The 57,671-nt window shown below is 70.7% G+C and carries 47 protein-coding genes (2 of these 47 cut by a window edge); 28 read left to right on the plus strand and 19 right to left on the minus strand.

What is annotated here, in order from left to right:
• Positions 1–2,620, minus strand: the 5' portion of a protein-coding gene (locus DK419_RS20810) for a bifunctional diguanylate cyclase/phosphodiesterase (RefSeq protein ID WP_109960782.1). The gene continues 227 nt to the left of window position 1, outside the view; only the first 2,620 of its 2,847 coding nucleotides appear in the window; the start codon lies at positions 2,618–2,620; its stop codon lies beyond the left edge, outside the window.
• 254 nt (positions 2,621–2,874) lie between these two features.
• Between DK419_RS20810 and DK419_RS28785 the strand changes: the two genes are divergently transcribed.
• The 3 genes from DK419_RS28785 (at position 2,875) to DK419_RS20820 (ending at position 4,259) form a co-directional block, all read left to right on the plus strand.
• Entirely contained in the window at positions 2,875–3,033 is a 159-nt protein-coding gene (locus tag DK419_RS28785; protein WP_162561333.1) for a hypothetical protein, read from the plus strand.
• Between the two features lie 437 nt (positions 3,034–3,470).
• Positions 3,471–3,704 carry a hypothetical protein gene (locus tag DK419_RS20815; protein ID WP_109960783.1) on the plus strand — a complete coding sequence of 78 codons (234 nt, stop codon included), beginning with the start codon at positions 3,471–3,473 and terminating at the stop codon, positions 3,702–3,704.
• 129 nt (positions 3,705–3,833) lie between these two features.
• Complete coding sequence (locus tag DK419_RS20820) at positions 3,834–4,259, plus strand: hypothetical protein (RefSeq protein ID WP_109960784.1); 426 nt, start codon at positions 3,834–3,836, stop codon at positions 4,257–4,259.
• A 7-nt stretch (positions 4,260–4,266) separates the two neighbouring features.
• On the opposite strand, the gene DK419_RS20825 is transcribed toward DK419_RS20820, so the two are convergent.
• Both DK419_RS20825 and DK419_RS20830 read right to left on the minus strand, forming a co-directional pair.
• Positions 4,267–5,991 (minus strand): sensor histidine kinase, encoded by a 1,725-nt coding sequence (locus DK419_RS20825; protein ID WP_109960785.1) that lies wholly within the window; start codon positions 5,989–5,991, stop codon positions 4,267–4,269.
• A gap of 132 nt (positions 5,992–6,123) precedes the next feature.
• The gene (locus tag DK419_RS20830; RefSeq protein WP_245442583.1) at positions 6,124–8,634 is read right to left on the minus strand and encodes a PAS domain S-box protein; all 2,511 of its coding nucleotides are present in this window, start codon (positions 8,632–8,634) and stop codon (positions 6,124–6,126) included.
• 302 nt (positions 8,635–8,936) lie between these two features.
• Between DK419_RS20830 and DK419_RS20835 the strand changes: the two genes are divergently transcribed.
• Positions 8,937–9,182: a (2Fe-2S)-binding protein gene (locus tag DK419_RS20835; RefSeq protein WP_109960786.1), complete on the plus strand. Its 246-nt coding sequence runs from the start codon at positions 8,937–8,939 to the stop codon at positions 9,180–9,182.
• 131 nt (positions 9,183–9,313) lie between these two features.
• On the opposite strand, the gene bfr is transcribed toward DK419_RS20835, so the two are convergent.
• Both bfr and ribA read right to left on the minus strand, forming a co-directional pair.
• Positions 9,314–9,811 carry a bacterioferritin gene (gene bfr, locus DK419_RS20840; protein ID WP_109960787.1) on the minus strand — a complete coding sequence of 166 codons (498 nt, stop codon included), beginning with the start codon at positions 9,809–9,811 and terminating at the stop codon, positions 9,314–9,316.
• 126 nt (positions 9,812–9,937) lie between these two features.
• On the minus strand, positions 9,938–10,978 hold the full coding sequence (ribA, locus tag DK419_RS20845) for a GTP cyclohydrolase II RibA (protein WP_245442584.1): 1,041 nt from the start codon (positions 10,976–10,978) through the stop codon (positions 9,938–9,940).
• A gap of 310 nt (positions 10,979–11,288) precedes the next feature.
• Between ribA and DK419_RS20850 the strand changes: the two genes are divergently transcribed.
• Positions 11,289–11,840, plus strand: coding sequence for a cytochrome b (locus DK419_RS20850; RefSeq protein WP_109960788.1), 552 nt, complete (start codon positions 11,289–11,291; stop codon positions 11,838–11,840).
• Positions 11,841–12,490: 650 nt separating this feature from the next.
• Complete coding sequence (locus tag DK419_RS20855; RefSeq protein WP_109960789.1) at positions 12,491–13,933, plus strand: mannose-1-phosphate guanylyltransferase/mannose-6-phosphate isomerase; 1,443 nt, start codon at positions 12,491–12,493, stop codon at positions 13,931–13,933.
• Between the two features lie 420 nt (positions 13,934–14,353).
• Here the strand turns inward: DK419_RS20855 and DK419_RS29220 are convergent, their stop codons facing one another.
• Positions 14,354–15,676, minus strand: a complete 1,323-nt coding sequence (locus tag DK419_RS29220) for a transglycosylase SLT domain-containing protein (RefSeq protein WP_245442586.1) — start codon at positions 15,674–15,676, stop codon at positions 14,354–14,356.
• Between the two features lie 365 nt (positions 15,677–16,041).
• On the opposite strand from DK419_RS29220, the gene DK419_RS20865 reads away from it, so the two are divergent.
• The 11 genes from DK419_RS20865 (at position 16,042) to DK419_RS20920 (ending at position 28,858) form a co-directional block, all read left to right on the plus strand.
• Positions 16,042–17,232, plus strand: coding sequence for an inositol-3-phosphate synthase (locus DK419_RS20865; protein WP_048433958.1), 1,191 nt, complete (start codon positions 16,042–16,044; stop codon positions 17,230–17,232).
• 2 nt (positions 17,233–17,234) lie between these two features.
• Complete coding sequence (locus tag DK419_RS20870) at positions 17,235–18,161, plus strand: HD domain-containing protein (RefSeq protein ID WP_109960790.1); 927 nt, start codon at positions 17,235–17,237, stop codon at positions 18,159–18,161.
• Between the two features lie 91 nt (positions 18,162–18,252).
• Positions 18,253–19,425, plus strand: coding sequence for a class I SAM-dependent methyltransferase (locus tag DK419_RS20875; RefSeq protein ID WP_109960791.1), 1,173 nt, complete (start codon positions 18,253–18,255; stop codon positions 19,423–19,425).
• A 583-nt stretch (positions 19,426–20,008) separates the two neighbouring features.
• Positions 20,009–21,049: a Gfo/Idh/MocA family protein gene (locus DK419_RS20885; protein ID WP_109960792.1), complete on the plus strand. Its 1,041-nt coding sequence runs from the start codon at positions 20,009–20,011 to the stop codon at positions 21,047–21,049.
• Between the two features lie 24 nt (positions 21,050–21,073).
• Positions 21,074–22,630, plus strand: a complete 1,557-nt coding sequence (locus DK419_RS20890) for a YcaO-like family protein (RefSeq protein WP_245442588.1) — start codon at positions 21,074–21,076, stop codon at positions 22,628–22,630.
• Complete coding sequence (locus DK419_RS20895; protein ID WP_109960794.1) at positions 22,627–23,451, plus strand: sugar phosphate isomerase/epimerase family protein; 825 nt, start codon at positions 22,627–22,629, stop codon at positions 23,449–23,451. Before DK419_RS20890 ends, DK419_RS20895 begins: the two co-directional genes overlap by 4 nt.
• Positions 23,448–24,683 carry a glycosyltransferase family 4 protein gene (locus DK419_RS20900; RefSeq protein ID WP_109962414.1) on the plus strand — a complete coding sequence of 412 codons (1,236 nt, stop codon included), beginning with the start codon at positions 23,448–23,450 and terminating at the stop codon, positions 24,681–24,683. Before DK419_RS20895 ends, DK419_RS20900 begins: the two co-directional genes overlap by 4 nt.
• A gap of 55 nt (positions 24,684–24,738) precedes the next feature.
• The gene (locus DK419_RS20905; RefSeq protein ID WP_109960795.1) at positions 24,739–25,491 is read left to right on the plus strand and encodes a PIG-L deacetylase family protein; all 753 of its coding nucleotides are present in this window, start codon (positions 24,739–24,741) and stop codon (positions 25,489–25,491) included.
• Positions 25,488–26,132, plus strand: coding sequence for a uracil-DNA glycosylase (locus tag DK419_RS20910; protein WP_109960796.1), 645 nt, complete (start codon positions 25,488–25,490; stop codon positions 26,130–26,132). The genes DK419_RS20905 and DK419_RS20910 overlap by 4 nt, the downstream gene beginning before the upstream one ends.
• A gap of 169 nt (positions 26,133–26,301) precedes the next feature.
• A complete protein-coding gene (locus DK419_RS20915) occupies positions 26,302–27,444 on the plus strand; it encodes a lysylphosphatidylglycerol synthase domain-containing protein (protein WP_109960797.1) in 1,143 nt (380 codons plus the stop codon).
• Positions 27,413–28,858 (plus strand): ATP-binding protein, encoded by a 1,446-nt coding sequence (locus tag DK419_RS20920; protein WP_245442590.1) that lies wholly within the window; start codon positions 27,413–27,415, stop codon positions 28,856–28,858. Before DK419_RS20915 ends, DK419_RS20920 begins: the two co-directional genes overlap by 32 nt.
• Here DK419_RS20920 and DK419_RS20925 read toward each other — a convergent pair.
• On the minus strand, positions 28,825–29,463 hold the full coding sequence (locus DK419_RS20925; protein WP_109960798.1) for a DUF1007 family protein: 639 nt from the start codon (positions 29,461–29,463) through the stop codon (positions 28,825–28,827). The two genes, DK419_RS20920 and DK419_RS20925, sit on opposite strands and share 34 nt — an antisense overlap.
• 479 nt (positions 29,464–29,942) lie before the next feature.
• On the opposite strand from DK419_RS20925, the gene DK419_RS20930 reads away from it, so the two are divergent.
• Entirely contained in the window at positions 29,943–32,372 is a 2,430-nt protein-coding gene (locus DK419_RS20930; RefSeq protein ID WP_109960799.1) for a heavy metal translocating P-type ATPase, read from the plus strand.
• A 362-nt stretch (positions 32,373–32,734) separates the two neighbouring features.
• Here DK419_RS20930 and DK419_RS20935 read toward each other — a convergent pair whose 3' ends face one another.
• Complete coding sequence (locus DK419_RS20935) at positions 32,735–33,994, minus strand: ABC transporter substrate-binding protein (protein ID WP_245442592.1); 1,260 nt, start codon at positions 33,992–33,994, stop codon at positions 32,735–32,737.
• Between the two features lie 68 nt (positions 33,995–34,062).
• Entirely contained in the window at positions 34,063–35,151 is a 1,089-nt protein-coding gene (locus DK419_RS20940) for a mandelate racemase/muconate lactonizing enzyme family protein (RefSeq protein WP_109960800.1), read from the minus strand.
• 317 nt (positions 35,152–35,468) lie between these two features.
• Between DK419_RS20940 and DK419_RS20945 the strand changes: the two genes are divergently transcribed.
• From DK419_RS20945 to DK419_RS20960, 5 genes are all read left to right on the plus strand, one after another.
• Complete coding sequence (locus DK419_RS20945) at positions 35,469–36,848, plus strand: ABC transporter substrate-binding protein (protein ID WP_109960801.1); 1,380 nt, start codon at positions 35,469–35,471, stop codon at positions 36,846–36,848.
• Positions 36,849–37,242: 394 nt separating this feature from the next.
• The gene (locus DK419_RS20950) at positions 37,243–38,112 is read left to right on the plus strand and encodes a carbohydrate ABC transporter permease (RefSeq protein WP_109960802.1); all 870 of its coding nucleotides are present in this window, start codon (positions 37,243–37,245) and stop codon (positions 38,110–38,112) included.
• Positions 38,109–39,014: a carbohydrate ABC transporter permease gene (locus DK419_RS20955; RefSeq protein ID WP_245442594.1), complete on the plus strand. Its 906-nt coding sequence runs from the start codon at positions 38,109–38,111 to the stop codon at positions 39,012–39,014. The genes DK419_RS20950 and DK419_RS20955 overlap by 4 nt, the downstream gene beginning before the upstream one ends.
• Before the next feature lie 365 nt (positions 39,015–39,379).
• On the plus strand, positions 39,380–40,243 hold the full coding sequence (locus DK419_RS28790; RefSeq protein ID WP_162561335.1) for a hypothetical protein: 864 nt from the start codon (positions 39,380–39,382) through the stop codon (positions 40,241–40,243).
• Positions 40,236–40,778 carry a type II toxin-antitoxin system VapC family toxin gene (locus DK419_RS20960; RefSeq protein WP_162561336.1) on the plus strand — a complete coding sequence of 181 codons (543 nt, stop codon included), beginning with the start codon at positions 40,236–40,238 and terminating at the stop codon, positions 40,776–40,778. The genes DK419_RS28790 and DK419_RS20960 overlap by 8 nt, the downstream gene beginning before the upstream one ends.
• 93 nt (positions 40,779–40,871) lie before the next feature.
• Here DK419_RS20960 and DK419_RS20965 read toward each other — a convergent pair whose 3' ends face one another.
• The 5 genes from DK419_RS20965 to DK419_RS20985 all read right to left on the minus strand — a co-directional run bounded on the left by DK419_RS20965 (position 40,872) and on the right by DK419_RS20985 (position 46,720).
• Entirely contained in the window at positions 40,872–41,930 is a 1,059-nt protein-coding gene (locus tag DK419_RS20965; protein ID WP_109960804.1) for an ABC transporter ATP-binding protein, read from the minus strand.
• Positions 41,927–42,910: an ABC transporter ATP-binding protein gene (locus tag DK419_RS20970; RefSeq protein ID WP_109960805.1), complete on the minus strand. Its 984-nt coding sequence runs from the start codon at positions 42,908–42,910 to the stop codon at positions 41,927–41,929. The genes DK419_RS20965 and DK419_RS20970 overlap by 4 nt, the downstream gene beginning before the upstream one ends.
• A 14-nt stretch (positions 42,911–42,924) precedes the next feature.
• Entirely contained in the window at positions 42,925–43,881 is a 957-nt protein-coding gene (locus DK419_RS20975) for an ABC transporter permease (RefSeq protein ID WP_109960806.1), read from the minus strand.
• A 15-nt stretch (positions 43,882–43,896) separates the two neighbouring features.
• Positions 43,897–44,877, minus strand: a complete 981-nt coding sequence (locus tag DK419_RS20980) for an ABC transporter permease (protein ID WP_109960807.1) — start codon at positions 44,875–44,877, stop codon at positions 43,897–43,899.
• 235 nt (positions 44,878–45,112) lie between these two features.
• On the minus strand, positions 45,113–46,720 hold the full coding sequence (locus DK419_RS20985) for an ABC transporter substrate-binding protein (RefSeq protein ID WP_109960808.1): 1,608 nt from the start codon (positions 46,718–46,720) through the stop codon (positions 45,113–45,115).
• A gap of 291 nt (positions 46,721–47,011) precedes the next feature.
• On the opposite strand from DK419_RS20985, the gene DK419_RS20990 reads away from it, so the two are divergent.
• The gene (locus DK419_RS20990; protein WP_109960809.1) at positions 47,012–48,181 is read left to right on the plus strand and encodes a M20 aminoacylase family protein; all 1,170 of its coding nucleotides are present in this window, start codon (positions 47,012–47,014) and stop codon (positions 48,179–48,181) included.
• A gap of 122 nt (positions 48,182–48,303) precedes the next feature.
• Positions 48,304–49,662: a hypothetical protein gene (locus tag DK419_RS20995; RefSeq protein ID WP_245442595.1), complete on the plus strand. Its 1,359-nt coding sequence runs from the start codon at positions 48,304–48,306 to the stop codon at positions 49,660–49,662.
• Between the two features lie 19 nt (positions 49,663–49,681).
• Here DK419_RS20995 and amaB read toward each other — a convergent pair whose 3' ends face one another.
• Both amaB and DK419_RS21005 read right to left on the minus strand, forming a co-directional pair.
• Complete coding sequence (gene amaB, locus DK419_RS21000; RefSeq protein WP_109960810.1) at positions 49,682–51,223, minus strand: L-piperidine-6-carboxylate dehydrogenase; 1,542 nt, start codon at positions 51,221–51,223, stop codon at positions 49,682–49,684.
• A gap of 104 nt (positions 51,224–51,327) precedes the next feature.
• Complete coding sequence (locus DK419_RS21005; RefSeq protein ID WP_109960811.1) at positions 51,328–52,362, minus strand: aspartate-semialdehyde dehydrogenase; 1,035 nt, start codon at positions 52,360–52,362, stop codon at positions 51,328–51,330.
• 549 nt (positions 52,363–52,911) lie between these two features.
• Here DK419_RS21005 and DK419_RS21010 point away from each other — a divergent pair.
• Both DK419_RS21010 and DK419_RS21015 read left to right on the plus strand, forming a co-directional pair.
• A complete protein-coding gene (locus DK419_RS21010) occupies positions 52,912–53,790 on the plus strand; it encodes a hypothetical protein (protein WP_109960812.1) in 879 nt (292 codons plus the stop codon).
• A 98-nt stretch (positions 53,791–53,888) separates the two neighbouring features.
• A complete protein-coding gene (locus tag DK419_RS21015) occupies positions 53,889–54,302 on the plus strand; it encodes a hypothetical protein (protein ID WP_109960813.1) in 414 nt (137 codons plus the stop codon).
• 208 nt (positions 54,303–54,510) lie between these two features.
• Here DK419_RS21015 and DK419_RS21020 read toward each other — a convergent pair whose 3' ends face one another.
• From DK419_RS21020 to DK419_RS21030, 3 genes are all read right to left on the minus strand, one after another.
• Positions 54,511–55,089, minus strand: a complete 579-nt coding sequence (locus tag DK419_RS21020; RefSeq protein ID WP_109960814.1) for an LOG family protein — start codon at positions 55,087–55,089, stop codon at positions 54,511–54,513.
• Between the two features lie 18 nt (positions 55,090–55,107).
• The gene (leuB, locus tag DK419_RS21025) at positions 55,108–56,214 is read right to left on the minus strand and encodes a 3-isopropylmalate dehydrogenase (protein WP_109960815.1); all 1,107 of its coding nucleotides are present in this window, start codon (positions 56,212–56,214) and stop codon (positions 55,108–55,110) included.
• Positions 56,215–56,514: 300 nt separating this feature from the next.
• A complete protein-coding gene (locus DK419_RS21030) occupies positions 56,515–57,456 on the minus strand; it encodes a polyprenyl synthetase family protein (protein ID WP_109960816.1) in 942 nt (313 codons plus the stop codon).
• Positions 57,457–57,511: 55 nt separating this feature from the next.
• Here DK419_RS21030 and mtgA point away from each other — a divergent pair, with 55 nt between their 5' ends.
• Positions 57,512–57,671: the 5' end (the start) of a monofunctional biosynthetic peptidoglycan transglycosylase gene (gene mtgA / locus DK419_RS21035; RefSeq protein ID WP_109960817.1), read on the plus strand. 641 nt of this gene lie beyond the right edge of the window; 160 of the gene's 801 nt are visible here — the first part of the coding sequence; it begins with the start codon at positions 57,512–57,514; its stop codon lies beyond the right edge, outside the window.

The raw sequence follows: 57,671 nt of genomic DNA on the forward strand, positions 1-57,671 counted from the left end.
TCTCGGCGGCGGAGGGGCGCTCCCCGAGCTGGCTGACGAAGGAGCGGTCGATCTTGATCTTGTCGAACGGGAAGGCCTGCAGGGTCGCCAGCGACGAGTAGCCGGTGCCGAAATCGTCCATGGCGATCCGGATCCCGAGCGCCTTGAGGCGCCGCAGCACGCTGAGCGCGCGGGCCATGTCGTTGATGATGACGGTCTCGGTGATCTCGATCTCGAGCCGGTCCGGCGACAGGTCGGTCTCGGTCAGGATCGCCAGCACGCGCTCGGGCAGGTCGGCCTGCTGGAACTGGCGCGGCGACAGGTTGACGGCGACCTTGAGCGGGAGCGTCCACCGCGCCGCCTCGCGGCAGGCCTCGCGCAGCACGAACTCGCCGAGGGGGAGGATCAGGCCGGTCTCCTCGGCGAGCGGGATGAACGCGTTCGGCGGCACGAGGCCGCGCGACGGATGCCGCCAGCGCACCAGCGCCTCGAACCCGACGAGCCGGCCGCAGGCGGGCCGCACCTGCGGCTGGTAGTGGAGGACCAGCTCGTCGCCGGCGAGCGCCCGGCGCAGGTCGGCTTCCAGCCGGCGCCGCTCCGCGAGCGCCGCGTCCATCGCGGGCTCGAAGGCGCGCACCGTGTTCCGCCCCTCCGCCTTCGCCTTGTAGAGCGCGAGGTCGGCGCGCCGCAGCAGCGTCTCCTCGTCGGCCCCGTCCGCGGGGGCGACGGCGATGCCGATGCTCGCGCCGACCTCGACCGACTGGTCGCCGATCCGGACCGGCCGGCCGACCGCCCGCAGGAGCGTCTGCGCCCGCGCGCGCGCCTCGTCCGGATGCGCGACCGAGACGACGAGGACCGCGAACTCGTCGCCGCCCAGCCGGGCCGCCGTGTCCCCGGCAGGCAGCTCCGCCGACAGGCGCCGGGCGACCGCCTGCAGCAGGGCGTCGCCCGCGAGGTGGCCCAGCCCGTCATTGACCTCCTTGAAGCGGTCGAGGTCGAGGCAGAGGATCGCGCAGGACCCGCCGTCGCGCACGACCTCGTGGAGCCGCCGCCGCAGCCGCTCGCGGAACAGGGTGCGGTTCGGCAAATCGGTGAGCGCGTCGTGGGCCGCCATGTGGGCGATCCGGCCCTCCGCCTCCTTGCGCACGCTGATGTCGATGTGGGTTCCGACGAACCGGGTCGCCCGCCCCTCCGCGTCGCGCCCGACGACCTTCGCGCGGGTGAGGAACCAGCCCCACGCGCCGTCCTTGCGCCGCAGCCGGTGCTCGCACTCGAACATCGGCGTGGCGCCCGCGAGGTGCGCGACGAGCGTCGCGACGGCCCGCTCGCGGTCGTCGGGGTGGATCAGCGCCCGCCAGGTCCGGGCGTGGGCGGGCAGCTCGCCCGGCGCGTAGCCGAGCAGGTGCCACAGGCGGTCCGAGGTCCACGCCTCGCCGGTGGCGAGGTCGCAATCCCACAGCCCGTCGCTGCCCGCGTCGAGCGCGAGCGCGAGGCGCTCCCCGCTCACCCGCAGCGCCTCGCGCGCGCGCACGATGTCGTCGATGTCGTGCGCCGTGCCGATCCACTCGACGGTCCCGTCGGCGTGCGGGACCGGCACGATGACGATCCTGTGCCAGCGATACGCGCCGGACGGGTCCCGCCAGCGCGTCTCCGCCTCGAAGGTGCGCCGTTCCTCCTGCGCCTGCCGCCACGCCGCCGCGTTCGGCGCGCGCTCGTCCGGGTGGTGGGCGTCGATCCGCTGCGTCCGGGAGGAGCTGCCCGCGCCGAAGAACGCCTGGAAGCGCCGGTTCGCGTAGACGGCGTGGCCGTCGTCGGGGGCGACCCAGACCATCTGCGGCAGCGCGTCCGTGAGCGCGCGCATGCGCTCCTCGCCGGCGATCAGCGCGGTTCTCTGCTCGCTCAGCACGCGGTTCATCCGGCGCAGGCGGTCCGCGACGAGCGCCAGGGCCGAGCAGGCCAGAACCGCGAGCGTGACCGCGGCGATGCCGGCGGCGAGCGCGGCGCGGGGCAGGCTGTCGGCGGCGAGGTCCGCGCGCGGGTCCGGGACGACCCGGACCGCCGCCATGGCGAGGACGTGCAAAGCCGCGATCCCCACCGACAGCAGGGTCGCGGACAGGATGAGTCCGCGGCCCGTCTCCGCCCGCGAGAGCGCGAGGAGGGAGCCGCAGGCGAGGGCGCAGCCGGTCGCGACCGCCGCGGCGGCCAGCACCGGATCCCAGGCGAAGGTGCCCGGGACGCGCACGCCCTGCATGCCGGTGGCGTGCATGACGGCGATGCCGAGGCCGAGGAGCAGGCCGGCCGCGACGCCGCCGCCCGTGCCGCGGGCGCCGCGCAGCAGGGTCAGGGCCGCGAGCGCGCTGATCACGCCGACGGCGAGGGAGGCGAGGGTGATCGCCGGGTCGTAGCTCACGCCGAGGCCCGGATCGTAACCCAGCATGGCGATGAAATGCGTGCTCCAGATCCCGGCGCCGGCCGAGAAGGCCGCGCCGACGAGCCAGCCGGCCGAGCGCCCGCCGCTCTCGGCGCGGGCCTGCTCCAGCAGGCGCAGCGCGGTGTGGCAGGAAAGCCAGCAGACCAGCATCGCCAGGGGCAGAGCCCAGGCGGTATGCTCGGCCGTCAGGCAGACGAACGCACGGTACATGGTGTCCTGCTGTGACGCGCCGCAATACGGCCAGCATGCCCTGTGAGACTTAACAAAGGTTACTGTCGCAGGCGCAGGATTTCACCGTCCCGACTCGATCCGCGCGCAGGCGCATGCCTGGCAGCGGCGCGATGGACGCGCGAAATCTGTGCGGCGATTGTACCGTGACTGGATGGGAGGGCGGCAGGGGCGGGGCCGGCCTCCCGGGCGCGTGGTAACGAATTGTTAACCATTGCGGCGCAGTGAGCCGGCTCATGTACTCACAGCTTCGTCGCACCGGCTGGCGCCCGCTCGAGGCGGCTGGCCACGTCGCCTTCGTCATCGCCCTGCTGGGCCTAGGTCTCGCCTGCGCGGGGGCCGACCTCCTCGGCGGCTGGAGAGCGGCCGGCCTGCTGCTCACGGGTGGCGGCTGATCCTCGCCGGGCCGCCGCCGCGGATCCCGCCCCCCGATCGATGGTCCCGCTGCCGGCACAGTCGCTCCACGATCAGCGGCCGGTCGTCGTCTTGCCGCGACGGGGTGATGCGCCTGCGATGCAGCGCGAATGCTTGACCTCGATCGCGGATCCCATGCCGGTCGAGGGCTGGATACGGTCTCGAAACCATCCGGATTGATTCCTCGGGCTCAGCTGCTAAGCTTGGCCTTGCCGGTCCGAGCGTGTGCCCGGCCGCGCCCCGCGCCGCCCTCCGGCGGCGCCACTGCGTCCCGCGCGCCGCGTCTCTCGCGGGTGCGGGCGATCCTGTCCCATCCGGACGCGGGCGACCCGCGTCCCGCCGGCCGCGTCGCCGGGTGACCCGTCGGTCTCCCGCGGGGATCCGTGCGCGCGGCCGCAACCCGAGAGGACCCGACGCGATGATCGATCACCGCCGCCGCCTCCTGAGCCGTGCCGCCCTCGCCGAGGAGGGCCGCATCAGCGTCCGGCGCGAGCCGGACCGGGCCTGGCCGGGCGACCACAGCCGGCTCTGCGCCCTGGAGAATGACGGCCACCTGCTGTTCCTGGGCGAGGAGACCGGGCCGGGTCCCGGGGGCGCGTCGGCCGCCTGGCGCATCACGGCGCAGGGCCGGGAGGCGCTGGGGGACGCCTGAAAGCCCCCGGACTCTCGTCGGACACCCGTTGTCACAAGGACTTAGAGCCGCACCGGCGCTTCAAAACCGGCCTGTTCGGGCTTACACTGGGATGTGGGCCACGGCCCGGACAGGCCGTCGAGGTGAACGATGGACTACGTCTGCGACGTTCCGGCGGCGGCGGGCTCGCCCGGTGGAAAGACCTGGTTCCGGATCGAGACCGAGGCGGAGGCGGTCCGGGAATCGGCCCTGATGGGACACGCCGTCGAGAAGCATTTCCGCCAGGCGCAGGGCCGGGCCGAGGCGTCCTACGTGCCGCCGGCCGGGCCCTTCATCGAGCAGCAGATCGGCCTCAAGGCGCACCTGCGCCGGACGATGCCGCGCTTCTTCACCCTGCGCGACCCGGAGGGCAACGGGCTCGCCACCGCGATGGTGCCCGCGGGCGCCGGTTGCCCGATCGTCGTCGGGGTCGGCAACCGCGACCCTTACGTCGAGCATGCCGAGGCGATCCGGGTGCTGGCCGCCCATCTCGGCATCCCGCTCGAGCGCGGCCGCTGCTACCCCTACGGACGGTGAGCGGCGGTCAGGCCGCCGCAATCCGGGCGGCGAGCGGCACCGCGATGAGGCAGGCGAGGCCGCCCTCCGCGTAGTCGAGCCGGACCTCGCCGGCGAGCTCGCGCTCGAGGCTGGCGCGGATCAGCCGGGTGCCGAAGCCGGTGCGGACCGGCGGCGCCACCGGCGGACCGCCGCTCTCGCGCCAGCGCAGGGAGAGCGTCCCGGTGCGCACGGCCCAGTCCACCGCCACCTGCCCCGCCTCGGCCGAGAGCGCGCCGTACTTCGCCGCGTTGGTGGCGAGTTCGTGGATCGCCATCCCGAGGGGGAGCGCCACCGCCGGGGTGAGGGAGACCGGCGGTCCCTCGAGGCGGATGCGGTCGGCCCGCCCGCCGGCATAGGGCTCGAGCTCGGCCGAGAGGATGCCGCGCAGGCCCGCCCCCTCCCAGTGGTTGGCGGTGAGCACGTTGTGGGTCTGGGACATCGCCAGCAGCCGGGCCTCGAAGCTGCCGGTGAAGTCGTCGAGGGAGGCGGCGCTGCGGGCGGTCTGGCGGGCCATCGACTGCACGGTGGCGAGCGTGTTCTTCACCCGGTGGTTCAATTCGTGGATCAGCAGCTCCTGGCGCGCATCGGCCGCCCGGCGCTCCTCCTCCTGACTCTGCAGGGCGGACGAGGCGACCCGCAGGGCGTGGCTGATCGCCTGCGCCTCGCGCACGGCGGAGGCCGGGACCGCGACCGGCTCGCCCCGGCCGAGCGCCGCGGCGGCGACCGCGAGGCGGCGCAGGGGCCGCGCGAGCAGGCCGGCGGCGAACCAGCCGATGCCCGCCGCCACCGTCGCGACGACGAGGCCCCAGAGCAGGATCTGCCGGCGCAGGTCCGTCACCGACGCGAAGGCGGTGTCGGCGTCCTGGCGCACCAGCACGGTCCAGCCGAGGCCCGGGAAGTCGCGGTAGCCCCGGGCCTGCCGGTAGCCGGTGAGGTAGCGCCGCCCGTCGGGCCAGGTCTCCGCCGCGGTGCCGGACCGGCCCTCCCGCGCCGCGGCGACGCTCGGCAGGTCCGCCGGCAGGGTCTTGCGGTTCAGAGGCGCGGGACCGAGCAGCACCGTGCCGTCCCGGGCGAGCATCAGGGCGCTGACGTCGCGCATCGCGCCCGAGGTCTCGCGCAGGGAGGCCTCCGCCGCCCGGGCCCAGGTCCAGTCGAGGTGGCCCGAGACCACGCCGAGGAGGCGGCCGTCGTCGCCGCGCACCGGGGCGGCGATGTCGAGCACCCGCTGCGGCTCGTCCGCCTCGCGGCGCGGCTTCAGGGTGGCGAGCAGCAGGGCGTCGTGCACGTCGCCGACGAACGGGCCGTCCCGGCCTTGCGTGAAGTACTCCCGGTGCCCGACGCTGATCCCCTCGAGGGCACCGGTGCTCGTCGCCTCGATCCGGCCGTCGGCGCCGACGAGCCCGATGATGGCGTAGTCCGGATAGGTCTCCTGGGCCCGCCGCAGCACCCGGCGCTTGCGCGCGACGGAGGCGGCCGGGTCCCGGATGGTGTCGTTCTCGGCCAGGATCACCATGTCGCGCCAGCGCTCGAACAGGCCGCGGTCGAGCCGGCCCGCCAGGATGCCGGCGACGTCGGCGAGCTCGCTCTCGATCCGCGCCTCGAGCCGCTGGCTCGCCACCCGGGACGCCACCAGGGCGAGCACCAGGGTCGCCACCAGGCCCGCGGCCCCGAGACCGAGGGCCAGGAAGACGCGGAGCGGCGGCTGGGGCAAGGGACGATCCGGGTCTCGGGGCAGGGGAGGACGGGCATCCTCCCCGCGCGGGGCAATCCTACCCTAAAGCAACCGCGGCGGGAAAGCTTCGCCGTTTCGCAGGCCCGAGTCCCTCAAGGAGGCCCCGGCGCCTCAGGAGGGCCCCGGCTCGATCATCGCCCGGACCTTGGCGGCGAAGGCGTCGATGGCGAAGGGCTTCGTGATCATCCGCATGCCGGGCGCGAGGTGGCCGTTGCCGAAGGCGGCGTTCTCGGCGTAGCCGGTGATGAACAGGACCCGGAGGTCCGGCCGGGCCGCCAGCGCCTCGTCGATCATCCGGCGACCGTTGAGGCCCGGCAGGCCGACATCGGTGACGACGAGGTCGATCCGCCCCGGCGCCTCGAGGATGCGCAGGCCGGCCGGCCCGTCGGGCGCCTCGATCACCCGGTAGCCGAGGTCGGTCAGGGTCTCGCCGATCAGCGCCCGGACGGTGGCGTCGTCCTCCACCACCAGGACCGTCTCGCCGTGCTCGGCCCGCGGCACCGGCATCCCGGTCGCCCGCACCGGCTCGTCCACGGCCCGGCCGCTGTGACGGGGCAGGTAGAGCTTCACCGCCGTGCCCTCGGCCACCTCCGAGTAGATCCGCACGTGCCCGTCGGACTGCTTGGCGAAGCCGTAGATCATCGACAGGCCGAGGCCGGTGCCCTGGCCGATGGGCTTGGTGGTGAAGAACGGGTCGAAGGCGCGCTGGATCACCTCCGGGGACATGCCGGCACCGGTGTCGCTGACGCAGACGCAGACGTACTGGCCCGCCCGCACGCCGATCTCGCTCGCCACGTAGGCGTCGTCGAGATGGGCGTTGGCGGTCTCGATGGTGAGCCGCCCGCCGTCGGGCATCGCGTCCCGGGCGTTGATCGCGAGGTTGAGGATCGCGTTCTCGAGCTGGTTGGGGTCGCAGAGCGTCAGCCACAGGCCGCCGGCCACCACCACCTCGAGCCGCACCCGCTCGCCCAGCGTCCGACGCAGCAACTCGTCCATCGAGCTCACCAGCCGGTTGACGTCGGTCGCCCGGGCCTCGAGCGGCTGGCGCCGCGCGAAGGCCAGCAGCCGGTGGGTCAGCGCCGCGGCGCGCTGGGCCGAGGCCATGGCGAGGCCGGCGTATCGGGTGAGGTTCTGCGTCCGGCCCTCGTTGATGCGGGTCTGCATCAGGTCGAGGGAGCCGACGATGCCGGTGAGCAGGTTGTTGAAGTCGTGGGCGATGCCCCCCGTCAGCTGGCCCACCGCCTCCATCTTCTGCGCCTGGTGCAGGGCCTCCTCGATCCGGGCGCGCTCCTCGATCTCGGCCTTGAGGCGCGCATTGGCCTCGGCGAGGGCCGCGGTGCGCTCGGCCACCTGCGCCTCCAGCTCCTCGCGGCCGCGGGCCAGGGTCTCGCGGGCGCGGACCTGGTCGTCGATGTCGGTGCAGGTGCCGAACCAGCGCTCGATCGCGCCGCTCTCCGGATCGTGGATCGGCACCGCCCGGCCGAGCACCCAGCGGTAGACCCCGTCGTGCCGGCGCAGGCGATACTCGATCTCGTAGGGCTCGCCGGTGGAAAGCGAGCGCCGCCAGCGCCGCCAGGCCTCCTCCTGCTCGCCCGGATGGAAGATCGCGTTCCAGCCCTCGCCGTCGGTCGAGCCCTCCGGCATGCCGGTGAACTCGTACCAGCGGGTGTTGTAGTAGTCGTGGTAGCCGTCCGGCAGGGTCGACCACACCATCTGGGGCATCGATTCGGCGATGGCCCGGAACTTCAGGGCGCTGTCGGCGAGGGCCGCCCGCGCGTCCTTCTCGGCGGTGATGTCGACGCCGAGAAGGTACAGGTCGGCGACCGCCCGGTCGGCCCCGCGATGGGGCTCGTAGCGCACCAGGGCGTGGCGCCCGTCGGCCTTGGGATGGGGGGATTCGAACGAGACCGTCTCGCCCGCGAACGCCCGGGCGAGCAGCGGCCGGCGCGCGTCGTAGAACGCCTCGCCGACGATCGCCCGCAGGGAGCGCCCGACGGTCTCGTCCGGATCCAGGCCGAACCATCGCGAAAAATTGCCGTTGGCGAAGCGGCAGATCTCGTCGCGGTCGAGGGCGGCGATCAGGGCGGGAGCGGCCTCAGTGATGCTGCGCAGGTCGTCGCGCTCGGTCTTCATCCCGGAGAGGTGGTGGAGGATGTCCCGTTCCCGGATACCCTGGTTCGCCAGGGTGACGAGGCCCGCGGCCTGCTCTCCCGTCAGCCCGCCCCGCCGCGGCGCGGCATCGAGCACGAGCAGGGTCCCGAGGCGGCGGCCGCCCGAGCCGGGAAGCGGGATGCCGGCGTAGAAGCGCAACGCCGCCCTGCCGTGTACCGCGGACAGCTCGGCGGTGCGCGGATGCCGCGCCAGGTCCGGCACGACGACGGGCGTCTCGCGCACGTCCGCGACGAGCGCCGCGAGCGCCGCCGCGTCGCTCGCGGAGAGGTCGGGCGGAGCCGGTCCGCGCAGGGGCGCGTCCGGCCGGTGGACCAGGGCGAAGGCGGTGCCGCAGAGGACCCGGGCGAGGAAGGCGATGCCGTGAAGGTCCGGCTCCGGGATACCGGCCGGGGGCATGATGGCGTCCCGTCCCGCCGCTTCCATCTGTCCGCTCTCGTCGTGGGTGCTCATGACTGATCGTTGCGGCGCGCCCGGACTTCCGCCGGACCCTGCGGAACGGCAGCCGATAGACGGACGACATCCCGCAGGCAACCGGCGAGACGCCTTCGGGTTGCCTTCCGGGCTTCCCTTTGGGGCACCATTCGCTCGCACGCGAGGCGCCCTGCGGCGCGATGACCGGCCCGGGCCGGTTGCGCGAACCGCCTCGTGGCAGTAACCTGTTGATTATGTTGTAGTTTTCAAGAGTTCTAATCTGAGAGCGGTCAGCGGGAGCGATCCCCGGGCGCTCCCCCGGTCAGGTGCCTCATCCCAGCATGATCGTCTGTTCCTGCAACGTGCTCTCCGACGGCCAGGTGCGCGGCTGCCTCCATCCCGGTCCCGGCTGCCCGCGCACGCCGGCCCAGGTCTATGCCTGCCTCGGCTGCAGCCCGAAATGCGGCCGCTGCGCCCGCACGATCCGCGGCATCCTCGACCGGGCCTTGGCCGAGGCGCACTCGGCCTGCACCACCACCTGCGGCGCGGCCTGCACGCTGAAGCACTTGGAGGAGGAGGCCGCCTGAGGCGGCCCCGCCCCGGCGAGAGCAGCGCCGATCACGCTGCGATCGAGCGCCGGTCCCGGCCTTCGATGGCGCCGCATCGTCGCCGACGAACCGGTGTCCACCTCGTCGGACGATGCGCGGACGGCGAGGTGCTACTCGACCTCGGGCTCGATCTTCTCCAGGCCGCCGATGTGGCGCTGGGCGTAGAGCGGCAGGCCGACCTGGCGGATCAGCTCGATCTGGGTCTCCAGGAAGTCGATGTGACCCTCCTCGTCGGCGGCCAGATCCTCGAACAGCTGCTTCGAGACGCGATCGTTGATCGAGTCGCAGTACTTCGCGGCCTCGAGGTAGAGGCTGCGGGCCTCGACCTCGGCGGCGAGGTCGCACTCGATGATTTCCTGGACGTTCTGACCGATCCGCAGCGGGTCGAGCTCCTGCAGGTTCGGGAAGCCCTCGAGGAACAGGATCCGATCGACGAAGCGATCGGCGTGGTTCATCTCCTCGATCGACTCCTTGCGCCAGAACTTGGCGAGGTCGATGTAGCCCCAGTCGTTCAGCATCCGGAAGTGGAGCCAGTACTGGCTCACCGCGGTCAGCTCGCTGCGCAGGCCGCGGTTGAGGTACTCGACGACCTTGGCGTCACCCTTCATCGCTCGATCTCCCGTGTCGATCGTCCATCGGAGCCGGGCGGGTGCCGGCCCAACCGGGGCCCTAGCTAGCAGCGAACGTGCCGCAGGGCCACAGGAGGCAGGCGCTGACAGGGGAGGATCCTGCGATCACACGTCGATGCACGCGAAGGCGTCGAGGTCGAGGGCGTGGCCGGCCCGGTCGCGCTTGGCGGTGAGGTAGCGCAGGTTCTCCGGCGTGACCCGGCCGAGCGCCCGCTGGGTCTCGACCACGGCGATGCCGGCGGCCTCGAGGCTCGCGGCCTTCTCGGGGTTGTTGCTCAGGAGCCTGACGGAGGCGACGCCGAGCGCCTTCAGCATCGCCGCCGCAAAGTCGAACCGGCGCTGGTCGAGGCCGAAGCCGAGGGCCTCGTCGGCCTCGTAGGTGTCGAGCCCGCGGGCCTGGAGGTCGTAGGCGCGGATCTTGTTGGCGAGCCCGTTCCCGCGGCCCTCCTGGTCGAGGTAGAGCACGATGCCGCCGCCGTGCTGGGCCATCCAGCCGGCGGTGCCGCGCAGCTGGTCGCCGCAATCGCACTTGAGCGAGCCGAACAGGTCGCCGGTGAGGCAGGCCGAGTGCAGCCGCACCGCCACCGGCCCGGTAAGGTCCGGCCGGCCGATCACGACGGCGACCTGATCGCGAAGACCCTCGCCGCCGCGGAAGACCACGAACTCGCTGTCCGGGGCGCCCGCGAGCGGCACCGGCGCCCGGCTGACGGGCCGCAGGGCGGCGGCCTGCCGGGCCGGGTAGCGCGCGACCGCCTCCGCGGCGACGCTCAGGGTCCCGGGAGGGGCCGCCTCGCCCGGCACCACCACGACAGCCGGCAGCACCTGGGCGAGCGCCGCGAGCGCGAGCGCGGCCTCGTCGCCGGCCGAGGCCGGCGCCACGGGGGCGTCGATCCGCGCATCGAGGCGCAGCGCCAGGGCCTCGATCCGGGCCGGGTCGATCGCCGGCAGGGCGACCGCGCCGGCATCCTTCCGGTCGGCGAGGCCGAGGCGGCGCAGGCGCGGCGCCGGCAGGACGAGGCGGGCGCCGGTCCCGGCGAGCGCCGCCAGGGCGGCGTTCGTGGCCTCGTCGAGCGCCTCGGCCGACAGGGCCAGCACCGGGTCGGTCCCGCGCAGGGCCACGGGCCGGCCGGCGCGGATCTCCGCCAACGCCCGCTCGACACCGACCTGATCCCGGACCTGATCCCGGACCTGTTCGCGGCCCGCGGCCGGGTCTAGACTGAGATGGCTCTGCATCGTGACCGACATCATCGACCCTGAGAGAGACGGCCCGACGCGATCGCGGCGGGCCGGGAATCGTGAGGAAGAGCTGGAACCGTGAGGAAGAACCGGTGAGGGAACAAGGCCACGGTTCGGCGCCGGACGGCATGTGGTGCCTTCTGCCCCGCTTCGCCGCGGATCCCTCCATCAACCTTTCGCGATTGTCCAGGGCGTCCATACACCCCGGGAGTGACGTCGCATGACGCCGAACGGCGAGAGACCGGGCCGCTACGCGCCGTCCCAGAAGGCGCTGCACTGGATCGTCGCGATCCTGGTCTTCGCCCTGGTGCCGATCGCGCTCGCCATGGCCAACCTGCCCGACGGGCCGCTGAAGAACGCGCTCTACGAGTGGCACAAGTCGTTCGGGCTCACCGTGCTGGCGCTGGCGCTGGCCCGCCTCCTGGTGCGCGCCGCCCGCGGCGCCCCGCCCCTCGTCGCCGGCCTGCCGGCCTGGCAGCGCCGGGCGGCGCACGCCTCGCATCTCGCGCTCTACGTCCTGATCGTCGTGGTGCCGCTGCTCGGCTGGGCCGGCACCTCGGCCTGCTGCGCGCCGGTGATGCTCTACTTCACGCTGCCCCTCACCCTGCCGGTCTCCGGCGGCATGCCGGTCGGCGAGGCGATCCTCCGGGTGCACCAGGTCGCGGCCTTCACGCTGGTCGCGCTCGTGGTGCTGCACGCGGGCGCGGCCCTGCATCACCACCTGGTGCGGCGGGACGGGACGCTGCGGCGGATGTGGCCGGGAGGGGGCTGAGCGGACCGATCGGACGGTTGCCCCGCATCGACGCGCCGGCGGCCGGTCGCGAGCGGGCATGCCTGGTCGAGGCGCCGGCCCTTTGCCTCATTTCGCAATCGTCGCCTTTCAATGACTGGAGCGCTGCGATAAGGAAGGCCAATCACAGCTCTGACTAGGACGGTCTGTGAATCGGTTGTTCGCCGCATGGTAAGCACGGCATGGTTTGTCGAGCAGCACGACGATGAACAGAACAATAAAACGCATCAATGGCGATGTGGAGAAGGCGGCGCAGTCACATTCGTCGCGATGAACCGACAGGACGCGACGGCGGCTCTTGAGGCGTTCACAGCACGACAGGCCGGTCCGGGTAGAACGGGACGGCTGATCGCGTGACGCAACCGGGCGACGACGGACCTGCCGCGAGCGGGACGATGGCCGGTCTCCCGTGCTGCGTTCCGGCCGGAACCCGGGGAGCGCTGATCCGGATCCGACGACGGATGTTGCGTGAGGTGCCCGGAAGGTTGGTCACGCATGTCTCGCAACGCGGCGGCCGCCGACGAAGACGAGAACTTTGGTGAGGGACATCAGGTCCCTCGATCTATAGAGCATCACACGACTTCTGTTCGCGGCTGCTGCGCTGACGGAAGCCGTCAACGGAAGGCGAAATCATGTCGCACGAAACCGGTAGCCTGATCCATCCGATCATCCTGTGCGGCGGGTCCGGGACGCGGTTGTGGCCGGCCTCCCGCGAGAGCTTCCCCAAGCAGTTCATCCCCCTCGCCGAGCCGGATCGCTCCTCGTTCCAGGCCACCGCCGCGCGTCTCGGCGATGCCGCGATCTTCGAGCGGCCGGCCGTCATCACCGCCAACGATGCCCGCTTCCTCGTCGCCGAGCAGCTCGCGCAGGCCGGAATCAAGGCCGACATCCTGCTCGAGCCGTGCCGGCGCGACTCCGCTCCGGCCGTCGCCGTCGCGGCGCTCCACGCCGCCTCGCGCGATCCGGAAGCCCTGGTGCTGATCCTGCCCGCCGACCACGCCGTCGGGGACGACGCGGCCTTCGCCCGCGCCGCCCGCGCCGCCCGCGCGGGGGCCGAGGCCGGAGCCATCATGACCCTCGGCATCACGCCGACCCATCCCTCGACCGCCTACGGCTACATCCAGCCCGGCGGCCCGATGCCGGGCCGGGCCGGCGAGGCGGGTGCCCAGACCGTCGCCCGCTTCCTCGAGAAGCCGGATGCCGGCCGCGCCGCCGACCTGATCGCGGAGGGCGCCCTCTGGAACGGCGGCTACTTCCTGTTCCGCGCCGACGTGATGCTGGAGGAGCTCGAGGCCCATGCCCCGGCCGTGCTCGCGGCGGCCCGCGGCGCCGTCGAGACGGCCACCCGCGACCTCGACTTCGTGCGCCTCGGCGAGGCGGCGTTCGCGCAGGCGCCGCAGATCTCGATCGATTTCGCCGTCATGGAGCGGACCGAGCGGGCCGGCGTGCTGCCGGTGGCCTTCCCGTGGTCGGACATCGGCACCTGGGGGGCGCTGTGGGAGGTGTCGGGCCGGGATGGCGACGGCAACGCCCTGCGCGGCCGCGTCGCGGTACGGGATACGCGCAACAGCCTGGTCCACTCCTCCGGCGAGATCCTGACCACCGTGGTCGGCCTCGACGACGTGGTGGTGGTGGCGACGGACGACGCGGTGCTGGTGACGAGCCGCAGCGCCGGGGCCGGGGTGAAGGGCCTGGTCGAGACCCTGCGTGGGCGCGGCGAGCCGGAGGCGGACGCACACCGGCTGATGTACCGGCCGTGGGGCTCCTACCAGCGCATCGACATCGGCGGGCGCTTCCAGGTGAAGCGGATCACCGTGAAGCCCGGCGGGCGCCTGTCGCTGCAGAAACATCATCACCGGGCCGAGCACTGGGTGGTGGTGCGCGGTACCGCCGAGGTGACGGTGGACGGGATCGTGCGGCTGGTCCACGAGAACGAGGCGGCCTACCTGCCGATCGGTTGCGTGCATCGTCTCGCCAATCCGGGAAAGATCCCGCTCGAACTGATCGAGGTGCAGGTCGGAAGCTATACCGGCGAGGACGACATCATCCGCATCGAGGACGTCTACGGCCGCTGATCCCGTGCGCCGCGCGGGGCCTCCCGCCGCGCCGTCGGTCCCCTGAGCGGGCGGCGGCGGGCGAGAGGCGCCCGTGCGGTCCGCGAGGTATCGTTCGACCCGGACACCTCCCGGGATGTGGTGCAGGCCCGGATCCGAAGGCGGCGTTCCCCGCGACCTCGCCCGGGTCTCACGGACGACGAGTTGCACCGCCGCCCCGTGCGACGCGATCCGGCATGGCCCGCCGGGCGTCGCCCACCCCTCCGTCCGGTCGCCGGCGCGGGAGCCCGACGGCTCCGACGACCGGTAAAAAAATCCTGAACGAGGCGGAACCGGCCGGGTGGGTCCGCCGTTATCGCGGTGACCCGGTGCGCGGGCAGTCCTTCCCGCGCGCCGTTCCCGTGGCCGCTTCGCTCAAGCCGAGGCGCGGGAAGCCGGTCTTCAGGGGAGCTGGCTCAGGGCCGCGGGCGGCGGATCGCTCGGCCGGCGATTATCGATCCGCTCCGCGATCGCCGCGACCGGTTGATACAGGTCGAGGCGCTGGTCGATCATCCCGTCGAGGCGATCATAGACCTCGGCGACCGTCAGGCTGCGCACCTTCCGGCCTTCGCGGCGGAAGAACAGGCTGCGATTGGCCTTCGCGGCGGCCCGGAACGAGGCCTGGGCCGGCTGGTGCGGCTTCTCGGCCGTCAGCTCCATGAACTTGCCGGCGCTCGCCGCGCCGAGGAAGTGGGCGAAGTAGCACTCCGTCGTCGTCAGGTCGCGCCCGAGGCGCTGCTCCACCCGCGAGCGGTCGCGCTTCATCATCTCGCCCGCCATCAGGCTGGCCGCGTAGGGATCGCGGCGCAGGGCCAGAACCCGGCGCCGGTCGGCCTCCTTCAGCACCACCAGGGTGCCGCCCCGCTTCTCGACCAGGTCGGCCTCGGCCGAGAACCCGTGCTTGGCGCCGAAGCTGCGCACGAGTTCGAGCCAGGTGCCGGTCAGGAACTGGAACAGCCCTTCGGCGCTCGAGGTCCCGGCGCGCACGCTCGGCTGGAAGCTCGATTCCTTGTCGGCGAGCGCCATCAGGTAGACGGGGTCGACCTCGGTCTCGCGGGCGGCCCGCACGATGGTCTCGACCAGCGCCCGCGGCACCTTCTTGTCGCCGAAGATCACCCGGCCGTCCTCGGTCTCCTCCGGCAGGGCGATCGTCTCGGGGAGGGAGATCTCCGGGGTCCCGAGGATGTCCCGGGACAGGGAAGCCTCCTGAGAAAAGGCGGCCTCCTGGGAGAGGGCGGCCCCTTGCGCCGGGGGAACCTCCTGGACCGCGAAGGCTTCCTGAGGCGGCGTGATTCCCGCGCCGGCCGCGTCGTCGCCCGGGGTCGTCGCATCCGGCGCTGCGTGCCCCAAGACCGTCTCCCGCACCCCCGTCTCCCGCACCTCCGGATCCCGCATCTCCCGGCGCAGGCGTTCGAGGTCGTCCCGGATCAGCGTCGCGGTGCTCGGAGTTTCCTCGACGAGGGCGGGGCCCGGCCAGTCCGGCATCGCGCCGCGGGAGGTCGCGGGCGGACGGGGGGCGGAGAAGTCGATCCGGTCGTGGGCTTCCGCCGCGGGGGCGAGGGCGTCCTGCGGCAGGCAGGCCGCGAAGGCGACGCCGACCGCGAGCGCGGCCGCGGCCTTGCGGGTCAGCGAGGCAGCCAGGGAAACGGTCGTGCCGCGTGCTCTCGAATGGTGGCCTTCGCGGGCGGTGAGCCAGCGGATGGCGTCGGTGCCCGCCTCGGGCACGAGTCGGCCAGCGTCGTCGGCGCGAGGCGCCGGCTCCGGGTAAACCCCCATCTCCAACCTTTTGTCCTTCGGGCGGGTCCGGTCCTGACGGCCCCGCGCCGCTGCTTCGCTCTCCGGCACCTCTGGCCGCCCGGTGTGTCCAGAATGGGACGGGGCCGGGGCAGGCCCGGAGGCGATTTTGCGGCACCGTCCCGGGCGGACGGGCGTTAGGCCTTCTGAAGCGACCGGCAGCGCGCGAAAAAATCGCGGGCGCGTCGGAACCAAATACTCCCCCGGGCATTTCCAGTCGCCACGCGGAGCGAGCGAACGATTGCTCCGGCGCCCCTTTCGGGGTCCGCGGGTCTGGAAAAGGACAATCCCTACCGATGAGCATGCAGCCCGGTCGGCGCGTCGGCGTCGCTTTCGTCGGGATGGGTGGGGCTGTCGCCACCACCGCCATCGCCGGCATCGAGATGATCAAGTCCGGTTCGAATCGTCTCGACGGTCTGCCCCTTGCGGGCCACGCGGTGGCCGGGATGGTCGGGTACAAGGATCTGGTCTTCGGCGGCTGGGATCTCAACGGCGACGACCTCGGCGCCGCGGCGGCCGGGCATGGCGTCCTCACCAGGCAGGACATCGAGAACGGTGCCCAGGTGCTCAACGGCATGAAGCCGTGGCCGGCGGTCGGCAGCGCCAAGTTCTGCAAGAACATCGACGGCGGCAACCGCATCGTCGCCAAGGACCACCGCGAGGCGGTCGACTGCATCGCGGGCGACCTCAAGCGCTTCCGCGAGGAATCGGGCGTCGACGACGTGGTGGTGGTCAACCTCGCCTCGACCGAGCGCTGGCCCGACCTCGACGACCCGACGCTGAACTCCGCCGCCGCCTTCGAGCGCGGCCTCGATTCGAGCGACGAGGCGATCAGCCCGGCGATGCTCTACGCCTACGCGGCGATCAAGAACGGCATTCCCTACGCCAACTTCACCCCGTCGGTCGCCGCCGACGTGCCGGCGCTGGTCGATCTCGCCAAGCAGATGAACGTCCCGGTCGCCGGCAAGGACGGCAAGACCGGCCAGACGATGATGAAGACGGTGCTGGCTCCGGCGCTCAAGTCGCGCGCGCTCCACGTCGACGGCTGGTTCTCGACCAACATCCTCGGCAACCGCGACGGCCTGGCGCTGAACGACAAGGACTCGCTCCAGTCCAAGCTCAACACCAAGGGCACGGTGCTGGATTCGATCCTCGGCTATCCGGTCGAGGATCACCTGGTCCACATCCACTATTATCGCCCGCGCGGCGACGACAAGGAGGCCTGGGACAACATCGACGTCACCGGCTTCCTCGGCCAGCGGATGCAGATCAAGATCAACTTCCTCTGCAAGGACTCGATCCTGGCGGCGCCCCTGGTGATCGAGATCGCCCGCGTCCTGGATCTCGCCAAGAAGCGCGGCGACGGCGGCGTGCAGGAGCAGCTGTCGCTGTTCTTCAAGGCGCCGATGGTCAAGAACGGCCACGGCCCCGAGCACGCCTTCGGCGCGCAGGAGCGCATGCTGCTCGACTGGCTCGGCGTCCACTAGGGATGGCCGACAGCCAGCTTGCGGCGGGCGGGGCTCACGCCCCGCTCGCCCAGCGCGACCTCCTGGTCGAGCTCAACGACATCAAGCGCGTCCGGTCCGCCGGGCGCCGCGGCTCGATCGCCGAGCGGCTCTTCCTCCAGGCCTGGTCGGCGCTGACCGGCGGCGCCGACCCGGCGGCGCTTGCCCTCGACATCACCGCCAAGGCGCTCGCGGCCTCCCGCCTCGGCGACCTCGACGCGGCCTTCCTGAGCCTCGCCGGGCTGTCGCCGACCCAGGCCTCCGCCGTGCTGGTACGGGGCTTCGACGAGGTGGCGGGTCCGCTCGATCCGGCCCTGGCGGAGCGCCTGCGCGCCTGCCTCGCCGCGCCGCGGGACTGGACGCCCGGCCCCCTGCCGCATTTCGCCGTGCTCCAGGCCGACCAGCCGCGGGCCGGCGTCACCTGCCCGGGCAAGCCGCGCATCCTGCTCGAGCCGCCGGAGAACCACGCCGAGCACTGCCTGATGGTGGCGGTCTACGGCGTCGCCTTGAGCCCGTTCTACGGCGCCGACCCGACCACGGTGTTCGTCGCCGCCCTCGCCCATCACCTCCACAACGCCCTGATGCCGGATGCCGGCTTCACCGGCGAGATCCTGCTCGGCGACCATCTCGATGCGGTCATCGCGACCTTGAGCGATCGGGCGCTCTCCGAGCTGGACGCGCCGCTGCGGGACGTGGTCGCCTCATCGCGAAGGATCCTGGCGGACGACCGCACGGCGGAGGGCCGGGCCTTCCACGCCGCCGACGTGATCGACCGGGTGCTGCAGATCGCCCAGCACCTGCGGGCGGCCTCCCTCACCATGGACACGGTGCTGGGCGAGATGGCGCTGGTGCATGACGGCCCGGTGAAGGGCTTTCACGACCGGGTGCTTGCCGACATGCGGCTGCCGTGACGAGGGCGGCGGACGTCCTTGGGCGTCCGCGCCCGCGCTCTATCTCACGTCAGAGCCCGCCGCAGGGTGGGCGCCGCGAGGAAACGCATCCGTGATCCCGTTCGGGCTCCTCTCGCCGGTGACCGGCGAGGCGCTGCACCACGACACGCCCCACTCCCTGCGCGAGGGCAAGCGCGGCCCGCGCTGGCCGGTGGTCGACGGCATCCCCTACCTGCGGGTCGGGCGCGACGGCCTGAGGGCGGAGGTTCTGGGCCATCTCGACAAGGGCGCGCCGGGCCACGCCCTCGAATTGCTGCTCGCCGACCAGGACGATTGGTGGACCGGCCCGAAGGCCGATCCCGCGACCCTGCGCGAGCTCGTGCGCGAGATGAAGTACGTCAACCTGCGGGAGGCCTGCGCCCGCCTCGGCTGGGGCCGGGTCGGCGACTACTTCGTCAACCGCTGGACCGACCCGACCTATCTCGCGGGCCTCGCCCTCCTGGAGGCGCACTGGAACAAGCCGACCTGCGCCTTCGAGCTCGCCTGCGGCATCGGCCATTACCTGCGCGAGTTGCAGGGGCGGGGCGTGCGGGTGTCGGGCGGCGACGTGGTCTTCGCCAAGCTCTGGGTCGCCCGCCACTGGGTCGCCGGGCAGCGGCCGTTCCTCGTCTGCTTCGACGCCGCCTCGCCGCACTGGCCGATCGACCAGGCGCCGGTCGACCTCGTGATGTGCCACGACGCGTTCTACTTCCTGCCGGAGAAGGCCCGCATCCTCGATGCCCTGCGCAGGACCGCCGGCGAGGAGGGCTGGCTGGCCCTGAGCCACGTCCACAACAGCGCCCGGCCCGGCTTCTCGGCCGGGCACGCGGTCTCCTCCGCCGAGATCGAGGAGCTGTTTCCCGACGGGCTCGTTTACGACGACGACGAGCTGACCCGGGCCCTCGTCGAGGCCCGCGCGCCGGTGCCGGCCGAGCCTGCCGCCCTCGACCACGTCGAGGCGTTCTCGGTGGTCTGCGGCCCCGGCATGCGCCCGGCGCCCCGGCCCCTCGTCGACGGCCTGACCCTGCCGCGGGAGGGGGCGCATCTGCGGCTCAACCCGCTCTACGGGCCCGATCCCGCCGGGGGCTATACGATCGCCTGGCCGTCCGAGCGCTACCGCGACGAGTACGCGCCCCGCGCCACCTACCCGCTGCACTCCGAGGGCCCCGAGACCCTGGAAGCCAGCCCAGAGACCATCGACCGCGCTCGGATCCGCGAGTTCGTCGATCTGCCGGAGCGGTGGTGATGGGGGAATCGACGAGTCTTCAAGGCCCGCGCTTTCTCCTCGAGATAGAGCCGTCGGGTGGAGAAGGAGGGCGCGAGCTTTTCCCCTCCCCCCTCTGCGGGGGAGGGTGGCCCCCAGAGGGGGCCGGGAGAGGGGACGCCGCTTCCGGAGAAGTCGCGCGCTTCATGACGGGCGCCATACCCGGCATCGTCGCGCTGCCCCTCTCCCGCCCTGCTTCACAGGGCATCCTCCCCCGCAGAGGCAGGGCTGTTCGGGAAAAGATCGAGCGCGGGACATCCCCTCTCCCCGCGGGCGGGGAGAGGCCTTCACCCCCCTTGTCGGGGGTGAAGGGAGCCCGCAGGGCGAGGGTGAGGGGGTATCTCCGGACGAGGCTCCCCCGGCACCACCCCCTCACCCTCGCTCCGGCTACGCCTCCGCTCACTTCATCGACGACAAGGTCGATGAAGTCCTCTCCCCGCCCGCGGGGAGAGGGGAAACAAGTGCCTCGATCTTTCCCCGGACAGCCCTGCTGCAGAGGGGGGACGGGAAAAGCCCACGCCCTCCATCGATGCGTCGTCGCGGTCGGACCGGCAGGGGTGAGCGCATGACCGCCATCGGCTGGGGCATCGTCGGGTTCGGCTGGGTCGCCCGGGACTTCATGGCGCCGGCGATCCGGGCCGCCGGCCACCGCCTCGTCGCGATCTGCGATCCCGGGGCGGAGGCGCGGGAGGCGGCGTCCCGCCTCGGCGCGCGGGGCCACGCCGACCTCGCCGGGCTCATCGCCGAGCCGGAGGTCGAGGCGGTCTACGTCGCGACGCCCAACCATCTCCATCGCGGCGCCGTCGAGGCCCTGGCCGGGGCCGGCAAGGCGATCCTGTGCGAGAAGCCGATGGCGGCCGCGCTTTCCGACGCCGAGGCGATGGCGGCGTCGGTCGCCCGCACCGGGGTGCTCTACGGCACCGCCTTCGACCAGCGCCACCATCCCGCCCACCGGCTGCTCCGCGACGAGATCCGCGCCGGCCGGGTCGGCACCGTGACGGCGGTCCGGATCGTCTATGCCTGCTGGCTCGACCGGGGCTGGACGGCGATTCCCGGGCAAGCGAACTGGCGCATCGACCAGGCCCAGGCCGGCGGCGGGGCGCTGATGGACCTCGCCCCCCACGGCCTCGACCTGACCGACTTCCTCCTCGACGAGCCGATCCTCGACGTCACGGCGCTGACCCAGGCGAGGGCGCAGGATTACGCGGTCGACGATGGCGCGCTCGTGATCGGCCGGACCGGGTCGGGCGTGCTGGCGAGCCTGCACGTCGCCTATAACTGCCCCGACGCGCTGCCGCGGCGCCGCCTGGAGATCGCCGGCACCCGAGGCCTGCTCGTCGCCCTGAACACCATGGGCCAGGAGGCGGGCGGGAGCGTCACCGTCACGGACGGTGCCACGGGCGAGACCGTGCCGCTTCCCTTCGACGGAGAGGCCTCGCCGTTCCTGGAGCAGGTGCGGGCCTTCGGGCGCTCCCTTCGCGATCCGGCGGGGCGCGAGGCCTGGTCGGCCGAGCGCGACCTGCACACCATGCGGCTCCTCGCCCGCGCCTACGCCGCCTCTCCCTCGCATCGCCCCGCCCCATCCCCCGTCGCGCCGGCCGCCTGAGGCCCGCGGAGGAGCTTTCTCATCGTGGACAGACCCACCGCCCCCCGCCCCTATCCCTTCGGCCGGACACGCGTCATCGAGGGCCTGCCCGAGCGCCTGCCGGATGCCGTCCGGGCCTATCTCGACGTGCTGCCGCCGGGCCGGATCGTCGGCTTTCCGCTCGCGCCCCTCGACCGCACCGGGGTGCCGTGCTGGTTCGTGTCGCTGTTCCTCGACGATCCCTACTTCGTCGGCGCGATGCCGAGCGGCATCGGCTACGGTGCCACCGACGACGAGGCGATCATCGGCTCGGTGGCGGAGATCGCCGAGAACCTGATGCCGAGCCTGGCGCTGATCCCGCGCAAGAAGGAGCGCGCCAGCTACCACGACCTCGTGCGGGTCTTCGGCGCGGGGTCGGTCGCCGATCCGCTCACCCTCGGCCTGCCGGCGGGGAGCCCCGTGAACCGCGACACCGTGCTCGAATGGACCGGGACGGTGCGGGCGCGCACGGGCGAGACGGTGCTGATGCCCCTCGACCTCGCGGCGACCGACTACTTCGAGCTGTCGCCGGGCTACGAGCCCTTCACCAATCTCATCACCAACGGGCTGGGCGCCGGGCCGGACGTCGAGTTCGCCCTCGGGCACGGGCTGCTCGAACTGCTCCAGCGCGACGGCAACGGCCTCCTGTTCCGCGCCCTCGACCAGGGCGTGATGCTCGACGTCTCGGAGGGCCTCGGTCCCGAGACGCGCGGCATGCTCGACCGGCTGGAGGCCCTCGGCATCCGCGCGATGCCGAAATTCGCCACCGACCAGTTCGGCTTCACCAACGTCTACTGCGTCGGCTACGACGTCGACGCGTCGCGAACCCCGGCACCGATCGCCCTCTCGGCCTGCGGCGAGGCCTGCGATCCCGACCGCGAGCGGGCCCTGCGCAAGGCGATCCTCGAATTCCAGGCGGCGCGGGTGCGCAAGACCTTCGGCCACGGTCCGCTGGAGCTCGCCCGCTCGATCACCCCGCCGGGCTATGTCGACGCCTTCATCGAGAAGGCGCTGCCGAGCCTCGACCTGGAGGAGGGGAGGGCGCTCGCCGCGATGCTCGACTGGATCGGTGAGCCGGCCGAGACCCTGCGGGGCTTCCTCACTGAGACCGTCTATTCCGAGCGCGGCACCAAGCGTTTCACCGACCTGCCGACGCAGGCCGCGCCGACCGGCCAGGACCGCGCCCGCATCGCCCGCGAGCGGCTGGAGGGGCAAGGCTTCGACGTGCTCTACGTCGACGCCTCGCCGCCGGGAGGCGGTGTCGGCATCGTCAAGGCGATCGTGCCGGGGCTCGAGGTCGAGACCATGAGCTACTACCGCATCGGCGAGCGCAACACGCGAAAGCTCATCGAGCGCGACCACCCGCTGATCCGCTTCGGGCAGGAGAGCGAATCCTTGCGCCCGGTGTGCCTGACCCCGGAGGCGCTGGAGCGCTTCGGCGGCCAGCCGCTGTTCGACGTCGCGCTCGCCGACGAGATCGTCGGCCCGCTCTATCCCCTCTACCGCGAGCCGGAATCGCACCACGCGCCGTTCCGCCTCGAGCGCCGGGGGAGGGCGGCATGAGCCTGCGCTTCGCCTACAACACCAACGGGGCGGCCAACCACCGCCTCGACGATGCGCTGAGCCTCATCGCCGAGGCCGGCTACGACGGCGTCGCGCTCACCCTCGACATCCACCACCTCGATCCCTTCGCGGAGGACTGGGCGAGGCAAGCCGAGCGGGTGCGCGGCCGGCTCTACTCCCTCGGCCTCGGCTCGGTGATCGAGACCGGCGCCCGCTTCCTCCTCGACCCGCGGGCCAAGCACGAGCCGACCCTGGTGACCGCGGATGCCGCAGGCCGCGCCCGCCGGGTCGCCTTCCTGCACCGCGCCGTCGACATCGCGGCGATCCTCGGTTCGGAGGCGGTGTCGTTCTGGGCCGGCGTGCCGAAGCCCGGCGTCGATCCGGCGGAGGCGCGGGGCTGGCTGCGGGACGGGCTGGAGCAGGTCGTGGCCTACGCCGCCGAGCGACGGGTGGTCGCGGCGCTCGAACCCGAGCCCGGGATGCTGGTCGAGACCCTGGACGACTACGCGGCGCTCGACGTCCCGGGCCTTCGCCTGGCGCTCGATACCGGCCACTGCCTGGTGACGCAGGAACGCGAGCCCGCGGCCGCAATCCGGGAATTCGCCGACCGGCTCGGCACGGTGGCGATCGAGGACATGGCGCGCGGCAGCCACATCCATCTGCCCTTCGGCGAGGGCGACATGGACATAGCCGGCGTGCTCGACGCCCTCGAGGCGATCCATTTCGACAAGCTGGTCTGCGTCGAGCTCTCCCGCGAGAGCCACCGCGCCGACCGGATGATCCCGGATTCGCTGGCCTACCTCCGGGAGTGCCGCCGATGAGGATCTGTTTCGTCAGCCGGCGCTACTTCCCGGCGATCTCCGGCATGAGCGTCTACGCCCAGAACCTGCTGCGCGAACTCGTCGGCGCCGGCCACGACGTCACGATGGTGAGCCAGTACCGGGGCGATGCCTTCGGCACCAAGGTCTATGGCGGCGGCCCGCCGCCGCCGGTCCCGGGCGTGCGGGTGATCGGCCTCGAACAGCGCGGCGAGCAGGAGAGCGGCGATTTCGAGCGCGACATCGCCACGATGGTCGAGACGATCGCGGCCGAGCACGTCAAGAAACCCTTCGACGTGCTGCACGCCCAGTACGGCTACCCGACCGGTTTCGCGACGCTGATCGCCTCGCAGCGCTTGGGCGTGCCGAACGTGGTCTCGATCCAGGGCGGCGACGGCCACTGGGTCGGCTCGTGCTGCGAGACCCACCGCCTCGCCATGGTGCGGGTGCTGGCCCACGCCAACGCGCTCCTGATCGGCGGGCGCTCCTTCGTCGCCGAGGTCTGCGACCGGCTCGGCAGCGATCCCGACCGCTTCACCATCGTGCCGGGCGCCGTCGACACCGCGCGCTTCCGGCCCCCCGAGGGCTGGCAGCCGGGCGACGCCGCCGATCCGGTGCGGCTGTTCTACCACGGCCGGGTCGACCGCCGGAAAGGCGTGCTCGACTTCCTCGACGCCTTGAGCCTGCTGCGCCTGCGCGGCACGCCGTTCTCCGCCATCATCTCGGGCATCGGTCCCGACGTGGAGCCGGCGCGGTCCCTCGCCGCCGATCTCGGTTTCCCGGAATCGCAGGTGCGCTTCACCGGCTACGCCGATTACGACGCGGTGCCGGGCCTCTACGCGATGGGCGACGTCTTCGTCTCGCCGACCTACGCGGAAGGGTTCTCCAACACCATCCTGGAAGCGATGGCGGCGGGCCAGGCGGTGGTCTCGACCCACTCGGTCGGCGTCTCGGACTGCCTGCGCGACGGCGAGAACGGTCTCATGGTCCAGCCCGGCGACGTGCCGGCGCTCGCCGAGGCCCTGCACCGGATCATCACCGATCGCCCCTTGCGCGCCCGCCTCGCGGCGGCGGCGCTGGAGGAGTGCCGGCGGGTCTATTCCTGGCAGGCGGTGGGCCGGCAGATCATGGAGGTCTACGCGGCGGTGAAGGGCGTGCGGCCGGACCCGGCCTTCGATCCGGACCTGCCGCACGACCCCGGCTGCCGCTTCCGGGCCGAACCGCACCTGCTGTGAGGGCAACTCCCCCTCTCCCACACGGGAGAGGGGATCCCGCGTCCTGCTTGAGTCTTTGATGCCCACAGCCCTCGCCCTCTCGCCCCACCTCGACGACGCCGCCTTCTCCTGCGGCGGCACCCTGGCGCAGCTCGCCGGCCGGGGATGGCGGGTGGTGATGGTGACCCTGCTCACCGCCGGCGTGACCGAGCCGACGGGCTTCGCCCTCGCCTGCCAGCTCGACAAGGGGCTCGGGCCGGAGGTCGACTACATGGCCCTTCGCCGCGACGAGGACCGGGCGGCGGCCGCCGCGCTCGGCCTCGGCCCTCCGGTCCACGTCGCCCTGTGGGAGGCGCCGCATCGCGGCTACGCCTCGGCGCCCGAGCTCTTCGCCGAGACGCGGCCCGACGACCGGCTCGCCGACGATCTCGCGCCCGTGCTCGACCGCCTGACGGCGGAGGCCGCGCCCGACCTGCTGCTGGCGCCGCAAGGGGTGGGCGGCCACGTCGACCACGTCCAGCTGGTGCGGGCGCTGATCGCCCGCGCGCCGGCCTGCCCGGTCCTGTGGTGGCGCGACTTTCCCTACACCGTCCGCCACCCCGACCCGAAGGAGCCGTTCCGCGACACCTTCGCGGCCCTGACCCCCGTCACCGTGCGCCTGTCCCCGGAGGAGGAGGCGGCCAAGCACGCGGCCTGCGCGGCCTATGCCAGCCAGATCGGCTTCCAGTTCGGCGGTCCCGACGGACTCGCCGAGCGCCTGGGCGCCGAGAATGCGCGCGAGCATTTCCGCCTCGCCGGCGCCCTGCCGGACGGGCTCGCCCTCGCGTGAGCGGCGGACCGGCCGCGCCCGACATCGCCGGCCCGAAGAGCCTGGCCGATTCCGGCGCCGTCGCGGCGCGCCACGCCCTCGCGGAGGTGAGCCCCCACCTCGCCCCCTTGCGCCGCCTCGCCGAGCGGATCCGGGCCGAGCAGGACCGGCCGGTGCCGGAGGCCGACCCCCTCGACGGCGGGGTGGAGGCCCGCCTGCTCCTGCTCCTCGAGACGCCGGGCCCGGCCACCGGCCGTACCGCCTTCGTCTCCCGCGACAACCCGACCGGCACCGCCGCCAACCTGTTCCGCTTCCTCGCCGGCGCCGGCATCCCGCGCGCCGACACCCTGATCTGGAACGCCGTGCCCTGGGTGATCCACGCTCCCGGCGCCCGCAACCGGGCGCCCCGCACGGCCGAGATCCGGGCGGCGCGGGCCTACCTGCCGCCGCTCCTCGCCCTGATGCCGAACCTCGCGGTCGTGGTCCTGTCCGGCCGGGTCTCGCAGGGCTTGGGCCCCGCCCTCGCCGAGGCGCGTCCCGGGCTGCCCGCGGTGGCGATCCCGCATCCGAGCCCGACCTACGTCTGCACCAGCCCGGAGGTGCCCCGGCGCATCGCCGCGGGGCTTGAGGAGGCCGCCCGCCACCTCGGCCTCCCCGGGTGATTCGCCGCTGCCGCATGGTCCGGCTGGTCATTCGGCGGGAGACGGCCTACATGGCGGGCACAAGCGAGCGGGGCTCGGTCGGAGTGCCGCCGGGCACCTTCGTGCGCGAGCCTGGCCGCGATCGGCCGCGGGCTCGCGCCGGCGACCAGCGGGGTCGGACGCCGACGCGATGAATTTCGCCAGCAAGGACAACAACCTCGCGCGGGCCGAGCCCCTGCGCGATGCGGGCGCCGGGCCGGAGATGCCGCGCGACGAGGATCCGGCCGGGCAGGACCCGGGCCGTGATCCGCAATCGCCCCCGGCAGGTCATGCGTCCCCGGAACGTCATGCCCGCCACCGCCGCCGCTACGCCTGGCTCGGCACGCTGGCGAGCGTCGTGCTGTTCGTCATCTCCCTCGCGGTGCTGGGCAAGCTCGTCTCGACCGTCACATGGGCCGAGCTGCGCACCGCCTTCCTGGCGGCGACGCCGGAGCAGGTCGGCCTCGCCGTCGCGCTCGTCGTGGTGAGCTACCTCTTCCTCACCTGCTACGACGCCCTGGCGCTGCGCCAGCTCAAGCTGAAGGTGCCCTACCGCACCACCGCGCTCGCCTCCTTCACCAGCTACGCGGTGAGCTTCAACCTCGGCTTTCCCCTGCTCACCGCCGGCACGGTGCGCTACTGGATCTATTCGGCGCAAGGCCTCAGCCCCGGGCGCATCGCGGCGCTCACGATCGTTGCCGGCTTCACCTTCTGGCTCGGCATGGGGGCGGTGCTCGGCATCAGCCTGATCCGCGAGGCCGAGCCGCTCTCGCACCTCACCTATACCAGCGTCCTCCTCAACCAGGGGCTCGGGGTCGCGACGCTGGCGGCGGTGCTGGCCTACCTCGCCTGGGTCTCGCTGAAGCGCCGCAGCGTCAAGGTGCGGGGCTGGCGGCTGGAACTGCCGGGGCTGAAGCTGAGCTTGAGCCAGATGCTGGTCGGCGCCGGCGACGTCTGCGCGGCGGCGGGCGTGCTCTACGTGCTGCTGCCGGCCGGCCACGGCCTCAGCTTCGAGACCTTCGTGGCGATCTACGTGCTCGCCGCGATGCTCGGCATCGCCAGCCACGCGCCGGGCGGGCTCGGGGTGTTCGAGGCCACGGTGCTGCTGGCGCTCTCCGGCCTGCCGCGGGAATCGGTGCTCGGCGCGCTGCTGCTGTTCCGGGTCTGCTACTATCTGGTGCCGTTCGTGGTGGCGCTCGCGGCGCTCGGCGCCTACGAGATCGCCAAGCGGGCGCGCCTGACCCCGCGGGAAGCGCCCAACGATGATGCCGCCGAGAGCGACGAAAAGCCCTGACGCTGCCGAGCGGCAGGATGACCGGCGGGACGATCGGCAGGAAGCAAGGACCGCCGAGGGGGCCCCGCCGCCGCCGTTCCTGCCCAGCGCCTCCGGCACCCTCTCCGCCGCCCGCCGGGCCGCCTGGCGCGGCGCGCTCGGCGCCGCGCTGGTCTTCCTCGCCGGGATCGCCTGGCTGCACGGGCTCGATCCCGGGACCGGGCTCGTCGCCCTCCTCGCCGTCCTGGTCGGCGGCCTCGCCGCCGCGCCGCGGCGGGGCGAGCCGGTGCCGCGCTCCGAGGCGTCGCCCGGCCGCGGCCGCCACGGCCTCGCCGAGGCCCTGCTCGCCAACATCCCCGACCCCGTCATCCTGATCGACCGCCGCTCCCTGGTGATCGAGACCAACGCCGCCGCCCGCGCCCTGCTGCCGTCGCTGCGCCCGCGCCACCCGCTCTCCTTCGCGCTGCGCGACCCCGACGTGCTCGACGGCATCGAGACGGTCCTGCGCACCGGCGAGCCGCTGAAGACCCAGTATTCCCCCCGGGTCCCGACCGAGCGCACCTTCGAGGTGCAGATCGGCGCCATGCAGGGCGGCGAGGCCGGACGGGCCGGGCCGAACGTGGTGCTGTTCCTGCGCGACCTCACCTCGGCCCAGCGCCTCGAGACGATGCGGGTCGATTTCGTCGCCAATGCCAGCCACGAGCTGCGCACCCCGCTCGCCTCGCTGCTCGGCTTCATCGAGACGCTTCAGGGCCCGGCCCGGGACGATGCCAAGGCGCGCGAGCGCTTCCTCGGCATCATGCGGGTCCAGGCCCTGCGCATGACGCGGCTGATCGACGACCTCCTGTCCCTCTCCCGCATCGAATTGCGCGCCCACGTGCCGCCGACGCAGGCGGTCGAGGTGGCGCCGCTCGCCCGTCAGATCGTCGACGCCCTCGGGGTGATCGCCCGCGAGCGCGGCGTCGCCATCACCCTCGACGCCGAACCGGAGCCGCTGCGCGTCCTCGGCGACCGCGACGAGATCCTGCGGGTGATCGAGAACCTGGTCGAGAACGCCGTGAAGTACGGCGGCGACGGCGGCCGGGTCGATGTTGCCTTGAGCCTCCTGCCGGCGGAGGAGGGCCGCCCGCCGCAGGTCGAGATCGCGGTGCGCGACGAGGGGCCGGGCATCGCCCCCGAGCACCTGCCGCGCCTGACCGAGCGGTTCTACCGGGTCGACGCCGCCTCGAGCCGCCAGCAGGGCGGCACGGGCCTCGGCCTCGCGATCGTCAAGCACATCCTCAACCGCCATCGCGGCCGGCTGCTGGTCGAGAGCGCCCCGGGGGAGGGGGCGACCTTCCGTGCCCTGATCCCGGCCCTGATCCCGGCCCACGGCGATTCGCGGAACGCCGCCTCCGCCGATCAGGGGCAGGCGACGAGCAGCCGCCCGACATAGTCGGCGGCCGCCGCCGCGGCCGCGCCCGGGGTGCCGGTGGCCTCCTCGTCGGGGATCAGCTGCTCGCCCTCCTTCGCCTGCCGGGCCGGGCGGGTGAGCTTCAGCACGCAGTCCGGGCTGCCCGACAGCGTGACCGGGTCCCCCGGCGGCAGCCCGAAGGCGACGTAGAAATCCGGGTCGTCGACGCTCACCACCAGGGTGCGCACCGGGCCGGTCGGCCCCTGCGGCACCAGGGTGAAGTCCATGGTGAGGCGGCCTTGCGAAAAACGCGCCTTCGGGGCGGGGCCGGCCTTGAGGGTCAGCGGGCGCCCGTTGAGCTTGCCCGTCGTGAAATAGGCGGTCTCGGCCATCGCCTCCAGGCGCTCGACCGCCATGGCGTCGAGCTTTGCCTGATCCGGCACCCCGTCGCGCTTCGAATCGAGGTTCAGCACCGCGAAGGCGGAGTATTCCGGGTCGAAGGTCCAGGATTCGCGGATCGCCACCAGGTTGCGCTTGCCGTCGAGCACCAGCTCGGCCCGCGCCTGCACCCAGACGTGGGGATGCGCGAGCGCCGCCCCCGCCCCGCCGCACAGCATCGCCACAGCCGCCAGAACCCGCCCGATCATCGATCGCTCCCGCTTCGCCTGCTTCGCTGGACGGCTCGGGAACAAGAAGAAGTGCAATCCCTCAAGGCCGCTGCCTCCACACGTCACCGGCCGAGGCGCGGGGCCTCTCCTCTCCCCGCGGGCGGGGAGAGGGCTGTGTTCCCGTTCAGGAGACACAGCAAGCCCGCAGGGCGAGGGTGAGGGGGTGTTTCCGGAGGAGCCATCTTGGCACCTCCCCCTCGCCATCGGCTGCCGCCTCGCTGCGCCCTCTCCCCGCCCGCGGGGAGAGGGGATGCGCACGACGCGGCGCGTGAACAGCCAGCCCGTACGGAATGGGGATCCCGCGCTCGATCTTGTCCCGGTCGTCTCCCGCGACAGCTCTTCGCCCTCTGGAGCCCGAGCGCGGCGAAACCATGTTCGCGACGCAAGGGCCGTAGACGATCACAACCGTATCGCATCGCCGCGCGACGACCCACATCTCCCACCGGGAGACAGCCACCATGACCGCATCCGCCCGCCGCCTCACCCTGCCCGTCGAGGGCATGACCTGCGCGTCCTGCACCGGCCGCGTCGAGCGAGTGCTGAAACGGGTGCCGGGCGTGCAGGCCGTCGCGGTCAATCTCGCCACCGGCCGCGCCACCCTCGACCTCGCACCCGACAACGATCCCGTCGCCCTGGCCGAGGCGGTGGAGGGCGCCGGCTACGCGGTGCCCGAGGCGGTGACCGAGCTCGCCGTCGAGGGGATGACCTGCGCATCCTGCACCGGCCGGGTCGAGCGGGGGCTCGAAAGCGTGCCCGGCGTGCGCGCGGCGAGCGCCAACCTCGCCACCGGCCGGGTCACCGTGCGCCACCCCGCCGGCCTCGTCTCGCCGGACGCCCTCGCCGACGCCGTGCGCGAGGCGGGCTACGAGCCCCGCCCGGTGACGGCGCAAGCCGACGCCCCCGCTTCCCCCCGCGAGGCCGAGACCCTGGCCCGGGACCTGGTTCTCGCCGCCCTGCTCTCGCTCCCCGTCGTGGTGCTCGACATGGGGGGGCATCTCGTCGGCCACGGCCTCCTGCCCGGCGCCGGGATTTTCGGGATTTCTTGGAGCGCCGGCATCCAGGCGGTGCTCGCCACCCTGGTGCTGGCCGGGCCCGGGCGGCGCTTCTTCGCCCGCGGCCTGCCCGGGCTGGTCCGCGGCCACCCGGACATGAACGCGCTGGTGGCCCTCGGCGCGGGTGCCGCCTACCTGTACTCGCTGGTCGCGACGCTGGCGCCCGGGCTGCTCCCGGCGGGTGCGGCCCACATCTACTTCGAGGCGTCCGTCCTCATCGTCACCCTGATCCTGCTCGGGCGCACCCTCGAGGCCAGGGCCCGGGGCCGCACCGGCGCGGCGATCGCCCGCCTCGTCGGCCTCGCGCCGAAGACCGCGCTCGTCGTGCGCGACGGCATCGAGACCGAGGTGCCGGCGGCCGATCTCCAGGTCGGCGACCGCGTGCGGGTCCGCCCCGGCGAGCGCCTGCCGGCGGACGGACGGGTGGTCGAGGGCACGTCCCGCATCGACGAGAGCATGCTGACCGGCGAGCCGGTGCCGGCGGCCAAGGGCCCGGGCGACGTGGTCACCGGCGGCACCGTCAACGGCACCGGCGCGCTCGAGGTCGCGGTCGAGCGGATCGGTGCCGACACGGCGCTCGCCCAGATCGTCCGCATGGTCGAGGCGGCTCAAGGAGCGAAGCTCCCGATCCAGGCGGTCGCCGACCGGGTCACCGCCCGCTTCGTGCCGGCGGTGCTCGCCCTCGCCCTCCTCACCTTCCTCGCCTGGCTCAGCCTTGGCCCGGCTCCGTCCCTCGGCGAGGCCCTGGTCCACGCCGTCGCGGTGCTGATCATCGCCTGCCCCTGCGCCATGGGACTGGCGACCCCAACCTCGATCATGGTCGGCACTGGGCGAGCGGCGGAACGCGGCGTGCTGTTTCGCAGCGGCGCGGCGCTCCAGGCGCTGGAAGACGTGCGCGTCGTCGCCTTCGACAAGACCGGCACCCTGACCGAGGGCCGGCCCTCCCTCACCGACCTGATCCCGGCCCCCGGCTTCGACCCCGACGCGGTGCTGGCGAGCGCCGCCGCGCTCGAATCCCGCTCCGAGCACCCGATCGCCCGCGCCGTCGTGGCGGCCGCCGCCGAGAAGGGCCTGCCCCTGCCGCCGGTGAGCGCGTTCGCGGCGGTGCCGGGTCACGGCGTCACCGGCCGGGCCGGCGACCGGCAGGTCGCGATCGGTGCCGCCCGCCACCTCGCCGGGCTCGACCTCGCGGGCCTCGCACCGCACGCCGAGCGCCTGGCCGCGCAGGGCCGCTCCCCGGTCTTCGTCGCCCTCGACGGCGTGCCGGCGGCGGTTCTCGCCGTCTCGGACCCGGTCAAGCCCGGGGCCGCCGAGGCGGTGCGGGCGCTGGCCGACCGGGGCCTCGCGGTCGCCCTCGTCACCGGCGACGCGACGGGGACCGCCGAGGGCGTGGCGCGGAGCCTCGGCATCGCCATCGTGCTCGCCGAGGTGCTGCCCGCGGGCAAACGCGACGCCGTCCGGTCCCTGCGGGAGCGGCACGGCCCGGTCGCCTTCGTGGGCGACGGCATCAACGACGCCCCGGCGCTGGCCGAGGCCGAGATCGGGCTCGCCATCGGCACCGGCACCGACGTGGCGGTGGAGAGCGCCGACGTGGTGCTGATGGCCGGCGACCCCGCCACCGTCGGCGAGGCGCTGCGGCTGTCGCGGGCGGTGATGCGCAACATCCGCCAGAACCTGTTCTGGGCCTTCGCCTACAACGTGGCGCTGATCCCGGTGGCGGCGGGCGTCCTGCGGGTGGTCGGCGGTCCGTCCCTGTCGCCGGTGCTGGCGGCGGGTGCGATGGCCCTGTCGAGCGTGTTCGTGGTCGGCAACGCGCTGCGGCTCAGGCGGGCGTGAGGGCGGAACGACAAGGGCGCGAGTTTCCCCTCTCCCCGACAGATCCCGGGCCTGCCCGGGATCTGCAAGCGACGGACGAAGGCGGGCAAGCCCGACTTCTCGCGGGGAGAGGGCCGTGTCGACGTTCAGGAGACACGGCAAGCGCAGGCGAAAGCCGGAGCGACGGTGAGGGGGGGGTTCCGGGGGAGTCTCATCCGTCGAAACCCCCTCACCCTCGCCCTTCGGGCTTGCCGCGCCCTCTGCACGAGGGCCCGGCCCTCTCCCCGCCCGCGGGGAGAGGAGGGGACCCGCGCTTCATCCTGCGATGCTTCCGAGAAGAAGAGGCGCTTATCGAGAGCCCTCTGGCAGACATCAGATCTTTCTCACCGCCCCGCCCTGTCCTTCAACGCCGGGCAGTTCCCCTGCTCCAGCGGCCGAAACGCCCGATCCCCCGGGATCGTCGCCACCGGCTCGTAGAAGTCCCACTCGCCCTTCGAGGCCGCGGGCGTCTTGACCTGGAACACGTAGACATCGTGCACCATCCGCCCGTCCGGGCGCAGGCGCGCGTTGCGCACCACCTCGTCGGCGATCGGGAGGGCGTGCATCGTCGCCATCACGGCGCCGGCCTCGTCGGTGCCCGCGGCAGCGGCCGCCTTCAGGTAATGGCGGACCGCCGAGTAGATCCCGGCATGGATCGCCGAGGGCACGGTGCCGTGGAGCGCCCGGAACCGGGCCGAGAACGCCCGGGTGCCCGGGTCGAGGTCCCAGTAGAACCCCTCCGTCAGCACCGTCCCCTGCGCGGTCTGAAGGCCGATGCTCCGCACGTCCATCACTGTGAGGAAGAACGCCGCGAGCCGCTGGGCGCTGCCGAGCAGCCCGAAGTCGCGCGCCGCCTTGACCCCCGTGATCGTGTCGCCGCCGGCATTGGCGAGCGCGACGATGTCGGCGCCCGAGCCTTGCGCGGTGACGATCTGCGACGAGAGGTCGGCGGCCGGGAAGGGGTGGCGCACCGAGCCGAGGACGCGCCCGCCCTCACGGGCGACGAGCTGGCGCGTATCGGCCTCGAGCTGGTTGCCCAGCGCGTAATCCGCGGTGACGAGCTGCCAGGTCGTGCCGGGCTTCGTGAGCGTGGTCGAGACGCCGGCGACCTGGACGTAGGTGTCCCACATCCACTGCACGATGTGGCTCGGCAGGCAGGCATCGCCCGTGAGCCGCGCGGTGCCGCCCGGAAACAGGCCGAGGCGGTTCTTGGCCTTGAGGAGCGGCGGCAGGGCGAGCTGGATCGAGGCGTTCGACATGTCGGTCAGGACGTCGACGCCCTGGCGGTCGATCCACTCGCGGGCGATGGCTGAGGCCACGTCGGCCTTGTTCTGGTGGTCGGCGGAGACGATCTCGATATTCATCCCCCGGCATTCGGCCGCCAGGCAGTCGTCGACCGCCATCCGCGTCGCGACCACCGAGCCCTTGCCGGTGATGTCCGCGTAGACGCCGGACATGTCGGTGAGGACGCCGATCCTGATCTTGCCGTCGGAAATCTTGCCGTCGGAGACCTCGGCGGCGGCCGGGGCCGCACTCAGCAGGGCGGCGGCGAGCAGGGCGGAGCGCCACGCGCCTCGCGTCGGACCGGGCATCGATTCCCCCATGGCGGCTCCTCGCGCGAGAGCCCGTTCGATCCACTATGACGGAACCGGCGCCCGGATTGAACCGCCCGTCAGGCCCGGATCGCGTCGAGGCCCCGCCAGTCGAACGCGATGCCGTGGCCCGGCCGGTCGGGCGCCACCGCGAAGCCCTCCTCGATCACGAGCGGCTCGGCGAGGTAGGCGTCGAGGCCGAAGCCGTGCGCCTCGAGGTAGGAGCGGTTCGGGCAGGCGGCGAGCAGGTGCACCGTGACGTCGTGCGCGCCGTGGGACGTGACCGGCAGGTTGAAGGCCTCCGCCAGGTGCGCGATCTTCATGAACGGGGTCACGCCGCCGCAATTCGTCACGTCCGGCTCCGGATACGTGACGCCGCCGGCCGCGATCAGCTGCTTGAAGTCCCACAACGTGCGCAGGTTCTCGCCCGCCGCGATCGGCAGCCCGCCCTCGCGCACGACGCGCGCCTGGCCGGCGACGTCGTCGGGGATGAGCGGCTCCTCCAGCCAGGTCAGGTCGAAGGGCTGGAAGGCGCGCGCGGCGCGGATCGCCTCGTCGGCGCTCCAGCGCATGTTGGCGTCGGCCATCAGGGGGAATCCGTCGCCGAGATGCTCGCGCATCGCCCGCACCCGCTCGACATCCTCGGAGAGCTTGCGCCGGCCCACCTTCATCTTGATGGCCCGAAAGCCCTTCGCCAGGTTGTCGTCAGTCTGGCGCAGCAACTGGTCGAGCGGCAGCTGGAGGTCGATGCCGCCGGCGTAACACGGCACTTTGGCGTCGTGCCCGCCGAGCAGCGTCCAGAGCGGCTGGCCGAGGCGCTTCGCCTTCAGGTCCCACAGCGCCATGTCGATCGCCGATTGGGCCAGCACCGTGGGCCCGCCGCGGCCGCCGTAATGCTGGCCCCACCAGATCCGCTGCCAGATGTGCTCGATCCGGTCGGCCTCCTGCCCGACGAGCTGGTCGGGAATGTCGCGCCTGAGGATCGCATCGATGGCGGCGCCGTTGCGGCCGCAGGTATAGGTGTAGCCGACGCCCTCCGCCCCGTCCGCGTCGCGCAGCCGCACGGTGTTCAGCTCGAAGGCCGGCATGTCGCCGTGCATGCTGTCGCTGAGGGTGACGGCCAGCGTCACGCGATAGTAACCGGCCTCCAGCGAGACGATGCGGGGCATGGCGTTCCTCCCGAGCCGGGCGGCTGTTCGCGCCGCTCCGGACCCTGTTCGTTGGCTATTGTGATGCCGGCCTATGGTCGCCTCAGGACATCGTCAAGATGTGCCCGCGATGCATGAGCCATGTCGGCGCACACGTTGTCGATGCGAGTCTTTCATACTAGGCCGAAATCGGGCCGATGGTCCATTCCATGGGGCGCAATCTGATCTTGCGCGCTCATACTTTGTGTTGACTGTCGTCGAATTGCCTCCCGCGCCGTCCCGTGCTGATATGCGGGGAAAGCCGCCCGACCACAGGGGCGGACGGGAGGAACGGTTCGATGAAGCGAGTGATCGCGGGCGCGTTGTCGCTTGGTACCCTGGTTATGGCAGCGCTGCCGGCCGTCGCGCAGGACAACAAGACGCTCACCGTCTGGTTCAGCAAGGGCTTCTACCGGTCAGAGGACGAGTCGCTCTGGGCGACGATCAAGAAGTTCGAGCAGAAGACCGGGATCAAGGTCGAGCTGTCGCAATACGCGATCCAGGACATGATCCCGAAGACCGTGGCGGCGCTCGATTCCGGCTCGCCGCCCGACGTCGGCTATTCCGACACCTACAACAACCAGGCCGCCGGCAAGTGGGCCTTCGAGGGCAAGCTCGAGGACCTCACCGACATCCTCCAGCCGATGATGCCGCGCTTCGCGCCCCAGACCGTCGAGCACGTGCTGCTCATGAACGGCCAGACCAACAAGAAGGCCTATTACGGCTTCCCGCTCAAGCGCCAGACGCTCCACACCGAGACCTGGGGCGACATGCTGGAGAAGGCCGGCTTCAAGCCGTCCGACGTGCCGACGAAGTGGGCCGATTACTGGTCGTTCTGGTGCGACAAGGTCCAGCCGGCCTACCGCAAGGCGTCGGGCACCCGGACCTACGGCATCGGCGCGCCGATGGGCGTGGAATCGACCGACAGCTTCCAGTCCTTCTACGCCTTCATGGACGCCTACGACGCCAAGCTCGTCGACAACGACGGCAAGCTGACCGTCGACGACCCGAAGACCCGCGAGGGCGTGGCGAAGGCGCTGAAGGACTACACCGACCCCTACGTCAAGGGCTGCGTGCCGCCGTCCGCCACGACCTGGAAGGACCCCGACAACAACGTCGCCTTCCACAACCGCACCACGGTGATGACGCACAACTTCACCATCTCGATCGCCGCGAAGTGGTACGAGGACAGCGTCAACCCGAACAACACGCCCGAGCAGCGCGAGGCCTCGAAGAAGGCCTACGAGGAGACGATCATCACCGCGCCGTTCCCGAACCGGCCGGACGGCAAGCCGATGACCTACCGCGCCGACGTCAAGCACGGCGTCGTCTTCTCGGGCGCCAAGAACAAGGCGGCGGCCAAGGAGTTCGTGAAGTTCATCATGGAGGAGGACAACCTCCGTCCCTACGTCGAGGGCGCGATCGGCCGCTGGTTCCCGGTGACGAAGGAGTCGATCGAGAGCCCGTTCTGGCAGGCCGACAAGCACCGCAAGGCGGTCTACAACCAGTTCAAGTCCGGCACCGAGCCGTTCGACTACGTGAAGAACTACAAGTTCACGCTGGTCAACAACGAGAACGTGTTCGCCAAGGCGATGAACCGGGTGGTGAGCGAGAAGGTCCCGGTCGAGAAGGCCGCCGACGAGATGCTGGTCCGCATCAAGCAGATCGCCGGGCAGTAAGAAGAAAGGGCTGTTCGGGGAAGGAGAAGGCGCAGGAATACCCCTCTCCCCGCGGGCGGGGAGAGGCCTGAGCTCCGAAGGGGCTCAGAAAGCCCGAAGGGCGGGGGTGAGGGGGTGGTTCCGGAGGAGCCTCATCCGTCGAGACCCCCTCACCCTCGCTTCGGCTGCGCCTGCGCTCGCTGGGTTCCCTGAACGGGAACCCAGCCCTCTCCCCGCCCGCGGGGAGAGGGGAGACCCGCGCACTTCTTTCCACGGCCAGCGCTGCGGACCGAAAGGGAGGCGGACTTGCCTCAGCCATCTACACCACCCGGAGCGGGGTCCGATCGCATCCTGATCGGGGCCCGCTCTCGGCATTCGCGTACCCCACCTCACGGCCTCATCGAGGAGACCGACCATGTCCGCAACGGTCGCTGAGGCAGCGCCGGTCGCCGCGGCCCAGCCCTTCCGCCTGACCTCGTGGCAGGCCTGGGGGCTGATCCTGATCGCGCCCTACCTGCTGATCTTCCTGTTCTTCGTCATCTACCCGATCGGCTACGGCTTGTGGCTGGCGCGCAGCCCCGCGAGCTACGTCCATCTGGCCGAAGACCCGATCTTCGCCCGCGCCGTCGTCAACACGCTGATCTTCCTGATCGTCGGCATCAACGTGAAGATGGCGATCGCGCTCCTCTTGTCGGGCTTCTTCACCAACGAGCGGAGGTGGATCCGCTGGCTGTCGGTGCTGTTCATCCTGCCCTGGGCGGTGCCGTCGATCCCCACCATCCTGTCGGTGCGGTTCATGCTGAACCCCGAATGGGGCGTGGTGAACTCGCTGATCTTCCGCTTCACCGGCGAGGACGGCCCGAACTGGCTCAACGACCCGAGCCTCGCGCTGACGCTCGCCATCGGCGTCCATATCTGGAAGTCGCTGCCGTTCTGGACGCTGATCCTGCTCGCCGGCCGCCTCGCCATCTCGGCCGACATGTACGAGGCGGCCTCGGTCGACGGCGCCACCAAGTGGCAGAAGTTCCTGCACGTCACCTGGCCGTCGATGCGGACGCTCTACGTGACCTGCACCATCCTGTCGATGATCTGGACGCTGGGCGACTTCAACTCGGTCTACCTGCTCACCGGCGGCGGTCCCGCCGACCTCACCCACGTGCTGGCGACCCTCGGCATCCGGTATCTCCGCCTCGACCAGGTCGACGCCTCGATGGCGGCGGTGGTCTGCGCGATGCCCTTCGTGCTGCCGCTGGTCTACGTGCTGATGAAGAGGCTCTCGAAATGAGCACGACCCTGACAGCCCGCGCCGCTCCGTCCGCCGAGGAGCGCGCCGCCGCCCGCACCAACTGGCTCAAGGCGGCCGGAACGGAGGCCAAGCTCCTTCTCATCGGCATCCCGGTCCTGCTCTGGACCGTGATCCCGATCTATCACCTCGTCCTGTTCGCGATCTCGCCGAAGCAGGACGCGATGTCGGGCGCGCTGTTCCCGGCCCACCCGACGCTGCAGAACTTTAGAATCGTGTTCGGGCAGCAGCACTACTTCCTGTCGAACTTCTGGCAGCAATTCTGGAACTCGGCGGTCATCGCCTTCGCGACCGGCGTGCTGACGCTGGTCGTCGCCACCGCGGCGGCCTTCGCGATCAGCCGCCTGAAGGTGAAGGGCGGCCGGACCGTGATGAACATGGCCCTGTTCACCTACTTCATCCCGGCCGCGTTCCTGGCCGTGCCGATGTACAAGACGATGGGGGCCTACGGGCTGCTCAACTCGAAATGGGCGCTGATCCTCGCGATGGTGACGATCGCCAGCCCCTACGCGATCTGGGTGCTGAAGCAGGCCTCCGACAAGCTGCCGGTGGAGCTGGACGAAGCCGCGATCATGGACGGCGCCTCGCCGCCCCAGCTCTTCCGCTTCGTCTACCTGCCGCTGATGGTCCCGTCGCTGGTCGCGATCGGCGTCTACGCGCTGCTGCTCGCCTGGAACGAGTACCTGTTCGCCTTCCTGCTCCTCTCCCGCGACACCGACGTGACCCTGCCGGTGGCCCTGGGCAGCTTCCTGGCGGCAGATGACTCTCCGTGGGAGCTGCTGATGACCACCGGGTTGATCTACGCCCTGCCGCCGGCCGCGATCTATTATGTGTTCAAGCGGTATATGGTGGGTGGGTTGACGGCGGGGGCGGTGAAGAGCTGATCGCTGGCGGTTGCTGCCTTGCGTTGTGGGGGCGGATCACGAGCTATCGTGGTCCGCCCTTTTGTTCTACTAGAGTAAATTATTTTGAACAGTATCGTCAAATCTATCCGTATTAATTAAGCAAGGCACGTAATTAATACGGGAAATAATTTGAGATATGGCGATAAAATATATGAATTGCACGGATCGCATTGAGGGGGCTGATTGTGCTTCTACATGATTGGTTAGAATTCGCCTCTGTTATGGCAAATATGTCGCGTTTGAGGGCGCAAAAAGGCTCGCGTTGAGCATGCGAGGGGTGCTATTGTCGGTTAACAGCTAGCCTATCGTGGCTCACGCTTGGCGCTGTCAGCAACGTGACGGTGATGGATTCAGAGAAAGTCACAGTTACCGTTCAGTCTAGCGCTGGAGAGGAGACTCCTCTCCTTGTCGGCGACGCTATGCGTCAGATCCTAGATTTTTTTGAATTGCTTAATTTTGCTGGAGGGTCGGAGGGCGAGTTAATTGCCTGGGAAGTTATTTCTGTGTCTATGAATAGCCCTTTGACTATAACTGCTAGGGCTGTGCCGAGATCTTCTGGCGTAGACGCAATTTCCATTGCCAAGCGTGAGAAGGCCAAAATTGCTTACTCTTTTTCAGACATTATTAAAGGAGAGCGTATTCCTGATTGGATGAATGATGATGCTCGCGACAGGGCGAAATCATTCTTGAAGCGCAATACTAATGGTGTCGGGCGAACAGATATTGTGCTTTATGAAGATAGCAGACCATTAGTCATTAATCCAACGGCAGCGGGGCGAGCGTTTAAAAATATTGAGCAGTATGAAAAGTCGATTGTTCCTATTACCTTTGAGAATGATTTATCTCGCGTTGAATACGGTTCAATCGAAGCTAAATTAAAGTCGCTAACAAGTTGGTATGATAAGCCGGCTATTGTTGTCAAAGAGAGATTGTCGAAGCGTGATATAACTTGTGTGCTTCGTCCTGAGGTTGCGCATGAAATCGGAAAGCTACACAGTTGGATAGAAATTTGGGCCGGCAAAAGAGCACTGATAAGTGGGCGTCTCAATTTCCAGAAAGAAGGCCGGCTTCAGCTGGTATCGGCAGATAATATTGAAATCATCAATCAGAAGCCAAAAAGATTTGAAGACATTGCCGATCCTGATTTTACTGGTGGACTAGAGGTCAGAGATTATCTGAACCAACTATGGGGTGAGGACATTGACTGACGCCCCCAAGCAAATCTACTGGGACTCCTGTGCTTGGATCGGGCTATTATGCTCTGAGCAAGACAAGATAACTGCTTTGCGTTCAATTTGGGAGGATGCCAAGGCTGGCAAATATGAAATATGGACTAGTGTTTATTCATATTTAGAAGTCATACACAGTAAGGCGCCTTATGGTGAGGCTTATCCACCTGAGAGCGACGACAAAAAAGTCGAAGAGATTTTATCGCAAGAGTTTGTGATCCGAGCGCAAGTAGATGTTCCTGTCGCGCGCCTCGCGAAAAAATTGAAAAGGGATTTGCACCACAAAGGACTTAAAAAGCGCAGCGATGCTATTCATCTTGCTACCGCACTTTATCATAATTCAGAGGAGCTGCATACATGGGATGCCAGCGATCTTTTGCAATTTGATAATCAATTAAAATGTAAAAACGGAAATAATCTAAAAATAATAATCCCTGCTGCCGACAAAATGCACGTACCGTTATTCGCACAAATGCACTTGCCAAAAATGCCGCGTGTTGATGACAAAAAATAATAAAAAAATCGAAAGTAGTTTTCACTCTTTTTATTGAAATACAACGAGTTTTTGTGTGGCTACATCAGTCGATGTAGCCACATTAAACGGATATTAAGCCACCGCCGCCACACCCCCCGGCATCAACCGCCCTTCCTCCACCGCATGACACGCCACCCCATCCCGAAACACCGGCACTTCCGCCTTGCACCGGTCATTCGCGAACGGGCAGCGCGGGTGGAAGGTACAGCCTGACGGCGGGTTGATCGGGTTCGGGATCTCGCCCTGCACCGGCACGCGTTGGCGGCCGATATGCGCAAGATCCGGAACCGCATCGAGGAGCATGCGGGTGTAGGGGTGCTTCGGGGCGGTGAAGAGCTCGCGGCCGCCGCCGATCTCGACGATGCGGCCGAGATACATCACGCCGATGCGGTTCGCCATGTGGCGCACCACGGCGAGGTTGTGGCTGATGAACAGGTAGGTCAGGCCGAGCCGGTCCTGGAGGTCGCGCATCAGGTTCAGGATCTGGGCCTGGACCGAGACATCGAGGGCCGAGGTCGGCTCGTCGGCGACCAGGAACTCGGCCTCGGAGGCGAGCGCCCGCGCGATGGCGATGCGCTGGCGCTGGCCGCCCGAGAAGGCGTGGGGGTAGCGCTTGCCGTCGTCGGGGTGCAGGCCGACCAGGGTCAGGAGCTCGCCGACCCGGGCCTGGATCTCGCGCTCCCCGCTGAGGAGCCCGAAGGCGCGGATCGGCTCGGAGACGATCCGGTCGACCCGCCAGCGCGGGTTCATCGAGGCGTAGGGGTCCTGGAAAATCATCTGGATGCGCCGGCGCAACTGGCGGCGCTCGGCGGCCTGGCGCGGGTCGGTCATCGAGATGCCGGCGATTCTGACCTCGCCGTCGGAGGGCGGCATCAGGCCGACCACCATGCGGGCGACGGTCGACTTGCCGGAGCCGGATTCGCCGACGATCGCCAGGGTCTCGCCCTTGGCGACCGAGAACGAGACGTGGTCGACGGCGCGCAGGAACTGGCGCGGTTGGCGCTCGATCACCCGGTTGAGCCAGGGGCGCGAGACGTCGAACAGGCGGCGCAGGTCGCGGACCTGCACGTAGTCGGGCTGGGGCGTGATCACGGGCTTCAAGGCGATATGGGGCTTGATGTCGGGCTTCATGCGGCGGCCTGTCCGGACGCGTCGTAGAGGTGGCAGGCGACCCGGTGCGAGCCGACCGTCAGGGGCTCGGGCCGGTCGACCGTGCAGCGGGCAAAGACCTTCGGGCAGCGCGGGTTGAAGGCGCAGCCGGGCGGGATCGCCGAGAGCCGCGGCATCGCGCCGGGGATCTGGGCCAGCCGATCGGCCTCGTGCGACAGGGACGGGATCGCCCCCATCAGGCCCCTGGCGTAGGGGTGGAGCGGATCGCCCACCACCGCCGCCACCGGGCCGATCTCGGCGACGCGGCCGGCATACATCACCGCGACGCGGTCGGCGGCCTCGGCGATCACCCCCATGTCGTGGGTGATCAGCATCACGGCGGTGCCGTGGTCGCGCCCGAGGCGCTTCAGGAGCGTGATGATCTGGGCCTGGACCGAGACGTCGAGGGCGGTGGTCGGCTCATCCGCGATAATCAGCTCGGGCTCGGCGGCGAGCGCGAGCGCGATGACGACGCGCTGCCTCATGCCGCCGGAGAACTCGTGCGGGAAGCCGTCGATGCGCCGCTCCGGCGCCGGGATGCCGACCTCGGCCAAGAGGTCGATCGCCCGCTGGCGGGCGGCGCGGCCTGAGAGGTCGGTGTGGGTGCGGATCGTCTCCTCGATCTGCCGGCCGACCCGGTAGAGCGGGTTGAGGCTGGTCAGCGGGTCCTGGAAGATCATGCCGATGCGCTTGCCGCGCACACGGCGCATCGCCTCCGGGGGCAGGTTGTCGATGCGCTCGCCGGCGAGGCGGATCTCGCCGCCGGCGATGCGGCCGGGCGGGTCGATCAGGCCGATCACCGCCGAGCCGGTCACCGACTTGCCGGCGCCGGACTCGCCGACGACGCCGAGCACCTCGCCGCGGTTGATCTCGAAGGAGACACCGTCGAGCGCGGTCAGCACGCCGCGGCGGGTGGCGAACTCGACCCGCAGGTCGCGCACCGAGAGGACGGGTTGGGACATGGTGGAACCGGGGGTCATTGCAGCTTGGGGTTCAGGGCGTCGCGCAGCCAGTCGCCCAGCAGGTTGATCGCCAGGACGAGGCCGGCGAGCGCCAGGCCCGGGAAGGCGACGATCCACCACTCGCCCGAGAACAGGAAGCGGTTGCCGGTGCGGATCAGCGTGCCGAGCGAGGGCATCGTCTCCGGCAGGCCGGTGCCGAGGAAGGAGAGCGTCGCCTCGGTGATGATGGCGAGCGCGAGGTTGATGGTGGCGATGACGAAGACCGGGCCGGTGACGTTCGGCAGGATGTGGCGGGTGAGGATCACCGGCGCCGACAGGCCGATGAGCCGGCCGGCCTGGACGTAGTCCTTGTTCTTCTCGACCATCACCGAGCCGCGCACGGTGCGGGCGTACTGCACCCAGAACGACAGGCCGATCGCCACGACGATGAGGGCGATCTGCGCGTCCGCCTCCATGTGGCCGCCGGCCACCGCCTTGGCGACGCCGTCGACGATGAGCGCGATCAGGATCGCCGGGAAGGTCAGCTGCACGTCGGCGACGCGCATGATGATCGTGTCGACCCATCCGCCGGCGTAACCCGCGATCAGCCCGAGGCCGATGCCGATGAAGCCCGAGAGCAGCACGCCGAGCACGCCGACGAGGAGCGACAGGCGCATGCCGTAGAACACCGCCGAGAGCACGTCGCGGCCCTGGTCGTCGGTGCCGATCAGGAACGGCGCCTGGCCGTCGGCGTACCAGAGCGGCGGCAGGCTCGCGTTCATCAGCTCGAGCTGCGCCGGGTCGTAGGGGTTCTGCGGCGAGATGAGGGGGGCCAGCAGCGCGAGCGCGACGAACAGCACCGTGGCGAAGAACGCCGCCATGGCGAGCTTCGAGCGCTTGAAGCTGGCGAAGAGATCGGAATCGAGGAAGCGCGCGAGGCGCGACGGCGGGGCCGCCGCGGTCAGGGTCGGCGCGGGAGCGGGGGAGGCCATGTTACGAAAAAATCCTCACGCCGCCCGCCGCACCGAGAGGCGCAGTCGCGGATCGACGATGGTGTAGAGGAGATCGACCACGAGGTTGATCGTCACGAAGATGAGGGCGACCAAGAGCAGGTAGGCGGCCATGATCGGCACGTCGACGTTCTGCACCGCCTGCACGAAGAGCAGGCCCATGCCGGGCCACTGGAACACCGTCTCGGTGATGATCGAGAAGGCGATGATCGAGCCGAGCTGGAGGCCCGCCACGGTGATGACCGGAACGAGCGTGTTCTTCAGCGCGTGGCCGAAATGGATCGACCGGGTGGTGAGGCCCCGGGCGCGTGCGAAGCGGATGTAGTCGGTGCGCAGGACCTCCAGCATCTCGGCCCGGACGAGGCGCATGATCAGCGTCATCTGGAACAGCCCGAGGGTGATCGAGGGCAGGATCAGCGCCTTCCAGCCGGATACGGTGAGGAAGCCGGTGGTCCACCAGCCGATCCGCACCGTGTCGCCGCGGCCGTAGGAGGGCAGCCAGCCGAGCGTCACCGAGAACAGGAAGATCAGCAGGATGCCGATCAGGAAGGTCGGCAGCGAGACGCCGACGAGGGAGATGGCCTGGACGAGCTTGGCGCCGACGCTGTCGCGGCGGAGCGCCGAATAGACCCCCATCAGGATGCCGGCGGTGAGCGCGAACAGGGTGGCGCAGAAGGCCAGTTCGAGGGTCGCGGGCATGCGCTCGGCGAGCAGCGTCGAGACCGGCTGGCGGAACTGGTACGAGTTGCCGAACTGGCCGCGGACGGCGTTGCCGGCGTAGCGGGCGAACTGCACCAGCACCGGATCGTCGAGGCCGAGGCTCTGGCGGATCTGCAGCCGCTCGGCATAGGGCGTATCGGGTGCCACGAGCTGGTTCACCGGATCGCCGGCGAAGCGGAACATCGCGAAGGCGATCAGCCCGACCGCCAGCAGCACCCCGACGGATTGCAGCAGGCGGCGGAGAATGAAGGCGAGCATGGGGTTTTCTTGTGTTCTCTGTTTATGATGCGTGAAGCGCGGGATCCCCTCTCCCGAGTGGGAGAGGGGTAGGGGTGAGGGTGCTACGGTCCTCAGTGAAACTCTGACCGTTCCGCTGCCAGCACCACGCTCAGTGCCTGACACTGAAGCGTGTCACCCTCACCCCCGACCCCTCTCCCACACGGGAGAGGGGAGGCCCGCGCCTTTCATGGCATTCGGACTGGCCGGGGGCGCCTCACGGCTCCTTCGACACCCAGAACAGCATCATCTGGTTGTCGGCGCGCGGCACCAGCTTCACCTTCTTCGACACGCCCCAGGCCAGCGCCTGCTGGTGGAGCGGGATGTAGCCCCAATCGCTCATGACGATCTCGTAGGCCTGCTTGATCATCAGGTTGCGGGCCTCCTGGTCGGTCTCGCGCTCGATCTTGTCGGCGAGCGCATCCACCTTCGGGTTGCAGTAGTTGCCGAGGTTGGTGGTGCCGCGCGGCGAGGACTTGTCGTTCCGGCAGCCGGCGATCTCGTACAGGATGTTGTGCGAGTCCATCGACGACGGCGTCCACCCCAGCATGTAGAACGATGTGTCGAAGGCGGGCTTCAGGATCTTGGCGAAGTACTTCGCCTTGGGCTGGGCGATCAGGTTCACCTTGACGCCGACGCGGGCGAGCATCGAGGTCACCGCCTGGCAGATCGCCTCGTCGTTGACGTAGCGGTCGTTCGGGCAGTCGAGCGGCACCTCGAAGCCGTTGGGGTAGCCGGCCTCGGCCAAGAGCGCCTTGGCCTTGTTCGGGTCGTAGGCCGGGCGCTTGAACTCACCGGCGAGGGGGAAGAGCGGCGGGGCGATCAGGAGCGCGGCCGGCGTCGCCTGTCCGCGCATCACGCGCTTGACGATGGCGTCCTCGTCGATCGCGCGGAAGAACGCCTCGCGCACCCGCACGTCCTTGAACGGGTTCTTGCCCTTGACGTTGGAGCCGCGCAGCTCGTCGCTGGTCTGGTCCATGCCGAGGTAGATCGTGCGCAGCTCGGGCGCGTTCACCACGACCGCGTTGGCGCTCGCGCTGACGCGGCTCTGGTCCTGGAGCGGCACCGGATCGACCCAGTCGACCTCGCCCGAGAGGAGGGCGGCGACGCGGGTGGCGTCGTTGCTGATGGTGGTGAAGATCGCCTCGTCGATGTTCGACTCGACCTTGCCCCAGTAGCCGTCGAACTTCTTGAACACCGTGCGCACGCCGGGCTGGTGCTCGGTGATGGTGAACGGGCCGGTGCCGTTCTCGTGCAAGGCCGCGTAGCTCGGGGCGGAGGCCGAGACCGGGGTGGGCTTCAGCGCGTCGTGCTTCTCGGCCCAGGCCTTCGACATGATGTACCAGCCGCCGAACTGGTACAGGGCGATGGGGTTGGGGTTCTTCAGCACCATGTCGACGGTGTGGTCGTCCACCTTCACGAAGGTGGCGTCGGCCGGCACGTTGGTCTGGAAGTTCGAGCCCGGCGCGCGCACGCGCTCGGCGGAGAAGATCACGTCGTCGGCGGTGAAGGGCGAGCCGTCGTGGAACTTGACGTTCTTGCGTAAGCGGAAGCGGTAGCGGGTCGGCTCCGGCGTCTCCCAGGATTCGGCGAGGCCCGGGACCAGCTTCAGGTCCTTGCCGCGGGTGACGAGCGACTCGTAGACCGCGCCGTGCGCCGCGATCGTGAACGTTTCCTTGAGGGTGTACGGGTCGAGGGACTTGAGGTCGCCCTGGAAGGCGAACCGGAAGGTGTTGGCGGCCGAGGCCGGCGCGGCACCGCTGATCGCCACGAGGGCGGTGGCGGCGAGGCAGGCCAGCAGCGGACGAAACTTCACAGGCGACATCGACGGGGACACTCCGCGGGGGTTCTGAGCGCGTTAGAGCATCTTCCGGCGCCGCAGGCGACGCCGAAATGATGAAAAATGATGCATCATCCCGTCCCGTCCTGCCAGCGGACGCGACGGGGTGGAACGATCCCGCAGCCCTAACAAGTCCTGGGCCAACCGGCCCCCGGGCCATGCACCCGGCGCCGGGCCCGCGACATTCGCGAGCGGCACGAGGGAGTTGACCGCGCGCCGGTCTGCCTGTTGCATCCTGTCCGTCAGTTCCCGCCCCAGACACGAGCGTTTTGTCACATGCCCGTCATCAACCGCGTCGCCGCCCTCTCCGACGAGATCACGGCCTGGCGCCGCGATTTCCACCGGCATCCCGAGCTGCTGTTCGCCCTCGACCGCACCTCCGGCCTGGTCGCCGAGCGGCTGCGGGCCTTCGGCTGCGACGAGGTGGTGACGGGCCTCGGCAAGACCGGCGTCGTCGGCGTCATCCGCGGCCGCAATTCCGGTTCGGGCAAGGTGATCGGGCTTCGCGCCGACATGGACGCCCTGCCGATCGAGGAGACGAGCGGCGTCCCCCACAGCTCGACGGTGCCGGGCAAGATGCACGCCTGCGGCCATGACGGCCACACCGCCATGCTGCTCGGGGCCGCGAAGTACCTCGCCGAGACCCGCAACTTCGACGGCACGGCGGTGGTGATCTTCCAGCCGGCGGAGGAGGGCGGCGGCGGCGCCGACGTGATGCTGAAGGACGGCCTGATGGAGCGCTTCGGCATCCAGGAGGTCTACGGCCTGCACAACAAGCCCGGCATGCCGCTCGGCAGCTTCGCGATCCGCCCCGGCGCGATCATGGCGGCGGCCGACCGGATCACCATCACGGTCCGGGGCAGGGGCGGCCACGCGGCGGCTCCCCACGACTGCATCGACCCGGTGCTGGTCGCCTCCCACATCGTCACCGCCCTGCAGTCGATCGTCTCGCGGACCGTCGACCCGGTGCAATCGGCGGTGATCTCGATCACGCAGGTCAAGGCGGGCGACGCCTTCAACGTGATCCCCGAGACCGCGATCCTCAACGGCACCGTGCGCACCCTCTCCGAGGACGTCCGCGACCTGTGCGAGGCGCGCATCGCCCAGGTGGCCTCGAACGTCGCCGCCGCCTTCGGCGCCACGGCGAGCGCCGATTACGGCCGCGGCTACCCGGTCACCGTCAACGATCCCGAGCGCACGAGCTTCATGGCCGACATCGCCGCGGAGGTCTCGGGCGAGGGGGCGGTGGAGCGCGCCGTCCAGCCGATGATGGGCGCGGAGGACTTCTCCTACATGCTGAACGCGCGCCCGGGCGCCTACATCTTCCTCGGCACCGGCCCCGGGGCCGGCCTGCACCACCCGGCCTACGACTTCAACGACGAGGCCGCGCCCTACGGCGTCTCGCTGTTCGCCCGGATGATCGAGCGGGCGATGCCGGCGGCGTGAGGAGGGCGTCGCCGCCGGACGGCTCCCGTCCGGCGGCGGGGATCCCTCGCCCGGACGGTGATGCGCGGCATCATGGGGAGCGCGCCGCGCCGCGTGACGCCGCCAGCGATCCGAGGAGCCCGATGCCCCGCCCGATGCCGATCTTCGTCCTCGCCTCCATGCTCGGAATGCCGCCCGCTCTCGCCCTGGACGATATGCCGTCCGACCGGTCCGGTGCGCCCGACCTCCGCCAGATCGAGGTCGGCGGCACGATCAGCTTGTCGACGCCCGGGGCGGTCGACATGGCGCTCGCCGGCACCCACAATCCCACCGCGATCAAGATGGCGCCCGGCAACCGCGTGTCGTTCTGCCCGGCCCTGTCGTGCATCCGCGGCCCCGCCGACGGCACGAATGTGCCGGCCTTCCTCGATCACCAACGCGCGTCGCTCCTGGTCTCGGCCCGCACGCAGCTCGACGGTGCTGCCGAGGAGCAGACGCTCGCTGTCACGACGACGATCGGCACCGGCTATGCCAAGCCCTACGCGGCCTCGACCGCCTACGCGGCGGGCGACAACGTCAATGTCGGGAACGCCACCTACCGCGCCGTGCAGGCCGGCACCACGGGCGCGAACTCCGCCCCGCCCGGAGCCCGCCCGGCCCGCGTGCCGTTCGTCGTCCGGGACGGCGGCGTGCGCTGGGAGTGGATCAACGACGCTGCGATCAACTCCAAGGTCGGGGCCTACGTCGAGACCGAGGTCGTCGACGGGGCCGGTGCCGCCTGGGGTGCGGCGTTCAACTACCACATCAAGACGAAGCCGAGGGCCGGGCAGTTCTTCCCCGGCGTCGAGTTCGACTACGCCAACGACAGCGGGGCGGATTGCGCGCTGGGCATCACCGACTGCACGGCGATCCGCGTCGGCCTGAGCGGCGACGCTCAGGTCACGCACGGCCTCCAGATCACCGGAGAAGGCTCGGCCACCACGGGGTATTCCGCGATCTGGGCCTTTCGCATCAACGGCGAGAAGGTCGCGCGGCAGGCATCGATCGAGGTCGACTCGATGTCGGAGGTCGGGCTCGGGTTCGGGGTCTCCGGCATCGGCACTTCGGCCCACAGCGTGGCGGCCATCCGGGACGTGTCGACGAGCCCGCGGGCGATCCAGGTCTCGGGCATCAAATCGGTCGCTACGATCGACGATACCGCGACCACGCCCACCTTCGCGAATATCGGCGGAACGAAATCGCTCGCCGGCCTGCGGGAGGCGTCGACCACGCCGACCGGCATCCTGCTCCAGGGCCGGTACGCCGCAGCCCAGATCAGCGGCGCCGGCTGGAGTGTCGATCCGGCGGGCGGCCTCACTGCCGCACGCCTGAACTCGCCCCTCGCGACGCCGGCCTCGTCCAGGGCACCGTGCCGGGCCGGCGACTGGGCGCACGACACCCATTTCATCTATACCTGCGTCGCCGCCGATACCTGGAAGCGCAGCCCCCTCTCATCCTGGTGAGGCGCGCCTCGTCAGGGCCTCACACCTCGAAGGTCACGCCCTGCGCCAGCGGCAGGGTCTTGCCGTAATTGATGGTGTTGGTCGCCCGCCGCATATAGGCCTTCCAGGAATCCGAGCCGGCCTCGCGGCCGCCACCCGTCTCCTTCTCGCCGCCGAAGGCACCGCCGATCTCGGCGCCCGACGGGCCGATATTGACGTTGGCGATGCCGCAATCGGAGCCCGACGCCGACAGGAAGGTCTCGGCCTCCGCGAGGTCCTTGGTGAAGATCGACGAGGACAGGCCGGCCGCGACCGCGTTCTGGGCGTGGATCGCCTCGTCGAGGTCGCCGTAGCGCGTCACGTAGAGGATCGGCGCGAAGGTCTCGCGGCGCATCGGGCCGGCCTGCTCGGGCATCTCGACGAGGGCCGGGCGGACGTAGGCCGCTCCTTCCCCGCGGATGTCGCGCAGGCGCTCGCCGCCATGCACCGTGCCGCCGATGGCGCGTGCCTCGTCGAGGGCGCGCGCCATGCCGTCGGCCGCCGCCACGTCGATCAGCGGGCCGATCAGGGTGGCGGGGTCGCGCGGATCGCCGATCCGCACCGAGCCGTAGGCCGCCTTCAGCCGCGGCACGAGGGCGTCGTAGACCGAGTCGTGCACGAAGAGGCGCCGCAGGGTGGTGCAGCGCTGGCCGGCGGTGCCCATCGCCGCGAAGGCGATGGCGCGCAAGGCGAGGTCGAGGTCGGCGGACGGCGCCACGATGGCGGCGTTGTTGCCGCCGAGCTCCAGGATCGCCCGGGCGAAGCGGGCGGCGAGCTTCGGCGCCACCTGCCGGCCCATCGCGGTCGAGCCGGTGGCGGAGACGAGCGCGACCCGCTCGTCCTCGACCAGGCGCTCGCCGAGCTCACGGCCGCCGATCAGGAGCCCGAGCAGGCCGTCCGGCGCGTCCGACCCGAAGCGCCTCACCGCCTTCGTGGCGAGCGCGTGGACGGCGAGCGCGGTGAGCGGGGTCTTCTCCGACGGCTTCCAGATCACCGGATCGCCGCAGACGAGCGCCAGCGCCGCGTTCCACGACCACACCGCCACGGGAAAGTTGAACGCCGTGATGACGCCGCAGACGCCCAGCGGGTGCCAGACCTCCATCATCCGGTGGTCCGGCCGCTCGGTGGCGATGGTGAGCCCGTGCAATTGCCGCGACAGGCCGACGGCGAAGTCGCAGATGTCGATCATCTCCTGGACCTCGCCGAGGCCCTCCGAGAGGATCTTCCCGGCCTCGAGCGTCACGAGCCGGCCGAGATCATCCTTGTGGGCGCGCAGCTCCTCGCCGAGCAGCCGCACCAGCTCGCCCCGGCGCGGGCCCGGCACCCGGCGCCAGGCGAGGAAGGCCCGGGCGGCTCCCGCGAGCACCGCTTCGGCCTCGTCGGCGCTCGTCTGGCGCAGGGTCGCCACCTCGCCGCCATCGACCGGCGAGCGCGCCGGCAATCCACCCTCCTTGCCGCCCTCCGCGAAGGCCTGGGCCGGGACGCCGAGGCGCTCCAGCAGCGCCAAGGTGTCGTCGCGGACGGACAGGACGGTGGGGGCCATGGCAAAGATCTCCGCGTCGGACGAAACACGGCCCGCCTCGGGGGAGGCGGGCCGTCTGATGTGATCTACGATCCTACGACATCGGGCCCGATGTCAAAGCGGCTTCACGCGGCCTTCTGCTTCGGCGAGATCAGCTTGCGGTTGACCAGCACCTCGGCGATCTGGACCGTGTTCAGCGCCGCGCCCTTGCGCAGGTTGTCCGACACGCACCAGAACGACAGGCCGTTCTCGACCGTGATGTCCTCGCGGATGCGCGAGATGTAGGTCGCGTCCTCGCCCGCCGCCTCGTGGGGGGTGATGTAGCCGCCGGGCTCGCGCTTGTCGTCGACCAGGATGCCGGGCGCCGAGCGCAGGATCTGGGTCGCCTCCTCGGCCGAGAGCGGGCGCTCGAACTCGACGTTCACCGCCTCCGAGTGGCCGATGAACACCGGCACGCGCACGCAGGTCGCCGTCAGCTTGATCTTGGGGTCGAGCATCTTCTTCGTCTCGGCCACCATCTTCCACTCTTCCTTGGTGAAGCCGTCCTCCATGAAGACGTCGATGTGCGGGATGACGTTGAAGGCGATGCGCTTCGTAAACTTCTGCACCTTGACCTCGCCGGCGGTGAACACCGCGCGGGTCTGGTTGAACAGCTCGTCCATCGCGTCCTTGCCGGCGCCGGAGACCGACTGGTAGGTCGCGACGACGACGCGCTTGATGGTGGCGGCCTCGTGCAGGGGCTTCAGGGCCACGACGAGCTGCGCGGTCGAGCAGTTCGGGTTGGCGATGATGTTCTTCTTGGTGAAGCCCGCGACGGCGTCGGCATTCACCTCGGGCACGATCAGCGGCACGTCGGAATCGTAGCGGAAGGCCGACGAGTTGTCGATGACGACGCAGCCCTGCTGGCCGATGCGGGGCGACCACTCCTTCGAGGTCTCGCCGCCGGCCGACATCAGGCAGATGTCGGTGTCGGAGAAGTCGTACTGGTCGAGGGCCTGGACCTTCAGGGTCTTGTCGCCGAAGGATACCTCCTGGCCCAGGCTGCGGCGGGAGGCGAGCGCCACCACGGTGTCGGCCGGGAAGGCGCGCTCGGCCAGGATGTCGAGCATCTCGCGGCCCACATTGCCGGTGGCTCCGACGACGGCAACCTTGTAACCCATCTCAATCGCTCCAGTTCGGATGACTTCCTCCCCGGACGATCTCAGGCGGGCTCTCAAGGAGCCCGGCCTCCGTCCGCCACGGACGGGGAGGGATCCGAGGACGACGCGAGGCTTCAGCCGGCGGCGGTAATCGCCGTCGTGGCTTTGCGTTTCGTCGTGGTCGACACAGGCCGCATGGCGCGGTCAGTCCTCGGACAAGGCGACACCCGAGATGGGGTGCGCGAGCGCGGGAAGCAACAGCCCGAATGCCCCCGCCTGTCAAGGGCCCGAATCCCGCGCCGGCAACAGATTCCGCCTGCCGTCACTTGTTATGCCGCAGCACCTTGGAACGAGTCCGTTCCAAGGTGCTGGCTCAGCCCGAACGGGCGTCGGCGCTCATGCGCCGGACGCCTTGGCATCGACGTGTCGATGCCAAGGCGCGAGGGTGTTAGTGTCTCGTTGACTCTGCTGCCGGTTGGCCGGGGACAAGTCGGGTCCGGTCAAGGAAATCGCTAAAATGCGAGGGGATCCTGGTTTCGCGACCACGCGCAACCGTCAAGGAGCGAACCCGTGCGGCAGAGGCCGGACTTCGACGACGCCGCCCTGGCGCGGGCGGCGCACGCCCTCTCGCAGGATCTCGGCCCGGTCGAGCCGCTGCTGCCGCAGCCCTTGCCCCGCGCGGTCCCGCGCCGATCATGGGTCGGGCCGGCCGCGGGCCGCACCCTCGGCGCGGCCGCGGTGGTCGCGCTGCTCAGCGTGCTCGCCAGCGAGCGGCGCCAGGCGGATCCGCCCCTTCCCGCTGGGACCGCCTTCGTGCCGCGCTACGCCGCCCCCGCGGTGGCGCCCCCGGCCTGGAGCGAGACCGCCGCCGACCGCTACCGCCTCGGCGAGGCGATCGCGAGCGCCCGGACCCAGCCCGGCCTGCGCGAGGACACGCTGACCGCCGGTGCCTTCGCCGTGCAGGAGGCGCCGTTCCTGCGCCTCGTCGCCGCCGAGGCGGCGGAGCCGGACGGGGAGGGGAGCCTGTTCGTCACCCTGGCGCGCCGGGCCGCGGAGGCCGGCGGCCTCTCGGTGGCGCGAACCGGCGAGCACGGCCGGCTGGCGACCCGGTTCGGGGCGCTCGACACCGTCGATACCACCCTCGCCGACCCGGAGGGCCGGCGGTCCTGCACCGCGTTTCGCCTCAATGGGGCCCTGCGGCTCGAGGGCTGGCTGTGCGCGCCGCTGGGGCTGCTCCCCGAGCCGCAGGCGGTCGCCTGCGCGGTCGAGCGCCTCGCCGCCCTGCCGGGAGCCGCGCTGTCGCCGAGGGTCGCCGACATGCTGGCGCAGCCGCGTTCGGCCGCCTGCCCGCCGGAGGAGCCCGCCACCACCGCGGCCCTGCCGACGCCCCGCAAGGCGGTTCGAAAGAATGCGGCGAGAGTGCGGCATTCGCGACCAGCTTCACCGTGAACGGGAACCTCGGCCGCGCTCGCACGTCTCTTTCCACATAGGCGTCGTTTCTTAACGAGTGCGGCGCTACCCCTGGCGACGTTCATCAAAGGTGCGTCATGCGCTTCCAGACTCTCGCCCTGACCGGGCTTCTCTCCCTCGCGACCCTGGGCGCCGGCACCGCTGCCTCGCAGGCGCAGGACAGCTACGTCATCCGCAGCACCCGGGACGGCCAGGGCCTTGCGATCCGCGTGCGGCCGCGCAGCTGGCTCGATGCCGGCAACGTGGTGGAGGCCAATTCGGGCGCGACCGGCAACCCGGCCACCAACCCGCACTTCATCACCGCGTCCTACCTGAACTCGCCGCCCTACATCGCCAACCGCGAGCGCTTCGGCGGTGCCGGCATCCTGCCCGACCCGATCACCAACGGCCCGTTCATCGGCGCCCGCCGCAGCGCCGTCACGGTCGATCTCTCGGCGGTCGACTACCTCGACCCGACCTCGCCGCTGTCGCGGGCGCGCTACGGGTACTGAGCCGGGATGCATCGGTCGGACGTGCGACGGGCCCCGGGAGGGGCCCGTTTCCGTTCGAGGGGTGTTCTCTCGACGGAACTGCCATCCCTCGACGTCCTCCCGGGGCCGCGCAGCGGAACCCGGGATCCACCACTTCGACCGTCCCGAGGTGAAGCGGAGCGATGACGAGCGGGACTCGGATGGCGAGGCCTCTTGCGCCGTTCCGCCCCTACCGCTCCCCCGCCTTCACCCACTTGATCACCCGCGGCGGCTCGTAGGCCCGGATCCGCTCGACGATCTCCGCCGGCTCGGTGCCGACGATCAGCATCGCCCGGTGCGGCTCGCGCACGAAGCCCTCCCGGACGGTGGAATCGAGGAAGCCGAGCAGCCCGTCGAAGAAGCCGCCGGCGTTGAACACCGCGAGCGGCTTCCTGTGGTAGCCGAGCTGGGCCCAGGTCCAGACCTCGAACATCTCCTCGAAGGTGCCGAGGCCCCCCGGCAAGGCCACGAAGCCGTCGGCGAGGTCGGCCATCAGCGCCTTGCGCTCGTGCATCGAGGCGACGACGCGAAGATCGGTCAGGCCGAGATGCGCGGTCTCCTTCTCGACGAGGCTTTGCGGGATGATGCCGGTCACTCGGCCGCCGGCGGCGAGCACGCCGTCCGCGACCGCGCCCATCAGCCCGACCTTGCCGCCGCCATAGACGAGCTCGATCCCGGCTTCGGCGAAGTGGCGCCCGAGCGCGGTCGCCGCCTCGCGGTAGAGCGGGCGGGTCCCGTCGCTGGAGCCGCAGAACACGCACAGGCGCATGGTTTTTCCCTTTCCCGATCAGCCCGCCTGGGCCTGCAACTCGCGCACGATCGCGTCGCCCATCTCGGTCGTGCCGACCGCGTTGGCGCCCGGCCCGGCGATGTCGCGGGTGCGGGTGCCGCTCGCCAGCGTGCGGGTGATGGCGCTCTCGAGCTGGTCGGCGGCCTCGAGGAGACCGAAGGAGTAACGCAGAGCCATCGCGAGCGAGCCGATCATGGCGATCGGGTTGGCGAGGTTCTGGCCGGCGATGTCGGGGGCCGAGCCGTGGACCGGCTCGTAGAGCGCCCGCCGGGTGCCGTTCTCGACCGCGCCGAGCGAGGCCGAGGGCAGCATCCCGAGGGAGCCGGTCAGCATCGCGGCCACGTCCGACAGGATGTCGCCGAACAGGTTGTCGGTGACGAGCACGTCGTACTGCTTGGGGTTGCGCACCAGCTGCATCGCGCAGTTGTCGGCCAGTACGTGCTCCAGGCCGACATCCGAGTACTGCTCGGCGTGGAGCTTGGTCACGGTCTCCTTCCACAGGACGCCGGTCTTCATGACGTTGTGCTTCTCGGCCGAGGCGACCTTGTTGCGGCGCTTGCGGGCGAGGTCGAAGGCGACCGCCGCGATCCGCTCGATCTCGCCGGTGGTGTAGACCTGCGTATCGATCGCGCGCTTCTGGCCGTCCTCGAGCGTCACGATCTCCTTCGGCTCGCCGAAATAGACGCCGCCGGTGAGCTCGCGCACGATGACGATGTCGAGGCCCTCGACCAGCTCGCGCTTGAGCGCGGAGGCATCGGCGAGCGCCGGGTAGCAGATCGCCGGGCGGAGGTTGGCGAACAGGCCGAGGTCCTTGCGCAGGCGAAGCAAGCCCGCCTCGGGACGCTTGGCGTAAGGGACGCCGGCCCATTTCGGCCCGCCGACGGCGCCGAACAGCACCGCGTCGGCGGCCTTGGCCCGGTCCATCGCGGCTTCCGAGAGCGGGACGCCGTGGGCGTCGATGGCGGCACCACCGACGAGGTCGGTCTCGGTCTCGAACCGGGCGATGCCGGCGCGGGTGAACCAGGCCAGGACCTTGGCGACTTCCGCCGCCACCTCGGGGCCGATGCCGTCGCCGGGCAGGAGCAGGATCTTGTGCGTGGCCATGGCGTGACTTTCTAAGAAGAGAGAGGACGGAGGGCCGGACCCTGAACAAGATTTTCAGGATTCTACATGGTTTCGCCTAATCCGATCCAATGTCCGTAAAGCGCGGGATCCCCTCTCCCGAGTGGGAGAGGGGTAGGGGTGAGGGTGCTACGGTCCTGAGTCAGGCTCAGATCGTGGTGATGGCAGCTCGACGCTTTGTGCTGGACCCAAAACCGTAGCACCCTCACCCCCGGCCCCTCTCCCACACGGGAGAGGGGAGGCGCGCAATACTTTCATCGGACAGAGCAAGCTGGATTCATATTACGACTTGCGCGCGACGGTGAAGCGGGCGGCCTCGCACAAAGTCGCGGCGGCCTCGCCCCAGGGCTTCAGGGCGGTCTCGCACTCGCCCACCAGGCGCTCGCACTCGGCGCGGGCGCCGTCGAGGCCGAGGCGGTCGACGAGGGTCGCCTTGCCGGCGTCCTTGTCCTTGCCGGTGCGCTTGCCCATCGCCTCCGAGGAGGCCTCGCGGTCGAGGATGTCGTCGGCGACCTGGAAGGCCTGGCCGAGCGCGCGGCCGTAAGACAGCAGCGCCCGGCGCTCCTCGGGCGAGGCGCCGCCGACGAGCGCGCCGGCATCGACCGAGAAGGCCAGGATGGCGCCGGTCTTCATCGCCTGGAGCTGGAGCGTCGCGTCGACGTCGAGGTTGGCCGGGCCGAAGCGCCCCTCCGCCCCGAGGTCGAGGAGCTGGCCGCCGACCATGCCGCCGAGGCCGGAGGCGCGGGCGAGGCCGAGCACGAGTTCGGAGCGGATCAGCGGATCGGCCTGCCAGGCCGGATCGGCGACGATCTCGAAGGCGAGGGTCTGGAGGGCGTCGCCGACCAGGATCGCGGTCGCCTCGTCGTACTTCTTGTGCACGGTCGGCTGGCCGCGGCGCAGGTCGTCGTCGTCCATCGCCGGCAGGTCGTCGTGGACGAGCGAGTAGCAATGCACCAGCTCGACGCCGGCGCCGGCGGCCATCGCGCCCTCGAACGGGCCGCCGAGCATCCGGGCGGTCTCGATGGCGAGGAACGGGCGCAGGCGCTTGCCGCCGTTGAGCACGGCGTGGCGCATCGCCTCCATCAGCCGGGGCGGCCGGGCGATCTCGCCGGCCTGCACCGCGTCGCCGAGGCGCTCGCCGAGAAAGCCTTCGACGCTCTTCGCCACGGCCGAGAGCCGCGCCGTGAAATCGCCTGCCTGCGGGTATCCTGTGGTGCCGGCCATCGTATTTTCCTGGGGACGGCCCGGCGTCGTGTCCTGCGGGGCCCGCGTTGACGTCATGGTGGCCTCGTATCGACGGGCACGCCGAGAGGAGGGTCGAATTCAGGAGCCGCGGGTCACGGCGGACAGCCGGGAAGGCGTGCCGCAGCTGCTGCGAGGCCTGGTCCCGGCGGGGGCGCCACCGGCCCGGGCCCGCGGACGGCGGCTGTTGCGCGCCG

The organism is Methylobacterium terrae, assembly GCF_003173755.1.
GTDB lineage: Bacteria > Pseudomonadota > Alphaproteobacteria > Rhizobiales > Beijerinckiaceae > Methylobacterium > Methylobacterium terrae.

Bases quoted from the DNA above. Each gene is read 5' to 3' on its own strand.
- DK419_RS28785 (WP_162561333.1), top strand. From the start codon at position 2,875: ATGTACTCACAGCTTCGTCGCACCGGCTGGCGCCCGCTCGAGGCGGCT.
- DK419_RS20815 (WP_109960783.1), top strand. From the start codon at position 3,471: ATGATCGATCACCGCCGCCGCCTCCTGAGCCGTGCCGCCCTCGCCGAG.
- DK419_RS20820 (WP_109960784.1), top strand. From the start codon at position 3,834: ATGGACTACGTCTGCGACGTTCCGGCGGCGGCGGGCTCGCCCGGTGGA.
- DK419_RS20830 (WP_245442583.1), bottom strand. From the start codon at position 8,634: ATGAGCACCCACGACGAGAGCGGACAGATGGAAGCGGCGGGACGGGAC.
- DK419_RS20835 (WP_109960786.1), top strand. From the start codon at position 8,937: ATGATCGTCTGTTCCTGCAACGTGCTCTCCGACGGCCAGGTGCGCGGC.
- bfr (WP_109960787.1), bottom strand. From the start codon at position 9,811: ATGAAGGGTGACGCCAAGGTCGTCGAGTACCTCAACCGCGGCCTGCGC.
- DK419_RS20850 (WP_109960788.1), top strand. From the start codon at position 11,289: ATGACGCCGAACGGCGAGAGACCGGGCCGCTACGCGCCGTCCCAGAAG.
- DK419_RS20855 (WP_109960789.1), top strand. From the start codon at position 12,491: ATGTCGCACGAAACCGGTAGCCTGATCCATCCGATCATCCTGTGCGGC.
- DK419_RS20865 (WP_048433958.1), top strand. From the start codon at position 16,042: ATGAGCATGCAGCCCGGTCGGCGCGTCGGCGTCGCTTTCGTCGGGATG.
- DK419_RS20870 (WP_109960790.1), top strand. From the start codon at position 17,235: ATGGCCGACAGCCAGCTTGCGGCGGGCGGGGCTCACGCCCCGCTCGCC.
- DK419_RS20885 (WP_109960792.1), top strand. From the start codon at position 20,009: ATGACCGCCATCGGCTGGGGCATCGTCGGGTTCGGCTGGGTCGCCCGG.
- DK419_RS20895 (WP_109960794.1), top strand. From the start codon at position 22,627: ATGAGCCTGCGCTTCGCCTACAACACCAACGGGGCGGCCAACCACCGC.
- DK419_RS20900 (WP_109962414.1), top strand. From the start codon at position 23,448: ATGAGGATCTGTTTCGTCAGCCGGCGCTACTTCCCGGCGATCTCCGGC.
- DK419_RS20915 (WP_109960797.1), top strand. From the start codon at position 26,302: ATGAATTTCGCCAGCAAGGACAACAACCTCGCGCGGGCCGAGCCCCTG.
- DK419_RS20920 (WP_245442590.1), top strand. From the start codon at position 27,413: ATGATGCCGCCGAGAGCGACGAAAAGCCCTGACGCTGCCGAGCGGCAG.
- DK419_RS20925 (WP_109960798.1), bottom strand. From the start codon at position 29,463: ATGATCGGGCGGGTTCTGGCGGCTGTGGCGATGCTGTGCGGCGGGGCG.
- DK419_RS20930 (WP_109960799.1), top strand. From the start codon at position 29,943: ATGACCGCATCCGCCCGCCGCCTCACCCTGCCCGTCGAGGGCATGACC.
- DK419_RS20935 (WP_245442592.1), bottom strand. From the start codon at position 33,994: ATGGGGGAATCGATGCCCGGTCCGACGCGAGGCGCGTGGCGCTCCGCC.
- DK419_RS20940 (WP_109960800.1), bottom strand. From the start codon at position 35,151: ATGCCCCGCATCGTCTCGCTGGAGGCCGGTTACTATCGCGTGACGCTG.
- DK419_RS20945 (WP_109960801.1), top strand. From the start codon at position 35,469: ATGAAGCGAGTGATCGCGGGCGCGTTGTCGCTTGGTACCCTGGTTATG.
- DK419_RS20950 (WP_109960802.1), top strand. From the start codon at position 37,243: ATGTCCGCAACGGTCGCTGAGGCAGCGCCGGTCGCCGCGGCCCAGCCC.
- DK419_RS20955 (WP_245442594.1), top strand. From the start codon at position 38,109: ATGAGCACGACCCTGACAGCCCGCGCCGCTCCGTCCGCCGAGGAGCGC.
- DK419_RS28790 (WP_162561335.1), top strand. From the start codon at position 39,380: ATGGATTCAGAGAAAGTCACAGTTACCGTTCAGTCTAGCGCTGGAGAG.
- DK419_RS20965 (WP_109960804.1), bottom strand. From the start codon at position 41,930: ATGAAGCCCGACATCAAGCCCCATATCGCCTTGAAGCCCGTGATCACG.
- DK419_RS20970 (WP_109960805.1), bottom strand. From the start codon at position 42,910: ATGTCCCAACCCGTCCTCTCGGTGCGCGACCTGCGGGTCGAGTTCGCC.
- DK419_RS20975 (WP_109960806.1), bottom strand. From the start codon at position 43,881: ATGGCCTCCCCCGCTCCCGCGCCGACCCTGACCGCGGCGGCCCCGCCG.
- DK419_RS20980 (WP_109960807.1), bottom strand. From the start codon at position 44,877: ATGCTCGCCTTCATTCTCCGCCGCCTGCTGCAATCCGTCGGGGTGCTG.
- DK419_RS20985 (WP_109960808.1), bottom strand. From the start codon at position 46,720: ATGTCGCCTGTGAAGTTTCGTCCGCTGCTGGCCTGCCTCGCCGCCACC.
- DK419_RS20990 (WP_109960809.1), top strand. From the start codon at position 47,012: ATGCCCGTCATCAACCGCGTCGCCGCCCTCTCCGACGAGATCACGGCC.
- DK419_RS20995 (WP_245442595.1), top strand. From the start codon at position 48,304: ATGCCCCGCCCGATGCCGATCTTCGTCCTCGCCTCCATGCTCGGAATG.
- amaB (WP_109960810.1), bottom strand. From the start codon at position 51,223: ATGGCCCCCACCGTCCTGTCCGTCCGCGACGACACCTTGGCGCTGCTG.
- DK419_RS21005 (WP_109960811.1), bottom strand. From the start codon at position 52,362: ATGGGTTACAAGGTTGCCGTCGTCGGAGCCACCGGCAATGTGGGCCGC.
- DK419_RS21015 (WP_109960813.1), top strand. From the start codon at position 53,889: ATGCGCTTCCAGACTCTCGCCCTGACCGGGCTTCTCTCCCTCGCGACC.
- DK419_RS21020 (WP_109960814.1), bottom strand. From the start codon at position 55,089: ATGCGCCTGTGCGTGTTCTGCGGCTCCAGCGACGGGACCCGCCCGCTC.
- leuB (WP_109960815.1), bottom strand. From the start codon at position 56,214: ATGGCCACGCACAAGATCCTGCTCCTGCCCGGCGACGGCATCGGCCCC.
- DK419_RS21030 (WP_109960816.1), bottom strand. From the start codon at position 57,456: ATGGCCGGCACCACAGGATACCCGCAGGCAGGCGATTTCACGGCGCGG.